This is a genomic window from Ruminococcus sp. OM06-36AC (assembly GCF_003438725.1).
Taxonomy (GTDB): domain Bacteria; phylum Bacillota; class Clostridia; order Oscillospirales; family Ruminococcaceae; genus Ruminococcus_C; species Ruminococcus_C callidus.
Window position 1 is genome coordinate 1 of record NZ_QSTT01000011.1, and the last position, 57,671, is coordinate 57,671.

Sequence of the window (57,671 nt, forward strand, 5' to 3'; positions counted from 1 at the left end):
TTTATATTTTACCATAGTTGACTGCGTTTTTACAGACTTTTTTTCGGTGGGTCATGGGAAAAGTCCGAAACTGCGTAGTTTTTTCGTTCTTTTCACTTAATCGATTTAACTTGGTTGCGATGCTAATGGGTTTAACTTAGTTACGGTAAGAAAAAGAGTTCAATTCTCATCGCCTCCACCGAACAAGAAAACACAGCCTGATTTTCAGACTGTGCCTATTGTTAAAGTCCTTTATGAGGCTAAAAAAGTATCACCTTCTAGCTTTTTATCGAAACTGTTTAAGATGCCGGATCAGCATTTTTCAAATTCTGATTTGGAAGTTGATTGAAATCTACATCAAGAATTGTTTTTAAATCTACTATATTTGGAGTTTCCATATTAAATACTCTCCTCGCATGATTCATTACTAATTCCTCATATAGATTTCTAATCATTCTGCCATTTGCAAAATTTTCCTCTTTTGAATTCACCTTGTTTTCAAGATATATGTGCAAAAGCTTTTTTGCACTTTCACTCAATTCATAATCATTTTTTGCACACATATCAACTAAAATTTCTTCCAGTTCTCTAACCGAGTAATCTTCAAATTCTATGAATGTGCTAAATCTTGATCTCAATCCAGGATTTGATTCAAAGAATTTTTGCATCGGCTCTGTGTACCCCGCAACAATTACAGCAAGATCATCTCTATAATCTTCAAGTGCCTTAGTCAATTCTGTTAAACACTCTCGACCATATGAATCAGAATGGTCATTCTCAGTTAGACTATATGCTTCATCAATAAATAGCGTTCCACCTTTGGCTTTCTCAATAACCTTTTTTACCTTTAATGCAGTTTGACCCTGATATCCAGCAATTAAATCTGTCCTTGAAACTTCAACAAAATGACCTTTGGATAACAAACCCAGTTGCTTATATATTCTTCCAACAATTCGAGCAACTGTAGTTTTTCCTGTCCCAGGGTTTCCTAAGAAGGCTAAATGTAGTGTGTTTTTGACACTATGTAGATTATTATCTCTTCGCATTTTCTGTACTTTTTGATATGCAATAAGATCTTTCACCTTATCTTTGACTGAGTCAAGTCCAACTAGTGAATTTAATTCATCTAATAATTCTTTGAGCGTTTTTTCTTTTTCAACTGGTTCAGATTTATTATTACATATCTCCATTAAATAGAAATGACCGTAATATCTAACTAGACTATCCTTTAATATTGCAGCCATTTTCTTGGCTTCAATTGTTAGGGACCTATCATTTGCAATAGCCAATAGTTTTTCTAACAATTGAATGGTACTATCCGTGTTATCCCCACTTATAATTGATCTAGCCAAATTTGTTATCTGACCACATTCTTCTATCATTGCATCCAATTTTGAAGAACAGTCTAATAAATCTTTCGTGTATTTATCCATTATATTAACCCTACCATTATCAAAATAAATTCAATAACAGCTAGTCCGATAGAGCCTCCCGCCAAAATATAAGCAACTAAAATTTTTTTAGAGAAACCATCTTCCAAATTATTTATATAATCTAATAAGCTGTTATTTTTTTCAATTAAGGCACACTTGCTTTCATTAAGAGTTCGCATCTCTTGATACATAGAATCAATGTCTGATAAATGACTGATGCTATTAATTTCATTGATTTTAGTTAAAATATCGTCTAAGGTCATCTGATTCGAATTTACTTGTTCAGTTATTCCGTCTAATTTTTCAAAGAGGAACTTAACACGTTTGTTGAGTGTATTTATCAATTCGTTTGTCGTTTGAACATCTTTCCATAGCTTATCAATATTTGATAACTGTTTATTCTTGTCTACACGAATTCTAAACTTCTCTAATACAATCAGCGATTTTTGAGCTGTTGCAACTTCTTCTTGACATTTCTTTACTTCAACCCATATTTTATCAATATCTGCTATATGTTTGAGTTTATCCAATTTCCCTTTAAATTGCTGAAGCACTTTAATAATCTTCTTTTGCTCTTCTACTGTTCTCTCAATATCAGATTGAGCCAATTTGACTTCTTTATTCGCTTTTTGGGCAGACTTTATAGCAATTACAATAGCTTGAATATAATCGTTATCTAAAGCTTCTAGTGCAGTATAGACTTGACCAATTTCATTAATAAATTTTCTTTGCGTATTATTTATGTCGATTAAGTGCTTTTGAATGTCTGTTGTTAATTCATTTAATTCTGATCCTTTAACAGTATGATTAAGTCCAATGCCTCTCCCAAGGAAAAAATCTCCCAAAAATTCTCCTGCACCTTTATCTGAATCAACTTTTTTTAAATCCAAATCCGCAGTAGTTCCTTCAGAAAATCTTTTTAATTCATTTTTTGCTTTCTCAAAATCATGTGTTTGTATTGCTAATTCTTCCATTAAATTATTCTCCTTCAAGTAATTGATCCAAGTCTTTCTCAATTTTATCAAATTCGACTTTATGCTCACTTATTTTACCATCTTCTTCGACTAAAGCATCTTCCATTATTTGTGCTGCTATATTATGCCTTTGTGAAATAGTAGCTGCAGCAGCTACTTTTTTTTCATGTAGATCTTCATTAGGATTAATGAGGCATGTTTCGGGTTCTTTTTCTGTCGATTTTTGTTTTTTTGCATTATCATTGTGCCGCAATTTTTGATTTGCCAAGTATATTGTTACACTAATTGCTGCAGTGACTCCAAAAACTGAGATAATTATCAGCGATTTTTTCATTTATAATGTCCTCCTTTATCAATCTAACAATCCATCTAGTGCAGCGTCAATCTCATCAAAATCAACTTTTCTTTTTTCTCTGTCTTTACTTTCATCAAAAATCTCGGAGACTGATTCTTTTATAATTTTCCCTGCTTCAACATGCCTTTTACTTATTGTTTCTACCACCTGTTTTTTTGTCTTTTCAGTGTTAATAACAGCAACATTATGAAGTTCTTTTTGTGTTTTAAGTATTTCGTTTCCCTTATCTACTTGATTTTCAATAGATAACTCTCTTCGCTTTTTTGCCGTTATTCTATCCAAAAGATTAATAACAATTGCACCAATTAATCCTGCCACAACAGTTCCCAAAAAGATTCCTATTATACTTGCTAAACTTCCTATAAGAGGTATCTCAACCGCTAATACGGGGATAGGCAATAAAACATTCTCAATTACTTCGCCTAAAGCAAGAGCACCTATGGCACTCAAGCCAGCCATTATGATTCTACCAACTTCCAGTATTTTTAGACTTATCGGCATATTTTGATTTTTCGGATTTTTAAAAAAAGCAATTGCTTCTTTGAGTGATTTCCATCCTTGTTTTAATATCATCCAGACTTTTTTGATTATTTCTACTACAGGTCCTATAATGGCTGTAGCAATTGTTGTAACAAGAGTGTTCGCAGCATTAACCATATGAGTTTTAAGCTTGCTAACAAATGATTTTATCGCAATTTTTATGTTTTCTATAAAAGAATCTAAGCTCTTCTTTTTTTCTTTCAGCCAACTAACGAGTTTTCCTATGATTTCCTTTACAAGTTCAGCCAATAACTGCATGACAACTGCTCGCAACGCTTTGCCACCGATTCTAAATGCTTCTTTCTTTCTGGATTTGTTTCCAGCTTCAATAGATCTTCTTTCTCCTTCTGCCTTTTCCTGTTCATATGCTTCTCTTGCTTCTTCGTCTTTTTGACGCATTTTTTTATCGTCTTCATCACTAATATCAAAGATTTCTTTCGGTTTTTGACCATTTGCATTTGGCGTGTCCAACCAATCTGTTGTCGATTTATCGCTCTTAGAGCGATTGAGACTTGAATCCATTTCAAACAGATTTTTTTCGCTATTTGCAAAATCAATTTGTTCTTTTTTTGTCAGATGAGCATTAGCTTCTGGATCTCTAATTATTTCAGCAGCAGAAATCGTATGATCCATATCAGTATGATTTCTAGCTGATCCTTTAGGTCTAGATTCATCAAATGGCTTTCTAGCACCTTTAATCAAAGTTGGTTCTTCTTTTCCTGATCTGGTTTTATGTGTAACAATGTTTCCGTTTTCATCTTTTGCAAAATTATCCTGCCATTCGTTATATCTTTGCTGATAGTTTATTTCAGTATTATGCGTTGCTATTTTGCCGTTTTTAAAATTCTCTGTAGTTTGTATATGTGCATCAGCACTTAAATCCAAAGTAAGCCCATTGTTCTCTTTAATAAAATCTTCTCCTGCAGTAACAGCGACCTGATTTAAAAATTGTTCCCAGACAACATTTTTGATCGTTTTTCCAAGTGAATCTGGATTTCCTATCTGTTCTCTTTCACTTTCCAAAAATTGAAGGTCAGACATCTGGTCTTCTAATTCATCCTCAAGTTGTGCCTCAAGCTTATCGAAATCTATAAATTCATCCGTTGATTTATCAAGCATAGCGTTCATTTTATTATTCTCATTCATTAAATTTCCTCCGTGATAACTGTGCTTCTTCCATTCGGTGTACAAAATCGCATATTTAGCATTCCATATAAATTGTCATCTTTAAGAGCATCGAATTTATTCGTTGCTTTCTTAATACTTCATCTAAAGCACAGACGTTTCACACCTTCACCCGTTCAATCCGGCAAGTATGCCGCTTTTCCTTATCGTAATTCACGCCAACCAAAAGAACTTCACCGCTGTAATTCTTCAAGCAATCCAGATAGTCCTTTTGTTTGATCTGTTCCACTGCCTCTTCTGCGGAATGTCCCCATTTTAGCTCAACGATCAGAGCAGGCAAATCGCAGTTTCGATTCGGCTCAAACACAATATCTGCAAAGCCTTTTCCAGCCGGCATTTCCCGGTGTAGGGTATAATTCTTCTGGGCAGAGTAGTATGCCAGAGAGATCACGCAGGACAGGGCGTTTTCATCATTGTATTTCAAGATCGATGCGTTTGCCTGATGTGCCTGTTCGATCAGTTCTGCAACCGTTTCTTCATCACTGGAAAGGGTGGCTTGCAGCAACCTTTCCGAAGTCTCCAAAGCTACTACAATATTTCCCCAGCCCATTACTTTTACAGTGCTGATAAACTGTTCCATTACTTCATCATTTGGAATCCATATTTCTTTTGTTTCTGCATTGTATGTCAAATAACCCAAATGCACCAGCAATGTAAGAACGTCATCCTTTGTTGCAAACGTCACCATGTCATTGCTAAAGGTAGTCGTATCAATCTTTTCTTTTTCTCCTGCAAGTAGCTTCAAAATGACATCCTGCACGCCAAATTCATTGGATTGAATATAGATTTTCAAAGCTTCATAGGTTTCTGTTTGTGTCCAGTAGTTGCTGAATTTTCCACGCAGCATAGCTTCTACCACAGACTTTGGATTGTAGATTGAAACACCGTCTACACAGTAACCGTCGTACCACTTCTTTGTCTCCGAAAACGGCATCTGGTATTGCTCACACAGTTGGCGGACTTCCTGTTCTGTAAAGCCGGTAAACTCTTCAATGGGAGAGGCATCTGTCATGGAGTATTCGTAAAAAGCATTGATGGCAGAGTGCTCTCCGTATTTTTTGATGGGTAAAATTCCCGTCATGTAGGCAAGGGCAATGTAACTCTTGTCCTTTAACAGGTTGCGTAAAAAGTCCAGATAAGTTTTCTGCGATGCGGCATCGCTTTTATGCACTCGAAAAATGCAGTCCCATTCATCGATGATAAAGACAAACGGAATTTTGTACTGTGCAAAAGCCTGTTCCAGTACCTTGACCAGAGTTCTTCGCCGTGGCATTCTGAGATCTGCAAATTCCTGCTGCAGTTCATCCAGCAAATCTTCCTCAACAAATTGAATCAGCTGTTTCATATTTTCCGATTCCGTCAAGTAATCCCGCATATTTAAGTGGATGACATTGTATTGGTTCAAGTGTTTTTCAAAGTCTGTATGCTTTGCAATTTTCAACTCTTGAAACATTTCTCTGGAATCACAGCCACGGCTGTAGTAAGCCGTCAGCATATTCGCCGCCATAGACTTTCCGAATCGACGTGGACGGCTGACGCAGATATATTTTTGTGTAGTCCGTAAAACACTGTTTGTATACTGAATCAATTCTGACTTATCCACATAGATCTTGGAATTCAGCACCTCTTGGAAATCGACATTTCCCGGATTCAAGTAAACACCCATTGCATTTCCCTCCTTGCTGTGTTTTCAGTTTCTTTACCTTTATTATACCACAGCAGAGGGGAAAAAGCAACTTTTTCACACACAAAAAGCTCCGAATTTTCCCGCCACTTAGGACGATCCGGAGCTTTCTCATTGTGACATGTTCTTTCTGCTACTTAGCAGAAGTACGTATTGGTTGAATCCTTCTTCTTTCCTCTGGTCAGATGCGGCAGCATTCCCTGATTGTACAGCTTGCTGACGGCTCTGCCCACTCTGCACTTATCTCCACGAGACAGCTGCTGGTATAGCCCTGGACGGTTCATTTCAATGATGTCCCGGACACGCAGCTGCTTTCCATGGGTGCTTCTGCATCGGATGACACAAGCAATTGCCATCTGTGCTAACTTCTTGTTGGTGTAATTGTAAGTAAGTACGAAAATCTGCTTCATAAAAATAGCCCCTTTCAAAATTCCACGTTGATTTCTTCGCCGTCTTCTGCGATCTTCTGGAAAAGTGCTGCTTTCGCCTGTTCCTGCCGCAGCTTCTCATGAGAGATGACCTTGACTCTCTGCCCGATGATGCCTTTCGGGAAGGAAAGTTCTTTCTCCTGCAGAAGTGGCTGCAGTTCTTCTTCGTTGATCGTCACGGTTCCCTTGTTGGTGTAACAGCCATTCTGGTCAATTCCCAGAATCGTCAGCGTGTATTGTCCAAAGTCGTTTCGTTCCTCTACTGCGGTCACCAGTGCTTCGGTACACGCAATGGGAGCTTCAAATTGATATGTCATGATGCCCGTTCCTTTCTGTTGTCGTCGAAATATGCTTTTGTTTCTTCATCTATGGTAACACCGTTCTGAAAGTTCACGGTGATAGTTTCTTTGCCGATCTGAATGTCCCGGAGCACAGCCTCTTTCAGTGCAACTGCCTCCGGCGATTTTTCAGTACACATGTAGTTTGTAAATTTTTGAACGATCTCCCGGTATGTTGCATCATCCACCGCAGAGATCGGATTGTCCAAAGCATCCAGCTGCTGTTTCAGCTGCTGGAGTTCCTGTTCGTTTTTCTCAACGGAACGCAGGATGGTTTCGGTAGCACGTCCCTGTTCCAGGTATGCCATCAGATTGGCGTTTGCCTTTTCCAGTCCGTTGATCCGATTTTGTATGGTGTTGGTCTCTCCGCTCTGCATCAGTTTTCGGAGAGAAAGCTTCTGGTTGACTGCCTCGATGATCTTTGGCTGGTTGGCTGGCTGAAAGAGACAGTTCTTCACCGCGTGAAACACAAACGGTGCCAGCTGGTCTGCCCGCACGCTGGGGATGCCGCAGTCACAGCTCCTTCGGTACTGCAGGTACCTGTGCCCGTTGCTGTGGTTGACGTTGCCGGAGAACGGCTTGCCGCACTTCGGACAGCGTGTGAAGCCGTTGAGGGCGTAGTAGTTCTTGCCGGTCCTGCTGGCTGTCCGCCGGCGGTTCTGTGCCAGCTTCTCCTGGACTTTGTCGAAGAGTGCCGGCTCGATGACCGCCGGCATCCCGTCCGGGATCTCTATGGGATCCGGCTTGATCTTGTGGGAGTTTCGGTGTCCGTCGCTGTCCTTGGCAGCTGTGCGGTCGTAGGTGTAAGTGCCCTTGTACTTCTGGTTCGTCAGGATGGTGTGGATGGCGGTGTCTGAAAAGTCGTTGCCGCCGGTGGTCTTGTATCCCTTTTCTTTCAGATGTTTTTTGATGTAGCTGTAACCCATGCCGCTGCTGTAAAGGATATAGATGTCACGAACGATCGGTGCTGTCAGAGGATCGATCTCATAGAGTCCAGCCTCATTGACCGTATAGCCGATGGGTGGAAATCTTTCAGGACTGTACAGATCAGAGACAGCAAAAATGTTCCGGAAACCTTTCCGCAGTTGTATCAGCTTTTTCAGAAATGGTATACAGAGCGTGGAAAGAAAGTGCCGGAACAGCGTCACTTCATTCGCAAAATGCGGGAAGAGCTGGGCGTTGAGAGCGGAAAGAAGAAGATCCAGCCGTATTTGTACGCCTTTGTCGGAAAGTATGACAAGATGTCACTGGAGCTTCTGGCAGAGGGAACGGCACTTTCCATGGTGTCCAACGCATCCTGGCTGTTTGTTCGGCTGCGAAGCAAGATCAGCAGCACGACCGACAAGAAAAACGCACACTTTTACTATCTCTCCCGCAAGCTAAAGGAAAAGTTTCCGCAGGACATCCTCTTTCTCTCCTTTGACGTGGACACCCTTGTGATATTATGTAAAAATGAGGAATCGAAAAATCGGATACACTCCCATTTCCATTCCATCGAAGAGGAGCAGTCTGTATGAGCGGCAAAAAAAGAGGACCAAAACCCAGGTATGAGGAAGAAGACGTTCTGGAAGCGATGGCTGTGTATTTCTATGAACATATGGTTGTCCGGAAGGAAGACCTTTCTGTCTTTACAATGGATGCCATTTATGATGACATTCAGCACGATGCTTCCCAGTCGATCCTGTATCGCAATGTAGCATTTCCCAAGTACAGCCGGATGCGGAAAATGCTGATCGACCATCTTTCAGCGTACGGATTGTATCAGGAGAAAGAACGGCTGACTGCTGCTGTGGCAAGCCGGATCATAGAAACTTATGAGATCGATGCAGAGAAAGAGGACATGGATGTGCTTCTCTCCAGCCACTATACGCTGACAACGTATGGCGGTCCGGTCATCACCTGTATTGCAAAGCTTCCTGCGGTGGAAGCACTGGACACGCTGGCGAGGATCGAAAGCAAGGAAAAACAGAAGTCCCTGACCTGGAGCAGAATCAACATGCTCCGCAAACTGTGTCAAAAAATCAAAAAAAGAAATGCCGATGTGATCTTAGCAGTGATCCCGCAGTACAACAAAGCGATTTACCTGAATCAAAACGGCAGGATCGATAAGCACATCAACAACATCAATCCATTATGTGATACGCTTCTCTTCTTTGTCAAGGACACACCGGAGGGCAGAGCGTTTGTAAAGGAGCAGAAATTTCTCGTTTTCCCATTTTTCTCACCAGAGGAAGAACTGCAGTAAAAAAATGCGGGTAATCCTTTTATCCCGGTGCAGCACCGCACGCCTCAGCGGATTCGCTTTTCGCTTGTGCTGCGGTTCGTCGGGCAGTAAAAAAAAATCCAAGTCATGCGTATGGCTTGGATTTTTTTGTTGGATTACTCGTATTAGTCGCTTGTATTGGTTCGCTTGTATTGGTTCGTTAGTACTCTTCCGCCAACAGCATGGTGCAGTGCTCACCATCATCGATGATGTACACTTTTGCTGCGACCGGCTTTTTCGCCTCCACAATGTACGTCATCTCAAACTGTGGCTGCTCTGAGGTATGATGCACGATCTGCAAACCGTTCTCCTCGCTGAGCCGAAACACCTGCAGGTAGTCTTTCGGTTCGGGCATCTGATCGACAGCCTGCCACATCATCACTTGCAGTGCAATCGGTATCTCCGCATCTACGCCTCGTGTCAGGTATCTGCCTTTTGATTTTTCAAACATCTTTTCTGCTCCTTTACTTTGGAATCAAACATTTCGTACAGTTCGCCTCGTCGCATGGTAATAGGTTCTGTCAACTCCACTACGCCAAATCCCATATCCAGCACAATGTCAAAATCATAGGGTCGCACATGAATCGCTTTCACGAACTGCTGAATGAACGTGCGGAACTCTTCGGTATTTCGCTTCAATTCCCGCCATTGCGTGTACAGGTACGCCACATCTTCATAGACGATAGGCTCTAGCAGCTTTAGTTCGTGCAGTCTGGTTTCCAGTTTTGCTTTCTCGTTTTCCAGCTGCTCTGCTCGCTGGAGCAAGTCATCTGTGAAGATGCCCTTTTCGATTGCTCTTGTGATGTTAGCAAGGCTATCCTGCACTTCATTGTACTGCTGCAAAACATCTGTATGATATTTGTCATAGCTGCTGTTGAATTTCTGCACCTGCTGATTCACCTTAGAAACGGCTTTTCTCAAATTTTTCGGCTTCAATCTCTCGCCGATCAGCACAGCAATGTAGGCATCCAGATAGTCCTTATTCAGCTCCTTGTTATTGCACATTGCCCGATGGGTATTGCATCTGTAGGTTGCAAGCCGTGTCTTACTCCTGCCGCTGAATCGCAGATTTCCGATCATCCGCTTGCCGCAGACATCGCAGACCAGTTTCCCAGTCAGCAGGTAAAACTCCTTGCTGTGATAGCGTCCTGTGTTTCGCTTGTTCTTCGCCTTGATCCGCTGCACCTGTGCAAACAGCTTTTTCCCGATGATCGCAGGACAGCCGCCTTCAATGCGGATATAGCTGTCTTTTTGAGCGTGATTATTCCGCTTGCCGTCTGTTTTTGCAGCCGCCTTATTAAACACAAAAACACCAGTGTACTTCTCATTGCTGAGTATTTCGTACAAACTGTTTTTCCCGAACATCTTCCCACGTTTTGTCTTGTATCCATGGGCATTCAAGTAATCAATGATAGTTGTGTATCCGTGACCGTCTGCAAACATCTGAAAGATGATTCTTACCGCTTGTGCTTCCTGTTCATTGATGACCAGATGCCGGTTTTCGTCTAAATCATAGCCCAGCGGTGGACAGCCGCCGGTGTGTTTGCATTGCAGGGCTGTCTCATTCATCCCTTTCATGACTTCCCGTGCCAGGTTCTTGCTGTAGTACTCGGACATGCCCTCCAGAACGGCTTCCATCATAATGCTTTCCGGAGAATCGTCCATGCGTTCCAGCACACTGCAAAGCTTGACATGGTTCTTCTTTAGTTTCTTCTTGTAGATAGCACTGTCGTATCTGTCACGACTAAATCTGTCCAATTTATGCACCAGTACAATGTCAAACAGTCCTTTACCGCTGTCTGCGATCATCTGCTGAAACTGCGGTCGGTTATCTGTTGTTGCTGATCTTGCCTCGTCGGTATAGGTGGAAACCACCTGCCAGTGATTTTGCTTGCAGAACTGATTCATGGCTCGTATCTGTGCATCGATGGATTCACTTCGTTGATTATCCGAACTAAATCTGGCGTACTGTGCAACCTTTGGTATACTCAGCATGTTATCACCTCAACAGGCAGATAGATGTCCTCACCATAGCTTTCATCAATGATTTTAACGCCGTGCAGAAACATGCTTTCTTCCAGGAAAAGTATTTCTACAAACTCCACTTCACCAATTGGAAAGTCTGTAAATTCTTCCGATTCCAGTACGACAAAACAGCCGATGTCATCCATGTTTTCAACTTGGTATTCCTGCATCATTGCAGTCATTTTCTTTGCAATGTATGCTTTGAGCATCAAAGGCTGAATCTGATCAATTTCTTTGAGATTTGTTACTTTTATCATTCTGCCTCCTCCATTTCATAAGGTTCTAACGTCCATTCTCTTCTGACTGCCGGCGTGAGCGGATGGCAGGCATTTCTTCCGATCTGGTACATCTTGCCGGCATGCTGCTTTATCAATTCCAGCAGGTATTTCTGCCGTTCTCTGACACGCAAAGTATTCTTTCCGATCGTGCCCCAGGCAATGATAATGGCATCACTCATTGCAGCGTACTGCTGTATGATCTCATCTGCTTCATCAGCAATCAGTTCATCATCGCCGTTGAAACGAAGATCGAGCTTTTCCATGATTCTGCTGTACAGGTTCACGATATTGACGCTGCCAAAACCGAGCTTGCTGACGTTATTCAGAACCAGCATCGTGGTCATATCAAAGTTGACCGTATCCGCTGTGTTGGGATTGATCATAATGACCATTGCAGACGGCTTTTCGTTATTCCATTCTTTCCGCAGAAGCAAGCGATGCTCTTTGTCATCTGAGAAAATCGCTTTGCTTCTAATCGTTGTTGTTTCTTCCAGCATTTCTTCCTCCTTCTAAAAAAAGAGGCTCAGCGTCATGCCAAGCCTCCCACGAACAGAATTTTTACTTACTCTTCTTGACCAGTGCCAGCAGTTCTACGCCGCAGGCAACTCCTGCCAGAAACATTTCAATCGCAATCGGCATTGATATACTTCACCTCCTCCCGCTCCTGCATTTCAATGGCAATTCCAATGCCGCCGATCACCAGTGTCAGTACCAGTCCTGCGATAAATTCCTTCATGTCAAATTCCTCCAATTTTTCGTTTTGATTTATGCTTCACACTGTAACAGTGTTTTTGCCTCGCTAATTGCTTCCTCCATTGCCGCTGTATCCATGAGCAGTTCTTCGATCTCGTCCGGATCATAGCCGACTTCCAGCAACAATTCTACTTCTTCTTCCGAAATGCCAAATGTACCGCAGTATTCCAGCATCAATTCTTCCCGTTCGTCCGCTTCCCACCATTTTGCATAGTTCAGGTAATTCCAATTGTACGGGTTGAATATGGTGTGGATGTAGTCCTGCATTTCAAAATCACTTCTGTTGAGCTTTCCGTTCGGAGTGATCTCCAAGATTTCACCTTCAGCTGTTTCAGCCTCACAAGCTTTTTCTGCTATGTGGACTTTTTGCAGAGCGTTATCCAAAATGCTCTTTGTGCTGGCGTAAACGTACAATCCCAGTGCCGGAAAATGATACAAAGTCAGCGGGTTATTGCCCTTCACCAGAAACAGCGTATTGTCATTTCTGAGGATTGTAAAGACAAAACTGCCCTCCACAAGCTCTGCCATGCGTTTGATGTTTTCCGTGTCCAGCTGCTGCCCCTGTTCCAGAAGCTGCACAGCGATGTAGCTGTCGGTTTCGATTGGTGTCGGTGGGAGCTGCTGTTCCCGGCGAAGCTCCCTGTCGTTGTACAGCACGCCGTTGTGGGCGAGGGCAAACGCCTCTTTGCCGCAGTGTCCCTCGAACGGGTGGTTGTTGCAGTTCCGCTTCTCGCTGCCCTGCGTCGTGAACCGGGTGTGCCCGATGACCGATCGTGCCCCTCTAGGGAAGAACAGCTTGACCTTGTGTGCCGGTTTCGGCTTTTTGTAGGTGATGATGCTGCCGTCCCGGACGTAGGCGATGCCTGTTGCGTCTGTGCCACGGACTTCCGCAGCGACTGAGAGGTAGTGTATCAGCTTTTTCAAAACGGCATTACTGGTCTTACCCTTGTAGTCTAAAAATCCAAACACTGCACACATCTTACATCTCCTCGCTTTCTGTTACCATTTCATTGACGTACAGTCTTCTTTCCTTCAGATACTGGATCAGTTCCGGTTCCCGAATGGAGCTTACAAATTCCGACCAGCTCATGGCATCGATCCCTTCCTCAGACAAAGAAATCGCCGCATCACAGATGTGGTTGACCATCTGCAGTGTGGCGATGAAAGTGTTGTATTTGAGGGTGCCCCGGAACAATCGAAACTCAATGGTGTGGTAGTTATTGAGATTGACCACAACGTATCTGCCGTTGCAGCCGCTTTTGGCTTTCTCCAGGATTTGCTTGCCGGTTTTCTCAAAGCCGAATCTTGCACTCCAGCGACTCATATTGTAGCTGCTTCTGCGACTGAACGTAAAGAGTTCATTCCAGTGCTTTTCCACAAAGAACAGGATCCGGCTGATGACATCTTCCTGTTCTGTCTGATTGTCGCCAAAGGCATTGCGGTTGACGTGAACGTGCAGACCGCAAGTTGATGTCTGATGGGAACGATATCCCATGGAAACTGCCTCCCGAAGGAGTGCTTTCCAGTTCATGGATTCTGTGTGATACTCTAAGGTCATGGGGTGGGAAACGATCTCAAAACCGTCTTCCAAGCTGCCGTCCGACTTGATGTAAATGTTTTCCTCATGCACATTGGCGATGATTTTGAGAGTTGCAGCATTGTCATTATCTTTTCCGCCTTCATCCACTTCCAGTTCTACGCCGAAGTATCGCTTTCCCTGACCGTAGAAAATGGGTGTGGGCTTGTAACCGTACTCTTCGATCTCGTCCTCAAACTCGTCGAAGCATCTTTCGCAGTAGGGCAGGTCGCTGTGCCAGCAGACGATGCTTTCCGGAACGATCTGCCCGCAGGATTCGCAGCGGTAGTAGTGGGCATCGAAGCAGTCCTGACAAAGGCAGGTGTCTTCATCGGAAACGCTGTTTTGCTCCCAGATGGTTTCGCCGCAGTGGTCGCAGGTGACGCAGTGTTCCTCGACACAATCGTCGCAGAGCAGTTCATCGTCTACCGGTGTGCCTTCTTCCTCTGCAAGCACTCTTCCGCAGTAGTCACAAATTCTTACTTCTTCCATTTCAAGTTCCTCCAAAAACAAAAATTCCGGTAAGGCTGAAAGATTTACCTTACCGGAATTATAATATATATTTGAGGTTGGAGGTTGATACGGGAAAGACTTCTTTGCTTTCTCCGTAGAAATTGGAGTTGATTTTTTTGATAATCTCATGACTATATATATTATATTATATATATTATATAATATTTATATAAATTTAAATATATATGGATGAGATTTTATTTTTGATTTCTCTCGTTAGAGAGTGGCTCTGTGACGAATCTTGGATGAGGAACAGGGACATTGCTCGATGCAATCGGACTGCACGTCAGTGCTGATGCGTGCACAGATCAAGCTTTCTCCACCAACTCCTGATACCGTTTCATCAACTCCGCCACGCACTCGCTCTCTGTGATTTTCCGGTCAAAGCCGTAGGCAGCCATCACGGCGAAATCGTTTGCCTGATGTGCCTTGCGGAGTTCCGGCGGCATGGTGGTTTCATCGTAGAGATCGGCAAGGGAACAGTCAGGGTAAAGTGCTCTTGCGTCCAGGATTGCCTGAGCGGTTTTCTCGATTTTTGCTTTTTGTTCGGGTGTTGGATTGCACCAGGGGAAGTTGTTGTAGACAATTTTGATAGAATAATCATAGTCGCTTTTCAATCTTCCACACACTGTTCTCATCCACGCCATATGAACATTAGATGTCAGGACACCGAAATGATATAAAGTCGCATTAGGTATAAGTCTCACTTTATTGCTGCACATAATATCCGGTGTCATAAAGCCCATTGGCACATATCGACGATTCTGTGAGGATACTTCTGGAATTACAATGTAATTTGTGGTGGGCATATTTTCAGTTTGAAATCTTGTTGGTGTATCAGCGAGTCTAAGCGTGCTTGCTCTTTTACTTGATAAGCGAAATTGACGGACATTTTCAATTCTTTTCATACATTCTGGCATAGAATGCAGTTCTTTTGGCGAACAATCTCCAAGCCATAAGCAGTATCGAGGAATACGGTTAATAAATTCTCTCGACCCATAGAAAAGATGAAAATACGGTTTTGATTTAGGCTCTATTCTAATGAATTCTGCCATTTCTTCTTCTGTGAAGATATAATTTCCATCGTCAATAGGCTGATTGCCCATTCTAATTGTATTTACTTTACATATAGGATTAGTTCTACTTTCAATAACAATATTATCTGATTCAATAAGATAACCATTTATATTTTTCGCAATCTTTACAGAGCCACCATCAAAAATTCGCTTTGGTTTTTGATTTGATGCTTTGCTAAATCCAACAATAACACAATGCACATGAGCTTTCAAACTTGCTTCACTATCCCAACGGAAAGTACGATATGCAAAATCAATATGAACCCCATGCTCAAACAGGTTTTTCCAAAGGATTGCAACTTGTTCTCCCTGAGTAATGGAATTCGTAGAAACAAGAGCCGTTCTAATTTCTGTTCCTGTCATCATATCCGCTGCTTTTTTATACCAGCAGGAAACATAATCCAGATTTCCATTATTTTTAACACCATCAAATATCGATAAAACATCATCCTTTTGTACGGTATTCATCAATCTTGCACCCACAAACGGCGGATTTCCCATGATATAATTCAGCTTTTCTTTCGGCACAACGCTTTCCCAGTCAATTCGCAGAGCATTGCCCTCCACGATATTTGCATAGGATTTCAGCGGCAGGAAATTCAGATTGATCTGCATTAGCTTTTCTGTTTCCTGCATCATCTGGCTTTCTGCGATCCACAGGGCTGTTTTTGCAACTGTCACTGCAAAATCATTGATCTCGATGCCGTAAAACTGTCCAATGGAAACCTGAATCGGGTTATATTCGCCCTCGCCGCCCAGCATCATTTGACCACGGTGCTCCTCGTATAGTGCATCATTTTCCAAACGACGGAGAGAAATGTAGGTTTCTGTCAGGAAGTTTCCGCTGCCTGCCGCAGGATCCAAAAACGTAAGCTGGGACAGCTTTTTTCGATATTCCTGCAATCTCTGTGCTCTGGTTTTTGCCACCTTCAAAGCCTTGATTTCTTCCAGTTCTGCCTTTAATTCATCGAGGAAAAGCGGATCGATAACCTTGTGGATGTTTTCAAGACTGGTGTAGTGCATTCCGCCGCTGCGGCGTGTTTCCGGATTCAAAGTCGATTCAAACACTGCACCAAAAATGGTTGGTGAGATCTCCGACCAGTCGAATCCAGCACTTGCCTTATTGACCAGCAAATCCACGATTTCTTCCGTAAAACGAGGAATCTCAATGTTCTCGTCTGCAAACAGTCCGCCGTTGACGTAGGGGAATGCAGCAAGATCGTCTTCCATGTAAGGGTCACGATTCTCCGGCTTTGTGTCCAACACCTGAAACAATTCTATTAGTGCTTTTCGTGCATCTTTCGGAGAGAACTGCTTGAGATAATCTCCGAACATTTCATGCTGTCCAAAAATCCCTGCATCTTCTGCGTACAGACAGAACACCAGCCGAACGCAAAGCATATTCAAGCTTTTCAGCGTTTCCTCAGACTCCGGATTCTTGTACTGTTTCAGAATCGCATCGTACAGCTTGCCTACCAAATCGCCGGCTTTGAGAGAAATCTCCATCTCTTTTTTCAGATTCTCGTTGCCTGTGTCCACAAGAAACTGTAAGCGATAGTATTCTTTCGGCAAATCCTTCAAGAGGATCTGTTCCGGTTCGCCATTCGGCTTGTTCATGTCATAGATCAGGAACTCCGAGAAGTTGCAGGTGATGACCCAACGAGGGTGCTTGTCCACAGGCAGTTCAACGATGTATCGTTTTGCCTGCTGAAACGGATTCAAAAACGTACCATCCGACTGCTTGATTGCTTTGCGTAAATCTTTGCCAAGGCTCTTCTGCTCGATCATCACCTTTGTACTCTCGATATAGCCATCAATGAAACCAGTGCTTTTATCAATATGTACCTGATCTTCAAAGCTGATGAAGTGCGTAGCGTTTTCGACTCCGTAGACATTTTGCAGCAAGTCAATCCAAAACTTCTGTGACTGCCCCTTTTCGTAACCTTTATCTTTCCAGTACTCCGCAAATTCCTTTGCAGCTTTCTTCTGCTGTTTTTCTGTAATATTCATTGTTGTGCCTTTCTTTCGCATAAACTATATTTATTTTAGCATATTTCACTAATATTTTCAAGTCCTTTTTAGAAATGTAAATCGCAAAACAGCAGATGCCTAACACTGATTCTGTAGACGTCTGCTGTTGCTTTTGCTTATGAAGTTCTTTTGATTGTCGCCGCATTTAGGCTGATTATTCTTGTACCGACTTTTTCGGAAAGCAAATCATATTGCACAAATTCTTTTTCTGCATTTTGTACAATGTGCCTATTTCTCGAAAAAAGCGCACTCATTTTTCCCATTTTCCCATTTTTCCCGCAAGAGAGGGGTACCCCAAAAATGCTACGCACTTTAACCAGGTCACGATCAAATCCGCTTTGAACTCCCGAAAAATCAGGCAAAATTTGTAAAAGAAAAACCACGTAACCACGCTATATAACGTGATTACGTGGTTTTCGTAACCTTTCCGATTACGTGTTTTTATGTGGTGGAGGCGATGCGTGACCATCTTTTTTTGCGTATTTTCAAGATTTCGGAAGTGCGACACCACGCAGATGCGTGGTTTTTCGTTATCAAGATCTTTAAAAAATTGTTGTAGATGAATTCTTCATACTCCACTTTCGTTCGATTTTTATCCTTTATATTATAGCATGTCGTCCGAGGAATGTCAAGCAGCAGAGTATTTTTCGAATCGCACAATCACTAGAGTAACCATGCTTCTTTTTCAAAAAATTTATTCTGTATAGACTTTCTGACTAGATTAAAAACTCTTTTTTAAGGTAAACAACGTTATACCATCGACATTCTCGTTCTGTAGTTCGTAGACTTCATCTATGTTTAAAAGCAATCCAGTAGGATTTCTTCCTATAATGATATATTGGTTGTTTCCGTCAAGAGCGATGTAACTCCGCATCGCATCATCTAAAAGGATATCAGCGTTGTCAATGACAAACAGCTTTCCTTTGGATCGTTTTATGGAACTCTTATATAATTTATTCTGATCTAAATAATTGAAGCACTTTATACGTTTATCTTCCGCAGATAGTTCCTTCAAAAAAAGAAAACATGGTTGACCTTCCGGTTCCAGAATCGCCGCCTAAAAAAGTGATGTTGTTTTCGAGATGAAGATCTACTTGAAAAGATGTATGTCTTGTTTGTATTCGGTTTGTAACAACTGGATTAATCTTCATTTACTCCACCACTCCTTCAAGACTTTATATTTTTTCATTTGAAATAGATTATAAAATTGAGCAGCAGGAGAAGCTGCTGCTCGCAATGTTTGTTTTAATCAAACTAGAATATTTGCAGAGTTCTGCTCAGTTGATGAAATGATAATCATGACTTTAGAATGGAGTTAATCTGCTCTTCTGTCATACCACTTTCACGCAATTTTTCTGCTATCTCGGCTTCTATTGCCTTTCTGCCTCTTTCTTTAGCAGTATTTATTGCTGTTGCCTCATCATGAAGAGATTTTTCACGCATTTCAGTGATATATTCCATCTTTTCATCGGCACTTAATTCTCGCAAAATCAATGTCACATGATTGCTTTTATTTGTCGTTGCATTTTCTGGCATGACCAGTTCCACCTCTTATGTTATTTATGTCTTTATCATACCATAATCCCGGCAAAATTTCAAGTGTTCAAACAGATATAAACGATTTATCCAACCACCATTCTTCCTGCCGTATATTTCCCATGAATCCAGTTGCTTTTTCCGCAGGAACATGGTATAATAACAATAACAAGAACCCCGGTAAAATTACAGAAACAAGCAGAGGTGAGAACATGAAACACAAACCCTTGCCAATTGGCGTAGAGGATTTCAAGCGGCTGGTGGACAACGAGTACTACTTTATTGATAAAACGTTGATGATAAAGGAGCTCCTGGAAAACAAAGAAACGGTCAATCTTTTCACCAGACCAAGAAGATTCGGCAAAACACTCAACATGAGTATGCTGCAGCGATTCTTTGAAGCAACTGAGAAAAGCAACGCCTATCTCTTTGACGGCTTGAAAATCGCAGCATATCCGGAGTATATGGCGTATCAGGGACAGTATCCGGTAATCAGCATTTCACTGAAAAGCATGAAGCGAGCTTCCTATCAAGAAGCCTATTTTGAGTATGTCAAACTGCTTTCCGATGAATTTGAACGTCATGAAATCATTCTGCAATCAGATGCAGTCAGCGAAGAAGATAAGCTGGAATTTCAAAAAATCAAGAAAAGAATTGCAGAGCCAAAAGAGTATAATTCTGCAGTCAAATTGCTGTCAAAATGCTTGCAGAAAGTATATCAAAAGAACGTCATCATCCTCATTGACGAGTACGATGTACCGTTAGAAAACGCCTACCACGAAGGCTTCTACGATGATATGACAAACCTGATTCGCAATTGCTTTGAGTCTGCGTTAAAAACTAACCCCTCGCTAGAATTTGCAGTTCTGACAGGCTGTCTGCGGGTGTCCAGAGAGAGCATTTTCACAGGCTTGAACAACCTGAAAACTTACTCCATCACAAAGAACAAGTTCTCCCAGTATTTCGGATTTACACAGGAAGAAATGAAAGAGATTTTGCAAACCTTCTCCCTGGAACAGTATGCCGGAACAATCGCAAAGTGGTATGACGGCTATCGTTTCGGACTGACAGAGATCTATAACCCATGGAGTGTTCTCAACTGCATTGACTCCTACCTGCAAAACGACATGGTTGCCTGTGAACCTTACTGGTCGAACACCAGCTCCAATCGGATTGTCAAGCGGCTTATCGAGGAGTCCAACGAGCGTACCAAGTCTATGGTAGAGGAACTCATCAACGGCACGCCGATTCACACGCAGATTTTTGAAGACGTGACTTACGGCACAATCGATGTCAATCAGGACTACATCTGGAGTTTTCTGTTATTTACTGGCTATCTGAAAATCATCTCCTGCGAAACGGTCGGCGACGAAACCTACTATGACATGGTGATTCCCAATGTGGAGATCAAGAGCATCTATAAGAACACCATTCGCTCGTGGTTTATCGACCATATCAACCGTGACAGACGAACAGACATTCTGGAATCTGTCATTCATGCAGATGCAGAAAAACTGGAAGATCTGCTATGCACCTGGCTGACCAACACCATCAGCTGTTTTGACGAACAGGAAAACTATTACCATGGCTTTGTGACCGGACTGGTTTCCGGATTTAACGGTTATATGGTGGTTTCTAACAGAGAGTCTGGCAACGGGCGGTTTGATCTGGTGGTAAAGCAGCGTTCCAGATGGCATCATGCTGCAATTCTGGAATTTAAGGTTGTGGAAAAGTACAACCAGATGACAAAAGCCTGCGAAGATGCCCTCAGGCAAATCGAGGAAAAAGACTACGAGGCAAGCCTGCGGGACGAACAGTATGAAAACATCGCAAAGCTTGGAATCTGTTTCTGCCAGAAACGGTGCAGAGTAAAATCCGGCGGTGTGGATCACTTCGATTATTAAAAGTATCAGCTTTATTGAACACATCGTTCTATTGCATTGGTAAGACAAAATCCCTTAGAGCTCTGCAAAAAATTTCTGTTCCGCTATTTTAGATTATTGCGCAAAAAATCATTTAATTCAGTTTTATCAATTTTATTCGTTTGACCACAAATTAATACTGAGGTATTACAAAACCTAAAAATTGTATTGGCTGTTTTATTTAACTCATCGCAGGAAATATTTTTAAAAGACTCTATTTTTTGCTCAATTGTAAAGTTTTCAGAACCACAAAAATATGTATTCCACGCAAAATAATCATTAAATTGCCGTGTATCTTCGAGCCAAAACCACATATTATCCATAAAAAATGGTTTATTGTATGCAAGGCTTTCTTCTTTACACTTTTTTATGCGTTCAATTTGTTCAATTATCATATTTAGCGACATCCAAAAATCATGTGCTTTTACATGATAATTGATACAAAGTACTGCTGAATCAATGTGTGTACTCACAAAAGAGTACGCATTATACATACACTTACTTTTATAACAGCAACTGGATAAACAGGATAATTCTCCTTCACCTAAAATTGAATTTAATAACGTGACACAATCTCTGTTAACAACATTAAAATTCAAATCAAAATATAATGCCACTTCCAATTCATTATCAGCATAATTTAAGAATTTGATATCAGGTTTTCTTTCTCCTATTTTAGGTGCTTGAAACGACTCTTTAACTCCGCAGGGAAATTCGGCATTTGATAAAAATTCATTCATTAATACTATCTTATTTTCATCGAAGTTTCCGGCAGCAAAAAAAGCGACATTTTTTTGTGTATAGTAACGATTTTTATGTGAGATCAAATCATTCAACCGCAAATTTAATACAGTTTTCTTAGTACCTATAACTGGGTAGGAAAGCGAATGATCATTCCATAATAACGATCCAAGCATTTTGTCATATCGCATATCGCTTCTTTCAATTTCTCTCAATTGCAAGTCTTTTTGAATATTAAATTTTTCTTGATTCCAATCACTTTTTAAAATAAAATCAAAAAAGCAATTTAATGCGTTATGTAAATACTTCGGATGAAATTTCAAACTAAATCTCGTATAATCTTTATCTGTAATTGCATCAAAAATTCCACCTATTTTCTCAAATTCATAGTGCGGAGTAGATGAATATAGAAATCGTTCTAAAAGATATGAGATTCCTCTTTTTTCTATGCTATCGTTGCGTGAGCCGCAACGAATATACCAACCAATTGTAACTGATTGTGCATTTTCAATTGGATAGAAATATGTTGAAATTTGACTTTTGGGATTTATATAGTGTTCCAAAATAAAAAACCTCATAAAATAAAAGTAGTAGTTTTAAGATTCCTCTCCAAGAATCATTATATGCAAAGTTGATTATATTTTAATGGGCTTTGCAAAAAATCTCTGTAAGTTCAACAACAGTGATAAAAAACGATATTGTGGAGCGGCTTGAAAACAGCCGTTCAATTTTTTACAGTGTACAATACCGTAATTTGTCAAGCTTCAATAAGCAGTTTTCTTGCTTCGTCATGTAACATAACCATCACCTCTTAACTCTATTATAAACCTGTTGTCAAGAGTATGCGATATTTTTTGGGAGTGCTATAAAAACAGTACCTTCATTTGAATTCCTCCATTTCTTGTTACCACTTGATCGTTTCGATATGGCTTTTGCTCCTTTCTGTCATCTCCAAAATTTTAATCTCACATTCTCTGGGAAGGCGTTTTGAAATCGATTCGCTTCGCTGCAAATTCCCTGACAACTCCGTCCAGCAGACCGAAACCGCAGTCCAGACTGAAAACAACACTTTCCCGATACACTGTAATGCTTTTGATATAATCTCTGATGAATGTACGGAACCGGAAGGGTTCTTCCTGCAGTGCGAAGAAAGAATCGATCAATCCACAGAAGTCTGCATACCCGACAGCCTCTAATTCCTGCAAATTATTCCGACTGCTTTCAAAAGCGATTCTCTGGGATTCCAGTGTATTGATCTGCTCACAGATTTCAATCGTTTTCTCTTTACTGCTTTGTAGCTGAATGTATTCCAGATTGAGTTTGTCCAGCTGTTCGTCCAGTGCTTTTCTCCATGCAGGAAGTTTTCGGTTATGCCTGCTGATGCACTGATTCAGATGCCGGATCTGCTTTTTCATCGATACCTCGCAAAACAACTCCTGCTCCAAAAGTGCTATCACGTAGTGATCCAGTTTTTCACTGTCTATCTCTTTGAAGTTACAGCAGTCGCTTCGGTGTGCTGTACAGCAGTAGGTATGAAAATGGTATTTGCCGTACCGCTTTCCTCCGCTCATCTTCTTACCGCATTCTCCACACCGAACCATGCCGGAGCAGAGGTAGAAGTGTTTTGCACCCAATTTTCCTACGGCAGAAGCAGATTTTCTTCTTTCCGCAGCCTTTTGAAAGGTTTCCTGTGAGATGATCGCAGGACAGCCATTGGCGATTCTTATAATTTCTTCTTCCGGCTTATGGCGGTGACTGTTTCGCCGATGGTTGTAATCCTTTGCAGAAGAACGATTGTAAACATAGATTCCGGTGTATTTGAGATTGTTCAGTATCTCATAAAAAGCTGCATGATTTGGAGCAAATGGATTGCCCTTCTTTGTAACGTATCCGGCAGCATTGAGGCGTTCTGCAATGTCACGATTGCCGTATCCATTGATATACATATCGTAGATGATCCTTACAGCTTCGGCTTCCCGTTCGTTGATGATCAGTTTCTTATCCGGACCAACATCGTATCCCAATGGCGGTGAGCCTCCGGTATGCTTACAGTGAAAAGCATTTTCCTTTAGTCCTTTCATCACTTCACGTGCGATGTTGGAAGAGTAGTATTCACCAATGGACTCCAACATGGCTTCTAAAATGATGGATTCCGGAGAATCGTCAAGCCGTTCCAGGACACTACAAAGGCGAACACCGTTATGTTTCAGCTTATTTTTGTACACTGCCGAATCGTATCTATTACGACTGAAACGATCTAGTTTATGCACTAAAACGATGTCAAACAATCCTTTTTCGCTGTCTGTGATCATACGCTGAAAGCTTGGTCTGCGGTCATTGGTGGCTGAGTATGCTTCATCTATATAAGTCTCTACGATTTTCCACTTGTTATGATCACAGAATTCCTTCATTGCTCTGATCTGTGCATCGATGGACTCGGTTCTCTGATGATCCGAGGAAAATCTGGCGTAGAGAGCAACTCGTTTGATCTCAATCATATTCATTCTCCTTCTGCTGCAGCATTGTTATTTTATCACGTTTCCCACGAAAATGCTACTATTTTTGGAGATTTGAGAAGAAAATCTTCGCTTCTCACAAATCGATGTGAGAGCCAAGGCAAAAAACTACAGCTTTTACAAATCAAACTTGTTCCCGATGAAAAATTGACAGTCCCGAACGTCACCACTATCTGATTTCGCATATTTTCAGAGCAACGTCAAGCTTCTGCATTGATCTTTTCCAGCAGAAGAAAAAGCACCTTTTACGACTCCGTTTTACCGAAACTTTATCAGAATCGATTGGCTGCCACAAAAGGTGCTGTTTTTGCTTTTTCTCGTTTTTCTTATATTCCATAACTATTATATTTATATTATTTTATATATGATATAAGATAATATTAAAATATATAAATATATAGATGATTGCCCTCTTATGAGGGCTGTCAGCAGAGGAGCGTTAGCGAGTGTATGCTGGCATTGCTCGATGCAATCGGGCGGCACGGTAGCGCGTAGTTATATAGTAGGTGAACAGATCATTTCATCTGAAATTGCACCAGTAAAAAAGTATATTTTACTCTACAAGATTATCCGCCCATAGTTCACACTGTGTCATAACGGCTTCAATTGCTTCTGGCTGATCGTCTGGTGGATATTTATGCGTTTTCAAAAGCTTCTTTATCATCATACGCATTCTTGCTCTTGCGGAATCTTTCTTCTGCCAGTCAATCGTTTTATTTTTACGTAATGTTTCCGTCAGTTCTTTTGTAATCGCAATTAGTTCTTCATTCTTGTAAAAGTCCTTGATTGCTTGAGGTTTGGTTAACGCATCATAAAACGCCAGCTCATCAGCAGTAAGTCCTAATGATTTTCCTTCTTCGCCAGCTTCCTTTATCTGTTTTGCGAGCTTCATCATTTCTTCGATAACTTCTTCATTTGTCAGCATTCCATTTAGATACTGATTCATTGCTCGCTGCATGATTTCAGAAAATCTCTCGGACTTTACAACATTGGTACGCTTATAGACGACAATCTGCTCTGCAATTAATTTCTTTAGAAGTTCTACAGCAAGATTCTTCTCTTTCATATTCGCAACTTCTTGCAAAAATTTCGAGTCGAACAAAGAAATTTCCTTGCCAATATCGGAAAACAGATTGATGACACCATCACTTTTAATGCTTTGCTTTAACAGTTCATTGATACGAGCATTCATCTCTCCAAGAGAAAGCTTCTTACCAGTCCCTTTATTCTCTAAACGAAGCACGAGCACCCTAACCGATTCAAAAAAAGCAGCTTCCATACGCAGAGATTCTTCTACCATAGAAGAACAGAGTGACAATGCCTGATGCAGCATTAACGATTCTTTCAGATACTCCTTCTTGTCCTCTTCTTTTGCGGGAGAGATGATGAAATTAACTGCACCAGTGATTGTTTTTGCACGCTCCAGATCTGTTCCAGTCATAAATTTTGTGTAATCGTATTGGAAAAAGAAATCTCGACAAATCGAAATCTTTTCTAGAAACTTCGGATAAGCCACTTTAGCAACATCAGTGTCGCCATACTTGTCCTTATCTCTTGCTGTATAGTCGTTCATTGCCTGTTTTAATGCATTTGCAATGCCAACGTAGTCCACAACAAGACCGCCTTCTTTATCCTCAAAAACACGGTTTACTCTTGCAATTGCCTGCATCAAATTGTGTCCGGACATCGGCTTATACACATACATTGTTGCAAGAGAAGGCACATCAAATCCTGTCAGCCACATATCGACTACAATTGCGATTTTCAAAGGACTCTTATTATCCTTAAATTTCTTTGCCAATTCTTCCTTATGAGCCTTATTGCCTATGATCTCTCTCCATTCTTCTGGGTCTTTGTTAGATGAAGTCATCACAACTGCAACCTTTTCTGTCCAATCCGGATGAATTTCGAGAATTTTATGATAAATCTTCAAGGCAATCCCTCTGGAATAAGCAACAATCATTGCTTTTCCAGTCAGCAGATTTGCTCTGTTGTTTTCGTAGTGGTCAAGAATGTCTGTCACAAGAGAATTGATAGTCTGGTCATTGCCAAGAATCGCTTCCATTTTGCCGAGCTGATGTTTTGACTGTTCAATCACACCCGCATCTGCATTTTCCGCCATTCGATCATACTCTTGGTCGATCAGTTTCAAGGTTTGCTCGTCTAACTTCAATTTCAGCACTCTTGATTCATAGTAAACCGGACGTGTTGCACCATCTTCCACTGCCTGCGTCATATCATAAATATCGATATAGTCGCCAAAAACTTCTCGTGTAGATTTATCCTTTGTAGAGATAGGTGTACCAGTAAAACCAATGTATGTAGCATTCGGCAAACTATTTCGGATCACTCTGGCTGCACCAATTTTGATTTTACCAGACTTCTCGTCCACTTTCTCCGTAAGCCCATATTGCCCTCTATGTGCTTCATCTGCCATGACAACAATGTTCCTTCGATCTGACAAGCATTCAAAGGATTCTTCAAACTTTTGCATGGTGGTGAAGATAATCCCATTTGCTTTTCTACCTTCTAACAAAGACCGAAGATGTTCTCTTGACTCTGCATGAACTGGCTTTTGTCTAAGAAAATCGCTGCACTTTGCAAATTGTAGATACAGCTGGTCATCTAAATCATTTCTATCTGTTAAGACAACGATAGTCGGACTATTCAATGCAGATTGCAGAAGATGAACATAAAAGACCATAGATAGTGATTTCCCGCTGCCTTGGGTATGCCAGAAAACACCGCCTTTTCCATCTGTTTCAGTTGCTTTTTTGGTAGATTGAATCGCTTTATTGACAGCAAAATATTGATGATAACCGGCAAGAATTTTAATCTGCTTTGTTCCATCATTACTAAACAGAATAAAGTTTTTCAAGATGTCCAAAAGTCGCTTCTTCTGGAACATTCCTTCAAAGAAAGTATCGAACTGTGCAATCTGTGTATTTTCATAACTTCCATCAACGGTTTTCCATTCCATGAAACGTGTTTCATCGCTGGTAATCGTTCCTGCTTTGCTGGTTAGCTGGTCAGACATCACACAAATCTGATTATAGTAGAACATGGATGGAATTTCGTGCATATAGTTACGAATCTGCGTGTAACCTTCGCTTGCATCGGTATTTTCTCTGGAAGGGGATTTCAATTCAATCAATACCAACGGCAGTCCGTTGATGAAAAGCAGGATGTCCGGTCTGCGGTTACTATTTTCAATGAATGTCCATTGATTGGCACAAATAAAAGCATTGTTTTCGATGTTATCCCAATCAATCAGATAGATTAAAGCAGAGCGTTCCTCGCCATTTTCGGTATATCTTGCAGAAATGCCATTTTGCAAGTAGTCTGTAAATACAGCATTTTTCTGCACAAGGGTTCCGTTCTCAAAATTTCTGAGGGTGAGAAGGGCGTTTTGGATTGCATCATACGGTTTTCCCTTGTTGATGCGAAAAACGCTTTCTTCCAACACGGTATCATAGAGCGGAGACTTTACGTTATGGTCAATGTCATAACCGCACACGCATTCGTAACCAAGCGTATTTCCAAATAGCTCTATAATGGCGTTTTCATAGTCGGACTCTGTATAAAAGGCTGCCATTTCGTTATCTTCTTTCTGTTATTTTAAATTTCAGTACTCATCATTCTTTTACTGTCATAATCCATACAGGATAACTGTTTTTGAGACAAATCATATACGCATAATTCAGGTAATTTCAGCGGAGGGCTAATATGTGCAAACAGTTTATATGGAGTATACCAAAATAAATTGTCAATTTCTTTATCTTTGTACGTATTCTTCAAGTATATTGAACAGAAACATTGTATTTGAAATAAGATTATCCACATCAAATTTGAATTTTTCTTGTAATGGTTCTAATCCTTTTGAAATACCATATCTTAGAGCCATTTCATTGTTATCTATCTTTTCGACTTCTACTATAAAAGCTCTCAACTTGTCGTATTGTGGCAAACCTTCTTTATTCAGCTTATCCCATAATGTTAATACGCTATGCCCCTTCAGCTCTTTTTCGCCCATTGACAGTAAACATTCTTTAATTTTCAGCTCTATCGAGTGTTTGCATAGGAAAGCACAGGGGATAACATAGTACGAAACAAGGTCTTGACCTCTGTCAGCTATAATACCCTTATGCAGATACATAGCCGAATTAAGGTAATCAAGAGCCATGTGGGACAGCACTTCCAAGGAATAAAAGTTATTATCCGAAAATTCTTGTGCCACATTATTATCTCTCAAATGCTTCATAACACCTAAATATGAGAGATCATATACCATATCTTCCAATATAACTTTTTGGATTTGATAATCATCAGGTATCTCATCAAATACCATTCGGCAACAGCCAATTAAATTACCTTTATCATCATATCTTTCTCTCATCATTGTCTCCTAACATAATAAAAATGAAAATTTAGAATTGCAGGCTCAGGCGATTTTTAAGTCTTGGTTTGTGGATTTCGAGCCATTTGGTGGGGTCATGCCTGTGGATTGGAATGTTGGTGCTTTTTCAGATGTTGCAGATGTTTTAAGTGGGAAACGTCCTCCTATGAAACAAAATGATAAAACAGAAGATGCTAGTATTCCCTTAATTGGTGCAGCAGCAATAATGGGATATACAAATAAATTTAATCACGATGATAAAATACTTGTTATTGGTAGAGTTGGAACTCATGGCATAGTGCAAAGATTCGATTATCCGTGTTGGACATCTGATAATACACTTGTGATTAAAAGTAATTATTATGAGTATACATATCAGATACTAAAGCTGATTGATTATAAAGCAATGAATAGAGGTTCAACTCAACCGCTAATTACTCAAGGAGATTTGAAAAAAACTGAGATAATAATTCCAAGTAAAGAATGCTTGCAAAAATACGAAAATATCGTAGGTTCTTTAATGTATCAATATTCCCAGAATCGAACAGAAAACGAAAAACTTGCTTTGCTCCGTGACACTCTCTTACCCAAATTGATGAACGGCGAGATTGACGTATCAAAAGTGAGGATTTAAGCTGCTAATGGTTGTAAATTTTCATTTATTGCAGCATTCAGCTCTATCTTATCATCTATTCTTGCAAGTATAGCACCTATTCTTTTTTGAACATCAATGCCAGGCACCTGCACTTCAAGTGATCTGATAGATGACATATTCAGATGACTAACCGTAGCTCCATTAGATGAACTCAGGAGCTTATGCTGTAATTCGGGAGATAAAAGATAATATACAAGGAAATCAGGATCGACGTATTTCTTGTTAGGTTTAATAAGTACTGTTCTTTGCCCCAAACAAACTTGTTGTCCCTGCCTTATTATTGCCACATTTCCAACAGGAGCTTCTCTTGCAAGTATTAAATCGCCTGCTTGCGGTACAGCTCGTTCATTTCTCTGATTATATACTTGTTCCGACACCCTATGTACGCCATCAAACTTTAATCTGCCTTTTCCAATGTTAGGAGTGCGAATTAATGGATAGCCTTTTCCCTCATCTTTGGCTGTTGAGTGCGGACAATCAACAATAGCCTCACATATATCCAATAGTTTCATTATTCTTCCTCGTTTTTTAGTTTAAGATATTGCTTCTTCCAAGCACGAGACGGCTTTTTGCATATTCTATCCTCTGAACAGAAAGCGCAAATTCCTGAAATCCCGTTGCTTCCACAAATATCTGGATTGTTTTGTCTGCAACCGTAAGTTTGCATTTCAGTATCCTGCTCATGCAAAGGAGCATTAAACTTGAAATGCAATTCTTTCTCTATATCCATAGAGAAACCCTCCTGATTTATCCTATATATTTTCTATGAGCAAGTTTCACATTGCTCTGTTTTACCATTGCATACTGCAAAGTTGTGTCTATTCGTTGATGCCCAAGAAGTCTTTGAAGCTGCTCTATCGGCATTCCTTTGTCAATCGCCACTGTAGCAAGTGTTCGTCTAAATTTATGCGGATGTGCCTTGTGGATTCCCAAAGATTTCCCCAAATTCCGTACTCTAAGTTCAATTGCACCAATTGTCAGTCTATTATGAGGAGCCCGAAGCGAAACAAACAGAGCAGGATCATTATCGGTTCTGGCATCCAAGTAGTTCTGTAAATGTAGCTTTGTACGTGCATCGAAATAAACAATACGCTCTTTATCACCTTTTCCAAGGACTACACATTCTCGCTCGTTGAAATTGATGTCCTCCCGGTTCAAAAGCACCATTTCTCCCACACGCATTCCGGTAGATGCGAGCATATCTATCATCGCTAAATCTCGCAATTCTACGCAACTATCTCTCATAAGCTCCAAATTTTCATCGGTGTATGTTTCTTTTATTGTTTTGCTTGTTTTCACCTTGTGTATACGCCGAACGGGACTTTTTATGATATAATCCTCATCTTCAAGCCATGAGAAAAAACTCGAAAGAATTCGTCTGATATTATCCATCGTAACCTTACTTGACTTCTTTTCTTCTTGATATTTCGTAAGATAACTACGCAGATCATCAGTTGTGATGTGCTTGATCTCTTTCCCAACGCTGTTCAGTGCCACAGTTATAGTTTTTCTGTAATATTTTAACGATTTGTCAGAACAACCTTCGATTTTCTTTGCAGCTATGAAGTCATTTAGCACATCTTCGTTTGACGCTTCCTCAGTATCCTCTGAGGACTTTGATATGGTTACTCCACTGAGAACATGCTCTAAAACTCTGTGTAATTCCTTAAGCTGCGCATTGTCAAGGTGTTTTAGCATGGACTGCTCGATTTCTGTGATGATTCTTGTTTTCATGTGCTGGTACTCCTCTCGTTGTACCAACATCACTACATTCCACGACTATCTATTCAATTTTTAAACATATAAAATAGGCTGGAAAATCATAATCATCTCTTGAAAAAATAGCACTTGCAATCCTTATCGAAGCATTTGGGTGTGTACATTCCTGTATTCCTTTTTTCACATTTATTTTCAAATTACATTCTTTCAAGTGAGATAAATACTTTCTCCAGAAATCTGAAAAATCTGATGTGTTAACGTATGCGACAACAAATGTAGCAGTACCCAAAGCATTATAATTATTAATTGCTTTATCAATATGCTCATCTATATACTTTGTGCTTACATATTCAAGTTTTAATCCTTCAAATAAAGCTATTTCCCTACCTTCCTTAGTAAGTAAAATATCTACTTCACCCGCATCTTTTCCACCGGACGAAATGCCGTGGCGAGTTTGATCTTTATTTTCGTGATATCCCATAAGGCTTAATCCATTTCTGAAAAAATCATTTATAATATTTTCTTTGGTGGATTTATTGTACTCAACACTTGTGCAAACGCACTCACCAATGCGTATTAAATCCTGTAAAACGGAATTAGCTACCGAAATATCACAATTCAGCCTTTCTTCATTTGATTGAGAAATAAATTCATCATTTCCATCAGCTATAAGACAGTAAATATTTTTTAATTGAAGTCCTGATTTACGAGACTGTAAGGCTTTATCGATAACATCATCTAATATTTGTTTATTTGCATTTAGAAGTTTTATATTGGAAGAAGAACCTTCAATAGTAAAATCAATAGCATTCATATCCCAATTGTCACCACGTATTCCATTACGGTACGCATTTCCTAAATCTTCGTATTCAAATGTACATTGCTGAAAGGCAATTAGCAAATCGTTTCTACCTTTTTGCTGTAAAAATTGAATTACTCTATTATTAAAATTATTTGGAAGTTGATAAGTAAAATTATAAGCTCCCATATAAGTAAATCACTCCTTTTATAAATGAAAATTTACGCTTGCAAGCCGCCTAAATCTGCACCGCTGACACGTCAATTTCGCCGTTCATCAGTTTCGGCAAGAGCGTGTCACGGAGGGCTGAAAGGCGCTGGGTTTCTTGCTGTTTTTGTATTCTAATGTCAGCAATCGGCTTTATTACTTTGGAAAAGCTGCTAAGAATACTGTCAGATGGCAATACGATTTGCATCTGTTTTAGTCTTTCTCGAGGTAAATCTGTCTGCCCTGTACTACCTGTCTGTAGCATCTCAAAATCATGTTCATGAGAAGTCGCCCATAAGCCGAGATAATAAATATACTCTTGTTTTGAAGCACGAATGATGGTAACATGAGAATCGACAGTCATATTGTTCGGAGTAAACAGAACCTGCGCTGCTCTTCCAAGTGTTCCTGTTCCAGTTGAATTTACAACAATATCGCCGTATTGGAGCCATTTTTCATTTACTTTCTTAGGCTCGTGACAACGTGCTAAGGATAGGTCTATTTGATGATTTCTAACGCATTTCTGATTGATAACAAGTTAGGCGGAGTGTTCATTATATTTTGGAGTTATACCTTTAATAATCAGTGAACACATAGAATCAAGGATACATTCGCTCCAATCCTCAGGCATAACCCCACCAAACGGTTCAAAATCTACAAACCAAGACTTAAAAATCGCTTGAGCCTGCGATTCTAAATTTTCATTTATCGCAGTATTTAAGCGTATTTTATCAGATATAGCGTCAGCTATTCTTATTATTTCATTTCTTACTTCTTTTTCGGGATAAGATATTTCAAGACGCTTTATTACGTCCATATCAAATTTTCCTGCACCTATTGTTGTCACTCCGACTATAGCACTTAACGTACTTGCCTGAGATAACAACCAATAAAAAACGTATTTGTTCTCTATTTCTGAGATTGAGTTAATACACTTAACATCTTGATTAAAGGCAACAGGCTTATCAACCAAACAGATAGGAATACCATTGAAAAGACCACTACCTCTGATAAGAAACAAAATTGATCCTTGCGGAGCAAGCCGACTTCCGTTTTTAAGCCCTTCTTCACTTATCATCAAATCAGAAGTGCTAATATGCTCATCTTTCATTGTTTTAGCACTTATCCACGGAATAGAGCCGTTCCAATACTCCGCTTTCTTTTTGCTTGGTGTTCCACCTGATGTGAATGTTACCAATTCACCAAGTTGACAAGTTTTCCAATTAGATGTCATACCCAATTGCCCCCAATTTCTCCCTGATCTCGTTTTCAAGCTCATGGGACTTCTTGAACATCTCAGAAAGCTCCGAAGTCAAACGCTTCATTTTTTCATCAAACGGCTCGCCATCATCTTCCTGTTCTTCAATGCCAACATATCGACCCGGCGTTAAAATATAATCCTGTTTTGCAATCTCTTCTGTTGTTGCAACGGCACAGAAACCCTTGACTTCCTCCAATTCGCCATTCTGAAAAGCAGTGAAAGTATCCGCAAGCTTTGCAATATCCTCATCTGAAAAATCTCGATGCTTTCTGTCCACCATAAATCCCATTTTTCGAGCATCTATGAAAAGCGTTTTGCCTTTCTGCTTTTTATTCTTGGAAATAAACCAGAGTGTAACAGGAATTGTAACAGAATAGAAAAGCTGTGTCGGCATTGCAACAATGCCCTCAATTAAATCATCTTCAATAATTCGCTTTCTGATTTCACCTTCACCGCTTGACTGCGTACTCAATGCACCATTTGCAAGTACAAGCCCGATTTTTCCGTTCGGTGCAAGGTGATGAATCATATGCTGAATCCAGGCATAGTTCGCATTATTTGCAGGTGGTACGCCATATTTCCAGCGAACATCTTCTGTCAAGCGTTCCTGTCCCCACGGATGATAGTTGAATGGAGGATTTGCCAAAATGAAATCCGCCTTCAAGGTTTTATGCAAATCATTGCTAAATGTATCCGCTTGATGTGATCCAAAATCTGCTTCAATACCACGAATTGCCATGTTCATTTTTGCCATTTTCCAGGTATCTGCATTTGCTTCCTGACCATATACCGAGATATTGTTTCGATTGCCACTATGTGCCTGTATGAACTTTGCACTCTGTACAAACATGCCGCCACTTCCACAAGCTGGATCATAGACACGACAATTTTCAAACGGCTTCAAAATCTCAACAAGCGTTTTTACCACACTTGACGGTGTATAAAATTCGCCGCCTTTTTGTCCTTCCTTTTCTGCAAACATTGCAATGCAGTACTCATAAGTACGACCAAACAAATCCTCATCTTGTCCAGTTTCGCTCATGTCAATGTTGTTTGTAAAAATATCTACAACATCGCCAAGGACACGTTTGTCCAGATCAGGGCTTGCGTAGTTTTTGGGCAGAACATCTTTGAGAGACTTGTTTTCCTCCTCAATTGCCCGCATAGCATCGTCAATTACAGTACCAATTTCAGGCGTGTGAGCTGCCTCTGCAATCTTGTTCCATCTCGCATCTTCTGGAACAAAGAAGATGTTATCCATTGTATAGGCATCTTTATCATCTTCGAATCCATCGCCTTCATCAACCAACTCCTGATATTTCTTATCAAAAGCACAGGATATGTACCGAAGGAAAATCAATCCAACAATAACCTTTCGATATTCTGCCGCAGGAATGTGTCCCCATAACACACAAGCAGCATCCCATATTTGTTTTTCAAATCCAATGTTAGCGTTTGTTTTTTCTGCCATTATTGACCTTCCAATCTGTTTTCATGTCTTTATCTGTAACTTTCTTGCTACAATGTTTTATTCAAAGTTATTATACCACAATATGTCGAAAAATTCAAGTAATGTGCGTACGTTTTTGTCAAAAAAAATCAACTACTTTGAGATGGCTTATTTCATTTCAATCCGGCACACCTGCCCCGCACCAAGCACCATCCCATCCACAAACTTCATCACTCGCTTCTCCGCATCATAGAATCGGAAATTCCCGGTATAGGTCATATACCTGCCGCCATCTTTTTTGGCATCCGGCTGAAAGTATGTTACCGTTACCAGCGGACGTTCTTTCTCATGCTCCAGCAGCTTCTGAAATGCCTGATTCAATGCATCGATAGCATCTTCCGACAGTTCTTCTCTGCCATCGGTCGATCTGGCAGCTTCTCCGATCTCCTCGTCATAACCAACCAGTGCCGCAAACGGAGCAAACTGTGCCGCACGGCTTTCCAAGGACATGGGCGTATGATGCTTTAACTGGTAGCGTTCATGATTCCGGATATCCTCATAGTTTCTCATGCCTTATGCCCTCCAACCTGTTCATTTCGTTCCATGGTCGTTGCACCTTCCCGAAAGTTCATGCCTTTCAAGATCGCATTTTTTCCATAGCGATCCTTGATACTCAGGATAGCTTCCTGTAACTGGTGTTCTTTCTTTAAGGACTCTTGCTCCTGTTTTCGCTTTTGTTCCTGTACCTCTACATCATCAAACAGGCTGTACTGCATCACTTCTTCCTGTACTTCGCCCTCTGGAATCACATGATTCGCTGTGATGCTCATTCTCCGCACCTGCAATTCCGGATCAACGATCCGGTCGTAGAGAGAAAGTACTTTTTCCATGATGCGTTTGGTAGAAGAAGTCTGCTTTCCCAGGTTCACCGAACCGTGTGCAGCTTTGGGGACTTTCTTGCCGTAACGGTCTTTTTTTAGTTCACCCCGATAGGTTTCCGGGATTCCGGTGTGATCGTATCCCACCATCAAAACGATCTGATCCGCAACCATTTTCTTTCGCACCAGATCCAGCACCAGCAGCTCGGTCATTTCCCGAACGATCAACCGACCTTTCTCAAAGTCGTAGGGACAAGGAAGCACCTGTCCCTGACTGATGCTATGCCCTTTGGGTCGATAGCTTTTGATTGCCTGCATGGTACAAGATTCATACCCCCAGGCATGGTCGATCAGCAGTTCCGCAGCCACGCCAAACATCCGGAACAGCAGGTCTTCTCCATGCTCTGAAAAGCGTGCCAGATCACCCATGGTGAAGATCTGCATCTTTTCCAATCGCCTGGCATAGCCGCTGCCAATTCTCCAGAAGTCGGTCAGTGGGGTATGACTCCACAGCTTTTCCCGATAGGACATTTCGTCTAGTTCAGCGATTCTTACACCATTCTCATCCGCAGGAATTTTCTTTGCGACGATATCCATGGCGATCTTAGCAAGGTACAGATTGGTTCCAATGCCGGCAGTCGCTGTAATGCCTGTCTCTTGCAGTACTTCCCGGATCATTTTTCTCGCCAGTTCCTGCGGTGTGCAGTGATAGGTTTTCAAGTAACCTGTTGCATCGATAAAGACCTCATCAATGGAATACACATGAATATCTTCCGGTGCAATGTACCGCAAGTAGATCTCATAGATCTTTGTACTGATCTCCATATAGTGTGCCATCTGCGGCGGTGCAATGATGAAATCCAACTGCAAGGACGGATTCTGACCGAGTTCCGAAGCGAGACAGGATTTTCCCGTAAATTCGTGATTTGGCAGCTTTTGCAGACGCTGTGCATTGACTCGCCTCACGGTTTCGATCACCTCAAACAGTCTCGCTCTGCCCGGAATGCCATACTGCTTTAGGGCAGGCGTGACCGCAAGGCAGATCGTCTTTTCCGTTCGACCGGCATCTGCTACTACCAGATTGGTATTCAACGGGTCAAGACCTCGTTCCACGCACTCCACAGATGCGTAAAAACTTTTCAGATCAATGCAAATATACGCTGCCATCGTGACACCTCTATTCCTTCTGATTTCCTTACTAGTAGTATATCATATTTTGCCCCAAAAAACAAGAAAAGCCCTGCATTTCTGCAAGGCTTTCCCGTTGTAGAACAGTCTTTATTTTACTGTTTCATATAAAACGCACACTCGTATTCAATTTGAAACAACATTGTGAAGTCACTATTCTTATGTTTCTTACAGCCCATACTTATAACTTAATGCTGCAAATGCCGCATCGATAATTTCTATGCCGAATTCTTTCTTTGAAATACCTAATGATTTAAGATTTTTCTTGTTTTTCCTCAAGGTCTTCCAGAGAAGTTTTTTGTCCCTATCGTTCAGTTCAATTTTGTACAGAAAATTTGACAACGATACAAGAATCATTTTGTAATCCAAATACCACTTAGATTTTTCCTTATCAGTTTCACTGGATGCGAATTTCTCAAAATCTTCCTCTGTATATTTAGGTAGAAGCCCAAGGATTGGGTTTACAAGCAATTGAGTTGAAGAAGACATCAAATTGACATATGCACCAAGCGTATACTGTTGTTCTTCGGTCATAGTTGCATAGTCAAGTCCAAAAGAATGGATATCATCGATAGCTTCATGCAGTTTTTTGCTTTCGTCTTTTATTCGGGTGATTCGTTCATTCAGTTCAACGATTGCTAATTCATAAGATGTAACATCCCGCTTGCTTATCAGTGCAAATACATCTTCAATGTGTTTTTTATCATTTATGCTTTTTATCATGAAAATGCTACTTGTCAACAGAGCTACTCCTGCGATAGCCCATCCGACAGGACCTGCTAAAGCCAGGAATGCTTCTCCTGCAGCCATTCCGCCACCTCCAGCAGCAAGCGCACCCCCTCCAATCCATGCTAATGCTGCATTTGTTGCAGCAGCACCACTTAAGGTAGAAATGGCAGTCCCTGTGGAAGCAACACCAAACGTAGTAGCAACGCCCATGGCAACTGTTGGTCCCATTGTCACAATGGCAACGCCAACCCCAGCTCCCGCCGCCCCGACTCCAGCATTCTTAACTGCAGCATTCTTATAATCTTTTTCGATTTTTTCAGCCTGTTGCTTCCAATTTAAACGAATTTTCTTCAGTTCTTCATACTGGAGCCTTTTTTCATTAGGAACATTCCTTATTGCATCAAATGCATCCTGTATATTTGTCAGTTCAGTGTATAGAGTAGATGTAAGTGTTCCAAGATCTTCTATTTTGCTGTTTGCCTTGTTAACAGCGTTCTGAGCTTCTTCCTGAGCCAATTGCAGTTTAGATTTCTTCTTAGCCATCTTTATTACTCCCAAGAAAATAATTGTCGATATCAGACTTTGTATGTAATATCTTCTCTGCTGGAACATTTCGCTTTTCTGCCAATTGAACAGATTTTTCAAATGCCTGAATGTAGGCATCGCTATTCTTAAGATCATCAATAAATGTCTTCAATAATTGATCATTATAAATTTCAGCAAGGATCTTTAGACCTTCAATATAGCTTTCCACAACTATCTTTTCTCTCTTCAAACAGTAAAGGTTTTCCTTTGATCCAATGCGTTCGATTCCACGCTTAGCTTCACCATAAAGAGAAATGACAAACCTACCTACTCCGGGAATATTCAAACGCATGAAAAATTCAACTACATTGAAATTGCCTCCGCCAGCCACAAAACCACGAATCGTAGCGTCACCAATATCTATAAGACAAAATGTGCCATGAGCAACTGTAAGCATTCTTTTAACTGTAGCATTGGAAAATGGCTCGCACACTTTCCACAACATTTTGAAGGAACGGGCTTCCTTTTTCGTAATGCTGAAATATCTAATTGTTCTGCGAATACAGTAGAAAAGACGAACAATCATTTCGTTGACAAATATTGGAATAAGCTGTGCCGTTTGGAATCTGACATCGTATCCTTTTTTATAAATCTGGATAGCCAATTCATTTATTGCATTGTCAAACTCCGATGTAGGGATACCCAATGTTTTCTTTATTGCAATAATATCGTTTGTCCAACTCCATATTGGTGAGGGAATGCCCATTCCACGCCCTTTACTACTGGAAGATCCCGACATATCTGAAATCAAATGTCCGAACCAGTTCACAAATGCACAGAACAGTTTGCTCGGAACATTGTTGCCCCTTAGCTCAAATTTTCCGTCTGCCTCCTGCAAGGAAATTAAATCACCACCAGAAACAAAATGCGATGTATTGCTAAACTGATCTAGGATAGAAAAAAAACAGACCAAGCAGGGTCGGATTATGTCCAAGCGACTTAAAGTGATGATTGCCGGGAGTCAAATTAAACACAAAACTGGCAGCATCTCCAGCACCACGCTGATCATATGGTATTTTGAAGCTTTTCTCAAGGTGGGCTATTGCAGAATTAACAGAGGAATCTTTAGAATCATCCCACTTACAGAGTCTTGCGAAATCCTTGGTTCGTTCTTCAAACCAGTTATCGGTAATATCACCCATAGGAGACTCACCAGGTTTTCCTACAAGGAATATATCAATAATCCCACAGAGTGCACCACTCGCGGCAGAGAGTATGTAGTCTATTTTATCACATTCCGGTGTCAAAGATTTAAGCGATTTTTCAGTCTCCGCAATTTGATCCTCGAGTACACTGAGTTCAACTTCAGCTTTCGATAATGCCGTTGAAATACTTTGTGAAAATTCAAAACCGTCTTTTCTGACAGTAAGGTCAAGAATAGCAGTACCAAACTCATTATTGTTTTCAGTTAGATTCATATCATTTTTCATGATTCTTACCATCCCCGCAAGCTGCATGTAAATTTATACACTCTTCAAAACGTTTCGCCTTCGCCTCATTATCTGGTTGTGCTATTTTAATTATTCATATCGTCATTATAACTCATTATTATTTTATTATAGCGGATTTTAACTAAACCATCAAGTTGATTTTATGAACAGCACAAAGTAACTCCATCGTACCGACAAATTGTCTCCGTACTTCTATTCCTCAGATTGTAGTCTCATCTTTGATAGCAATTTTCTTTTCAATTCAATATTACTTTTAAAATAGTGCTGATATATATTAAAGTTATAACTATTTTTACAATACAAGAAAAGCCCTGCATTTCTGCAAGGCTTTCCCGTTGTAGAGCAGTCCTTATTTCACTGCTTCATATAAAACGCACACTCGTATCCATCCGCACGTAAAAGCAGACCTTCGGCCCATTCCGGCGTTTGTCCCATCAACTCACAAACCTGTTCCACAGAAACATCCGGCGTGCATTCTACGATAACTTCATCATGCACATGACCGACGATCTCCATGTCCTGCATGTTCTGCATCGCATATAGGAGTAGGTCTCTTGCCACACCCTGTGTGATGTTCTCCACAAGCTTTGCTCCGTAGGTCTTTAACCGGTTCCACTTGTGGCTGTTGTCTATGCCCTCGTAAGTGATGATATTCTTGCCGTTGTCATCTTTCTCAACCTTTGGTCTTACGTAAGCAAGCCGGCGTCTGGAGGGTAATTCGATAAAGAAGATACCGGATTCATATGAGAAACGTAACTTACCGCAGGTCATGCCGCACTGGTCTGTGATGACCTTTTCTGCTGCACGCTGTACATCACCCCAGAACTTTACAATATTGGGAGAAGAGCTTCTCCAATCGTCTACCAGTTTGAACAGATCATCATCAGAAAGCTTTAATTCCGTGCCGCCCATTGCCTTGATCGCACCAATGGAACCGCCGTAACCGCAGGCTAACTCTGCGATCTTGCCTTTCTGCCGCAGATGTCCGTTTGTACCGTTTTTCTCCACTGGGACACCGAACATTTTCGATGCCGATGCACAGTAGATATCCTCACTGTTGGCAAATGCCTGCATTCGCCACTTCTCATCTGCCAGCCATGCAAGGACTCTTGCTTCTATGGCGGAGAAGTCTGCGACCACGTATTTCTTTCCTTCCGGCGGGATGAATGCTGTGCGGATAAGCTGGGAAAGCACATCCGGAACGTCATCATAATTTTCCTTTATGGTATCAAATTCACCGGTCCTGATCTGTTCCTTCAGCTCTGCTAAGTCGTCCAGATGATTCTGCGGAAGATTCTGCAGCTGGATCAGCCGTCCTGCAAATCTGCCGGTGCGGCTAGCACCATAGAAGCTGAACATTCCTCTTGCACGACCATCTGCACAAACGACACGAAGCATCGTGGTATATTTCTGGACGGATGACCTGGAAAGCTGCTGATATAGGCGAAGCACTTCCTGTACTTCCTCCGGAGCCGATCCGGAAATTTTCTGCATGAACTTTTTGTCCAGCGTATCCGTTTCAATGCCCCTGCACATCAGCCATTCTTTCATTTGCACCGGAGAGTTGGGATTGTCCAGTCCGGTAAGTTCTTTGAGCTTCGGCAGAAGTGCTTTCTTTACCTGTCCGTCCAGTTCAACTGCTTTTTTCGCAAACGATGTATCCACCAGAATGCCCCGGTCATTGATCTCCTGATCGATGTAGAACTCCTCCCACACAAATTCCGGCACCGGAAATTCAGAGAGATACCGCTGTATTTTCAGTTCTACTTCCACATCACGCCGGTTGTATGCCTTGAATTTTTCCCACTTCTTAGGAGCATCCGATTTATCATGAAATAAAATACTTCCATCCGCTTCCTGGTGCAGTGTGCAGAAGAATCGGATCAGCTCCTTGCCCTCTGCCATCTTCTTTTCTTTTAACCGGAGAAGTCTTCCCATGTCGTCCAGTGAGGACAGCATACCGAGGTAACGGCAGTGTATCATGTCACACTGCCATGATACCGGATCCAGATAGCTGCCTGTGGAATCCTCAAAATCAAGCATCTCCGGATACTTTCTGCGTAGGTATACAGAGAGGCAGATGCGTTCGAAATTGACATGGAACGCCTTTTTGATGACAGTCTTGTCTGTGAGTGCATTCCGAACATCGTCCGGCAATGTTTCACCGTTGGCAATGTCACAGGTCGCTACCGGACCATTGTCCACAGCGTAAGAGACCAGCAGCAAGTCGAAACACTCCGACTCTGCATAACGGTATACACCGCAGTCCTTGATATTCTCGTCAGATGCCGTTTCAATATCTATGGTGATCTGTTTCATTTTTTTATGCTCCTTTCCTGGCGGAAACCCTTCTTGGTCTCCCGATCCACACAAATGTTTTTCTTGAGATGTACACGAACTGTATCATCGACTTCTATCCGATCGACCGTATCTTCCAGAAAGCCGAGTACGTCCTCGTTTCGGTTTTCCATAACATATTCTGTGAATCTGTCACGGATCCGGTCAATGTCCTCCGCTGTAAACACCTTTTTGGCAGCCTCATAGTCGCTGATCCGACGGTCGATCTTTGCTATCCGCTTATCCAGTCTTTTGATCTTGTCGATGATGGATTTTGTACCGTCTCCGTTCTCAGCGATATCCATCAGATTGCTGCACCGTTTTTCTGCATTTTCCTTATCACTCCGCAGTACTTCTATCTGCAGGTCGATCACACGTTCCTGTATCTTGCCGTATGCGTTGAGCTTATCGACAAGCTCCTCATAATTCTCGGGAGAGAAGATACATGCCCGGAGTCCGTTGATGACCATATCGTCCAGATACTTTTCGTTTACGGTCTTTACCGCAGGGCAGCTGCAGCTGAACCGGTACTGTTTGACAGGGGCATTGTTTTTGCTGGTCCTGCTATACTGTACGTGACCACTGAGCTTTTTGCCGCATTTTCCGCAGAAGACCTTTCCGTTAAGCGGATAATAATTCTTACCGTTGTAGCTGCGGATCCGGTTCTTGTTGTCATGGAGCCGCTCCTGCACCTTGTCAAACAACTCTTCGCTTACGATCGGCTCTATTGCACCGTGCACCTGATAGTAGTCCTCTTTTTGCTGATGGCTGTTCCGCATCCCACGGAAATCTTTGGATGCCCGTTTGTTCCAGAAGTATGTGCCGCAGTACTTTTCATTTTCCAAAATTGTTTTAATGGAGGTGCTTTTGAACTTGCCGCCCTTCACAGTTGTGAAACCGTTGTCATCGAGCCATTGAGCGATCTGCTTGTAACTCATGCCAGCTGCATACATCTCGAACATTTTTCGAACTGCCGGTGCCTTGGCTTCATCAATATAAAGCTTTTTATCCGAACCAACTGTATACCCGTATGGCGGAAGTCCGCCATTATGAAGCATTTGTTCTGCGTTGACCCGAAGCCCCTTCATTGTTTCCTTGCTTAATCTTCGGGAGTATTTTTCAGCAGAGGCGGCTTCATCAAGGATCTCTGACATACAATCCTCATCCATAGAATTCAGCCCGTCTGTGGTAATAACAGCGATTCCTTTGCATTTCAGGGTATAGATATCATTCAGCTGATTGCGGACGTTTCTGTGAAGGCGGTCAAGGTGATGGAGCAGCACGCAGGTCACTTCCGGATGCTTCTCCAGATATTCCATCATTTGCTGATAGCCCGTTCTGTTTTGTACAGAAGTACCGCTCTTCGCCAGGTCATGAAAGGCTTCCACAATTTTTAAGTGGTTTTTCTTTGCGTAATCTTTGATCGCCTGTTCCTGAGCACACATGCTGTTGTTGTCCACCTGATTCAGAGAACTGATCCTGCGGTACGTCACAGCGAGCCGGGAATGTGCAGATCGATCCATCGTCATAACAATCTCATTCCTTTCTCAAAAAAACATCTTATCTATATTAAGCTGAAGGTGCTTTACCGCACCCTTCAGACAAAATATGCTTCATCCATTTCTTCCGGTTTTTCTGCTGTTTCTACGTAAATTCTGTAGAGCAGCTTTATCACGCTTTCGGGCAGTTCTGCCCCTGATTTATCTGATACGGTTTCCATGCCGGTATAGACATGGCAGCCGTTTTTGTAATTTGTGTGTTTTAGGAAATTTCTATCAAATTCGAATTCCTTTGCCTTCATGCTTCATCTAACCCTTCATAATGTGTTAAAACAAATTCCAGTGTCATACAATCGTCATCTCCCGTTCCCTCGTCCGGCAGGATGAGCTCATAACAATTTACCAGCGTCCCGTTAAACCGCTGCCGATTTTTCAGGGCATTTTTCTTACGCCGAAGCAGATAGCCGGCTGCATCCAGTTCCTTTACTACCAGATCAGTGTTGGAAGCCCCATATTCTGACAAGATTCGCAGACACAGCTCATCTATGAATGCGACTGTATGATTGGCTTCATTCTTCTTGATGCCCTCCTGGTACGGGTGCATTGCAGCATAGGTCACCAGGTGCTGATAGTACTTGTCAGCGACATTCGTTTTCTCACGGATCGATCCATGGTTCTCTGTCAGAATGGCTGTGATCCCTTCCACGTCCATCGCTACGCCATGATCAGAAAGGACCTTTGCTGCCAGAAGGAGCAGCGCATATTCATTGATCAGCCGTTCGGTAAGATCAAAGTATTCTGTTTCTGGAATGGCATCCCTCATGGCGGTTCTGCATTCCTCGTACTTTGCCTGAATGGTTTCAGGTTCTGCTTCCAGTAAGTATTCAGACAGCGTCTTTCCCAGAATGCCGTACTGCTTTCCGCAAAAGTCATGGATTTTTTCGCTGTGCTCCCGGCTGTCAGTAAATGCCAGTTCAAAGCTGAGCAGACGTGCATCCAAGCCCTTGTTGTGCATGTGTGCATCGGTCAGAAGCCGGCACTCCGAAGACGTGATCATGATCAGCTTCCAGGTATCCGATTCCCGCAGGTCAGCATTGGTATTACAGCGACTTTTATCTTGTTCCAGCGTCACTGTATAAAACAGATTTTCCATGTTCACACCTGACGATACAGTCGCTTCATCAAAAATCTGAGGTATCCCGAACTTTTGAGCAAAATTTCTGACGATGGCATTTAACGTACCGAAAAAAGGGATATAGATCTTCTTGTCATTCGGGTTCGTGAACACCGAAGCCATCAGTGCTTGTGCAGTACTCTTGCCAGTTGTTGTCCTGCCGTAAAAGGAAATAATAAATGATTGTAATGCCATGCCGCACTGTATACTGAGATACGCCAGAAAAAGGGAAGCACAGCTGCAGCAAAGAGCAAACATGACAGCAGTGTTGGTGAGCAGCCGGTTCAATCCTTCTGTGTACACCTCCAAGGGAACATCTTTTGTGTACTGCAAGATCTTCGCTCCTTCTTCATAAGCTATGAACTGCAGTTTTTTCTCTTTCATCATAAATCCCATACCGCAGTACTGTTCCTCGATTTCCAGCTTTGTGATACAGCGGAACAGGTATCGGCTGAAAGCATCTGCATGATCAAAGTTGAAAATGAGACCGTATTTCGAAATTTTCGTGACTTCCTTGGGATACAGCAGGTCATAATCTACATCGACAAGACTGCCGTTGACGCTGAGGCGTACATGGTACTCGTTGTATTTATCTCGGTAAGTGGAGTCCACCAGAAACCAGTTGGACAGCCAGACCAAACCAGTAAAGCGGGTGGAGTGGACTGCAAGCAAAAAGAACTTGTTCGGTACCGGAATGACAGGGTAGCAGTTTTCTTTGTATTGCAGCTGCTGCAGCTGATCAGATGAAAGCGGCTTCATGTCGAACGTTTCAATGCTGTTTAGGATCTGTTTCCACTCTTCCGCTGACATCTCTTTCCGTGTCCCGGCGGTACGTGATAGTTTTCGTATACCCATAAAATTTTCTCCTTTCCATTTTCTGACAAAAACTGCCGCAGCCCCGGCGTGGAGCTGCGGCAGCAATGAATCATTAAAAAAAGTTCGTTAGGTTAGAGGGTGACTATTGCAGCAAGGTTGCCTTTGCCGTCATCCTGTACCTGTGTGAGCGTTCCGCAGCGGGTGGAAGCGTTTTCTGGAAAATCAATGCCGGAGGTTAAAGAAATCACCTCATCTACGACGGCTGTGTCATAGAGAATTCCACCTTTTCCAAGCTTGAAAGAACCTGCCGTGCCGTCCGGAACAGCAACGATGGCGATTTTGCTTTTGCCTAAAAGCACCCTGACACTGGACGGTTCATTTAATGCTGCATATAAGTCATGGTTCAGTTTCAGACGTTTTGATCCACTCGTGCAGACCACTGACATGCAGCCAGTTCGCTGTTTATCTGGTGCAGCCTCTTTGAAATCTGAAAGATCAACGTATGACTCAGCGTTAGAATTTACCTTTTCAATACTTTTCTTTAAATATTTTGCCATTTGATTACTCCTTTTCTTGCGTTTTTATTAAATTAATTTACGTACAAATTTTTTTTGTAGTTGCGGCACCTCGCTTTCTAAGCCATTGACAGAAGGACCATCGAAGTGGTATACTGTTACAGACGGCTTCCTTCCGTCTAATTCTATCATAGCGTAATCTAAAAATCCCCGCAAGGATCATCCAGATCATCTGAGTCATTTATTTTGTCGCCTGCGAAAATCACAAATTTTAATGCGGTATTCCCTAACTATCAGATCTGCCATGAAGCGAATCGACGGCTTCCTTCCGTCTAATTCTATCATAGCGTAATCTAAAAATCCCCGCAAGAATCATCCGGATCATCTGAGTCATTTATTTTGTCGCCTGCAAAAATCACGAATTTTAATGCGGTATTCCCTAATTATCAGATCTGCCATGAAGCGAATCGACGGCTTTCTTCCGTCTATTTCTATCATAGCGTAATCTAGAAATCCCCGCAAGAATCATCCAGATCACCTGAGTCATTTATTTTGTCGCCTGCGAAAATCACAAATTTCAATGCGGTATTCCCTAATTATCAGATCTGCCATGAAGCGAATCGACGGCTTCCTTCCGTCTATTTCTATCATAGCGTAATCCAGAAATCCCCGCAAGAATCATCCAGATCATCTGAGTCATTTATTTTGCAAAATGAAAGCAAATCAACATTTTGGCTAACAGGAGGAACTAGTATGACAACAGATTCATCATGCAGCAACATAGAATTCTATGGCAATATATTTTTCAATCTACTTCTGGAAACTGCTGATCTATCTATACCCGGAAGAAATTTTAATCCTGCCAGTGCACTTACGCAAACACATATGTTCTTTGATTTAAATAGACTGACAAATACAGAATCCGACATGACGAATGATTTTGATGGTCTGTTTTACAATGATAGACTCATTAGCTCAATAAAGAACGCTTCATCTCAATTCAAAAAGGGTACATTCAGCTCCAGAAAAAGCGGTATATACCAATTTAACAATGGTGAAATTATCGCTTCGTTTGATAAACAAGTTGAAAACGAGTATAAAGAAGCTTACATGAAAGCAATTGAGTTTGCCAATAGATATTTCAATAAAGGCAAATCATCTAAGAACAAAAAACTTGTTCAAAAGATCCTGTTTCTGATCTGCAACGATAACACAATTCCTGACGATCAAAAATTATATATATATTCTGATGGTTCCACTGCAGCAAAATCACAACTAAAAAAAATTGATACCATTGAGTTTGAAGCTTTTCTGCTAGGCGTATGGCATTATTTTATTAAATCACAGCGGCTTCAAAAGGAATTTTCAGATGGAGCTTTAACTTTGGGCGAATCTTATCGGGAAATAGACGTGAAATTGCTTTACAATGACAATCCGATCAAGCACCACGAGGAAGAATCCTGCAATTTTTATAGTCAGCTTAACAAAGAAGACGATGCTTCAGAAAGCAATGCCATTTTGAACAATAAACGCTGCATTAAAAGCCGTGGCAAAGAACCGGGATATTTGACTGTGTGTGATGCACAGATGAATTTTTACCCTTCAGAACTGGACGAAAGCACAGACATCATTTCTATATTAGAGAAGAATGATGTTGTTCTGTCCCGGAGCGTTTTCTTCTATTTGTTATCGGGAAACATTTATCCCGTTCATCCCAAACGCAGTAGGAATGCTGTTGAAAAATTGTTTCTCGATTTGCTAAAGCTTACTGTAGGCGATTATCATACAATTGATTTTGAGAAAAGCGTTGCACAATATTTTCCAAACAAATTTAAATATCTGCAAACGATTAGCCAAGCCGAATGTTTAGACAGCAGTTCTAAAATCAAAATTTTTTCGAACGCCATGCAAAACAACTATACCGATTTGCTTCAGCACATGATCAGGATCAGAAAAAAATATTTTTGCTCTGCTTCCCGAAATCAGGCTCTTGTTGTGGAACTGATCGAATTCATAAGAAACGATCATAGCATCGAAGACACACAGCAATTTTTTATTTGTACTGATGGCACGGCACTGACTAAGCAGCAATTGTGCGAAATCGAAGAACTTGAATTTGAACCGTTTTTGCTGGGAGTCTGGTACTATGTGGTTTCTCAGCTTGCATCTAAAGACGACTCGGGCGAATATACACTTAATACAGTTTTCAAACTCACTTACAATTATAACGGAAAAGACTGTGAGAGATACCGATCTGGCGACTTAATTTTCGAACAAAGTGATTTATACATTGATCTCTTTTACCTAGACGCATGATTACATCAAAAAAAATCCCAGCCACAAAATGGAATTGCGACTGGGATTTTTATGTTTGTTTGGACTTGTTTTATGATCAGTACTCTTCCGCCAACAGCATGGTGCAGTGCTCACCATCATCGATGATATACACTTTTGCTGTGACCGGCTTTTCTGCCTCCGCAATGTACGTCATTTCAAACTGCGGCTGCTCCGAGGTATGGTGCACGATCTGCAAACCGTTCTTCTCGCTGAGATGAAACACCTGTAAGTAGTCTTTCGGTTCGGGCATCTGATCAACAGCCTGCCACATCATCACTTGCAGTGCAATCGGTATCTCCGCATCTACGCCTCGTGTCAGGTATCTGCCTTTTGATTTTTCAAACATATTCTTTACTCCTTTACTTTGGAATCAAACATTTCGTACAATTCACCTCGTCGCATGGTAATAGGTTCTGTCAACTCCACCACACCAAATCCCATATCCAAAACAATGCCAAAATCATAGGGTCGCACATGAATTGCTTTCACAAACTGCTGAATGAATGTGCGGAACTCTTCGGTATTTCGTTTTAGCTCTTTCCACTGGGTATGCAGGTATGCCACGTCTTCATATTGAAGTGGTTCCAGCAGCTTTAGCTCGTGCAATCTGGTTTCCAGTTTCGCTTTCTCGTTTTCCAACTGCTCTGCTCGCTGGAGCAAGTCATCTGTAAAGATGCCTTTTTCGATCGCCCTGGTGATGTTGGCAAGGCTGTCCTGCACTTCATTGTATTGTGCAGAAATCGCTTCATGGTTGGCATCAAAATCATGATTGAATTTCTGCACCTGCTGATTCACCTTAGCAACTGCTCGCTTTAGATTTTTCGGCTTCAATCTCTCGCCGATCAGTACAGCAATGTATGCATCCAGATAGTCCTTATTCAGCTCCTTGTTGTTGCACATTGCACGATGCGTATTGCATCTGTAGGTAGCAAGCCGTGTCTTACTTCTTCCCGAAAATCGTAGATTCCCGATCATCCGCTTGCCGCAGACATCACAAACCAGTTTCCCAGTCAGCAGGTAAAACTCCTTGCTGTGATAGCGTCCTGCGTTTCGTTTGTTCTTTGCCTTGATCCGCTGTACCTGTGCAAACAGCTTTTTCCCGATGATCGCCGGACAGCCGCCCTCAATGCGGATGTAGCTGTCCTTTTGAGCGTGGTTATTTCGTTTCCCGTCTGCTCTTGCCGCTGCTTTATTGAACACAAAAACACCGGTGTATTTCTCATTGCTGAGTATCTCATAAAGGCTGTTCTTCCCGAACATTTTGCCACGTTTTGTCTTGTATCCATGAGCATTGAGCCGGTCGATGATCTCACTGTAACCGTAGCCGTCTGCAAACATCTGAAAGATGATTTTTACTGCTTGTGCTTCCTGTTCATTGATAATCAGATGCCGGTTTTCATCCAGATCGTATCCCAGCGGAGGACAGCCGCCAGTATGTTTGCACTGCAAAGCAGTTTCATTCATCCCTTTCATGACTTCCCGTGCCAGGTTCTTGCTGTAGTACTCGGACATGCCCTCCAGGACTGCTTCCATCATAATGCTCTCCGGGGAATCGTCCATGCGTTCCAGCACACTGCAAAGCTTGACGTGGTTCTTCTTTAGCTTCTTCTTGTAGATGGCACTGTCGTAACGATCTCTTGAAAAACGGTCCAGCTTATGCACCAGCACAATGTCAAACAGTCCCTTGCCGCTGTCGGCGATCATCTGCTGAAACTGCGGTCGATTGTCTGTTGTCGCCGATCTCGCCTCATCGGTATAGGTGGAAACCACCTGCCAGTGGTTCTGTTTGCAAAACTGATTCATGGCTCGTATCTGTGCATCAATGGATTCACTTCGTTGATTATCCGAACTGAATCGAGCGTATTGTGCAACCTTTGGTATACTCAGCATCTTACCACCTCAACGGGCAGATAGATGTCTTCACCATAGCTGTCGCCAATGATTCTGACACCATGCAGATAGCTTTCTTCTCCGATTTCCAACACTTCCACAAACTCCAGTTCATTCATCGGAACACAAGTAAATTCCTCTTTTTCAAGGATTACAAAACAGCCAATGTCATCCATGTTTTCTACTTGGTATTCCTGCATCATTGCTTCTGCTTTTTTCTGAATGTGCATTTGCAGAAAACTGTTTTCGATGCGGTTCATTTCCTGCAAATTGGTTACTTTTATCATGTTTCGATTTCCTCCATTTCATAGGGTTCCAACACCCATTCTCTTCGGACTGCTGGTGTAAGTGGATGGCAGGCATTTTTCCCGATCTGGTACATCTTGCTGGCATGCTGTTTTATCAATTCCAGCAGGTATTTCTGCCGTTCTCTGACACGCAGAGTATTCTTTCCGATCGTTCCCCAGGCGATGATAATGGCATCACTCATTGCTGCATATTGCTGGATGATCTCATCTGCTTCATCATGAATCAGTTCATCATCACCGTTGAAACGGAGATTGAGTTTTTCCATGATTCTGCTATACAGATTCACGATATTGACGCTGCCAAAACCAAGCTTATGAAGATTGTTGATAACCAACATCGTGGTCATATCAAAGTTGACCGTATCCGCTGTATTCGGGTTGATCATGCTGATCATTGCAGATGGCTTTTCGCTGTCCCATTCTTTCCGCAGAAGCAAGCGATGCTCTTTATCATCTGAAAAGATGGCTTTGCTTCTAATCGTTGTTGTTTCTTCCAGCATTTCTTCCTCCCTCTAAAAAAGAGGCTCAGCATCACGCCAAGCCTCCCACGAACAGAATTTTTACTTACTCTTTTTGACCAGTGCCAGCAGTTCTACGCCGCAGGCAACCCCTGCCAGAAACATTTCAATTGCAATCGGCATTGATGTACTTCACCTCCTCTCGTTCCTGCATTTCGATGGCGATCCCAATGCTGCCGATCACCAGTGTCAGTACCAGTCCTGCGATAAATTCCTTCATGTTGCATTCCTCCAATTTTTCGTTTTATGCTTCACACTGTAACAGTGTTTTCGCCTCGCTAATTGCTTCCTCCATTGCCGCTGTATCCATGAGCAGTTCTTCGATCTCGTCCGGATCGTATCCGACTTCCAGCAACAATTCTACTTCTTCTTCCGAAACGCCAAATGTACCGCAGTATTCCAGCAACAATTCTTCCCGCTCATCTTCCATCCACCATTTTGCGTAGTCCCAATTGTACGGGTTGAACATGGTGTGGATGTAGTCCTGCATGGTAAAGGTACTTCTGTTGATCTTTCCGTTCGGAGTGATCTCCAAGATTTCTCCCTCAGATATTTCAACTTCACAAGCTTTTTCTGTCATGCGAATTTTCTGCAAGGCATTATCCAAAATGCTCTTTGTGCTGGCGTAAACGTACAATCCCAGTGCAGGAAAATGATACAAAGTCAGCGGGTTATTGCCTTTCACCAGAAACAGCGTATTGTCGTTTCTCAAAATCGTAAAGACAAAACTGCCCTCCACCAGTTCTGCCATGCGTTTGATGTTTTCTGCATCAAGGTTCTGTTCCTGTTCCAGAAGCTGGACAGCGACGTAGGTGTCGGTTTCGATCGGTGTCGGTGGGAGATGCTGTTCCCGGCGAAGCTCTCTGTCGTTGTACAGCACGCCGTTGTGGGCAAGAGCAAACGATTCTTTGCCGCAGTGCCCCTCGAACGGGTGATTGTTGCAGTTCCGTTTCTCGCTGCCCTGGGTCGTGAACCGGGTGTGCCCGATGACCGCTCTCGTGTCCCTGGGAAAGAACAGCTTGACCTTGTGTGCCGGTTTCGGCTTTTTGTAGGTGACCATGCTGCCGCCCCGGACGTAGGCGATTCCCGTTGCGTCTGTGCCACGGACTTCCGCAGCGACCGAGAGATAGTGTATCAGCTTTTTCAAAACGGCATTACTGGTTTTACCCTTGTAGTCTAAGAATCCAAACACAGCACACATCTTACATCTCCTCGCTTTCTGCTACCATTTCATTGACGTACAGTCTTCTTTCTTTCAGATACTGGATCAGTTCCGGTTCCCGAATGGAGCTTACAAACTCCGACCAGCTCATGGCATCGATGCCATCCTCAGACAAAGAAATCGCCGCATCACAGATGTGGTTAACCATCTGCAGTGTGGCGATGAAGGTGTTGTATTTGAGCGTACCTCGGAACAAGCGAAATTCGATTGTGTGGTAGTTATTGAGATTGACTGCGACGTATCTGCCGTTGCAACCGCTTTTCGCTTTCTCCAGGATTTGTTTGCCGGTTTTCTCAAAGCCGAATCTTGCACTCCAGCGGCTCATGTTGTAGCTGCTGCGTCTGCTGAACGTAAAGAGTTCATTCCAGTGCTTTTCTACAAAGAACAGGATCCGGCTGATGACATCTTCCTGTTCTGTCTGGTTATCTCCGAAAGCGTTTCGATTGACATGAACATGCAGACCGCAAGTTGATGTTTGATGAGAACGATAACCCATGGAAACTGCCTCCCGAAGGACTTCCTTCCAGTTCATTTCCTCTGTGTGATACTCTAAGGTCATGGGGTGGGAAACGATCTCAAAGCCATCTTCCAGAGAACCATCCGACTTGATGTAAATGTTTTCCTCATGCACATTGGCGATGCTTTTGAGGCTGGCGGCGTTGTCATTGTCCTTACCGCCTTCATCCACTTCCAGTTCTACGCCGAAGTATCGTTTTCCGTTTCCGTAGAAAATGGGTGTGGGCTTGTAGCCGTATTCCTCGATCTCGTCTTCAAACTCGTCGAAGCATCTTTCGCAGTAGGGCAGGTCGCTGTGCCAGCAGACAATGCTTTCCGGAACGATCTGCCCGCAGGATTCGCAGCGGTAGTAGTGGGCATCGAAACAGTCCTGGCAGAGGCAGGTGTCTTCATCGGAGACGCTGTTCTGTTCCCAGATGGTTTCGCCGCAATGGTCGCAGGTGACGCAGTGTTCCTCGACACAGTCATCGCAGAGCAGCTCATCGTCTACCGGTGTGCCCTCTCCCTCTGCAAGTACTCTTCCGCAGTAGTCGCAGATTCTTACTTCTTCTTCCATTTCAAGTTCCTCCAAAAACAAAAATTCCGGTAAGGCTGAAAGAATTCACCTTACCGGAATTATAATATATATTTGAGGTTGGGGGTTGATACGGGTTTTGCTGCATTTTCAAAGTAACCCCATGCTGCACCTGCGTATTTTATTTTTAGAAAATTTTGCATGGTAAAACAGCTGTCGCATTGTCGCACAGTTTCTTCGGAAAAGAGAGAATCTCAAGCTTGGGACACAGCCAAAAAAGCACTGGAAGCAACAGGAATTTACCAGAATAGCAGGAATCTACAGGAAAACCGTAATACAGTAATGTTTTTCTGTCGCACTGTCGCACTATTTTTTCACAAGTGAATTTCAAGACACAGCGACAAAAAATGCGTCGGATATTGTTCTTTCTGACCCCGCATTGAACAAAAGTGCATATTTCTGAGAAAACAAAAAAGCCGTAAATACGTGCAATTACGTATCTACGGCTTTTTTCGCTGCGTTTTTTTACTTTAAAAATACGCATTTCTTCGTGCCAAAGAACGATTATTTTGATACAATGCACCCTTGAAAAAGCTATCGTTTTCCTGTGAGTAACTAACGTTTTCTTGTATGCACCCGAAAGGCTATCGTTTTCTTTTCACATTTTTGCATCAAATGGCGGAGGATACACTTACCGTAAAATTCGATAAAGCAGTTCTGAAATTGATATAATCGCTTCGATTATGTGTACTATATTCAGAAAATATTACTTGACATTTGCGAAGAAGCATGGTATAATTTAGACTGAAATTAGTCTAATAGGAGGGCAAAATGGAAAACGAATTGATATATCTGGATACATATGTACTCCAGCAAGATATGAGGATAAGATTACCTAAAAGCATATTATCAAATTTATCTGTAGAAAAAGGAAAAAGCAAGTTTTCTATATATATTGACAGGGCAAATAATCGGCTAATCTTACAGCCTGATGATACAATGGAGGATAATGGTGGCACAAACAAAAAGTAAACCTATCTGTATAGAACGTGCATGGGCGATGCCAAATAAAAATACATTTAAAATTAAACCAATAGAGCAATTGATTGCTGAAACGGTAGACCTTTCGCTCCTCTGGATTGATCCGTTTGCAAATCAAAATAAAATAGCAAGCATAACCAATGACTTGAATACAGAGTACGACACAGATTATCATCTTGATGCTTTAGATTTTCTGAAAATGTTTGATGATGATTCTGTAGATGGTGTACTTTACGATCCTCCGTATTCGCCTCGTCAAGTTAGCGAATGCTATAATGATGTTGGCTATTCTGTAACATGGGATACAACGAAAGCGTCATTCTGGGGAAATCATAAGCGTGAAATATCTCGCATAGTTAAGATTGGCGGTAGAGTTATAACATTCGGATGGAATAGCGGTGGCATAGGAAATAAGTATGGCTTTGAAATCGAGAGAATTCTTCTTGTTCCACACGGCGGATGGCACAATGATACGATCTGTACTGTTGAAGTAAAAACACATGAGGGTTACTTTGATAAACCGAAAAAAACGCCATCAAAGTTAGGAGAAAAAACAATGCTTACTGAAAATGACAAGCAACTGATTGCGACTTTAAATAAACTCCCGATTGATTATTGGGATTTTCGAGAGGATGACACTAAAGAGTATACGCATGGGCTACACAATTATCCTGCAATGATGGTTTGCCCGATTAGCAGGAATATCATAAGACTCATGAAAGAAATACAGCCTGTTCATGCTTTATTAGATCCTTTTGCCGGCTCTGGAACAGTACTTGTAGAAGGTATGGTTAACGGGATTGAAATTGTATCTGGCAACGACATCAATCCACTGGCTTTACTGTTAAGCAAAGTCAAAACTACGCCTTTAGATAACAAGTTGTTGATGACCGAAGTAAATCAACTGCTCAAAAGAATATCGAATAAAAGAGAGTCTTATTTGTCAGTCCTTGATGGTGTTGATTCTTATTTCACTGATATTCTTCATCTGGATTTAACAGAAAAAAAAGGATGGGGCGATAAAGCACATACATATCTGAGGGACTACTGTGAAACCAATAAGATTGATATTGTTATACCTGAGTTCAAAAATATGGGCTACTGGTTTAGACCACACGTGATTTTAGAACTTGCCATCATAAAAGCTGAAATTGAACAAATCAAGGATAAAGATATCCGTGATTTTGTTTTTGTTGCAATGAGTGAGGCGATTCGCTTTGTATCCAACAGGCGTAATGGAGAGTTTAAGATGTTCCGGATGCCTGCTGCTAAAGTGCAAGCATTTAATCCGGAGGTTTATGTAGAGTTCAGAAAAATATTATTGCGAAATGTTTCTAAAATGAAAGATTTCTGCGAGGCACTTGATAATGCACATTCCGAATCGGACGTGTCAGTATTTAACAATAATGTATGTACGCTATCAGATGTTCCAGATGATACTTATGACCTTATCATTACTTCGCCACCTTATGGGGATAGTCGTACAACAGTCGCATATGGTGAGTATAGTCGGCTTTCTCTTCAGTGGATAAATCTGTTTTCTCTTTCTGAAAAGGAAATTATGAGCATTGACAAATCATTAATGGGTGGAAAAAAATATAGGAACGGTTTTGAATTCACCTTGTGCAGTGAAACTTTACGTGCATCCCTTGATGTTATTAAAGATGCAGATATTGAGCGTGCAGGAGATGTATATAGTTTCTACGTTGACCTTGATGCTGCACTTCAGAGCGTAGCACGAAAGACCAAGTCAGGTGGCTATCAATTCTGGGTTGTTGGCAACAGAACTGTGAAAAACGAACTACTTCAAACTGATGTTATCATAGCGGAACTGGCACCACAATATGGACTTGTTCCATTATATACTGTCGATCGCAACATCCCGAATAAAGTGATGCCGTCTCTCAATTCACCAACCAATATTACTGGTGTTAAAGGTTCGACCATGACTATGGAACATATTGTAATATTAAGAAAACAGTAATCAAAACCACCCCATTGAACGGGTGGTTTGCGACAGCTCTAAAAGGGCTTGATACTGACACTGCCCCTTAAGTAGGCTTGAAAAGATTTTCAACTGTATTTCACACACTATAGCTCACAAGTGAGCAAATTATTTGCCACTATACTTCGTACTGTGGCTGGATAATTATGTCAGTAATGATATAATAACAATATCGCCTCTTGTCATGGCAATACCTCCTTTGTTTTTTAGTTTGCTTGCCAAACCTTACTTAATTTATCAAGTAAAGTTTTTTCTACCCATAGCTAAAGATTTTTTGAACTCCCAGTAAAACTGGGGGTTTTCGTTACACAATAATTAAGGCTCCGTCAATTACGGAGCCTTGTTCGTTATAGCAACTCTTTTTTCTCATCAAAACAATCGTCTAACTTGCGTGGAGATACTCTGATTGCAGTGCCATTATCGTGTAACTTCCCTTTCTTTTTTCCGGAAGCATATACACCAAGTCTTATATCCATTTCAAGTTCTCCGGATTGTAAGCCCTCAATCATCCTGTCGGCACTGAATCCAGATAGGCTAATCGCTTCATCGTAATGAAAAGATTCTGAACCATCATCTTCGACTCTTACATCAGCCTGAACATGATATAGTTTTCCTGCAGGATACTTTTTGGCGAACGCTTTCCTTAAATCCTCCTCTTCCCAATAAACATCTTCAAGAATACCATCTTGTTTATGCTCTAAATATAGTCTGTCATCTTGAACAGTGAGTTTCATAAACTCCTCGCCGTTAAGGGTGTTGAAGCCAGCTCCATTAACAGTAGTATGTAGAACCTTAGCATTAGGATTTAACTCCATAGATTCTTCCGTTTGATAGCCATATTGGTTTCGTAGCACACTATTATTAACACCACGTTTAGCGGGAGATTTTGTAAATAAGGTCAATGAACTGCCAGAATCTTTTCGTGTTGCTTTCAGTTCTACTGAACCGAGATCCGCAGCTTGAATTGGATTCTCCTCAATTCCCAGTTCGTCTTCAAGGGTTTTGCCAATCCCCGTATCTCCGGCACGATGCGAAGGTATGAATCCTTTTTGTTCAACGCCTTGCATTGCTGACTGAAATGTATCATCGGATGTCAGGTCACCTGTAACTTTAATTCTTCTTTCAGCCATTTTTCACATCTCCATTCATTTTAGTTTTTTGACGACCTTAAACAAAAGATGTTGATCGTTTTCTTTGATTCTGAATCCAGTTCCGTGATCATGAGTTTGCCCGTCTTTTGCGCCGCCATGATACTGACCGATTCTGAGGTCTATGTAAATCTTTCCATGCTCTAAGAGAGAGACAAAAGCATCGTAGTTAAAACCAGATACTTCGTAAGCTTCGACAAATTTGAATTCTTCGTTAGCACCAGAACCTCTTGATTGAGCTTTCGCATAAACGAATTTTCCCTTATACTTCTTTTCAAAAGCCATTCTAAGTTGTTCACGTGTCCAATATGCATATTCTTTGCCATCTTCATCAATTATAGAAATCTTAGTATCATAACACGAAACT

Annotated in this window: 54 protein-coding genes (1 of these 54 running past the window's edge); 7 read left to right on the plus strand and 47 right to left on the minus strand. The window is 41.5% G+C overall.

Features of this window, described 5'->3' with window-relative positions:
- Window positions 1–278: 278 nt before the first annotated feature.
- From DXB92_RS08335 to DXB92_RS08370, 8 genes are all read right to left on the minus strand, one after another.
- Complete coding sequence (locus DXB92_RS08335; protein WP_117733513.1) at window positions 279–1,412, minus strand: AAA family ATPase; 1,134 nt, start codon at window positions 1,410–1,412, stop codon at window positions 279–281.
- A complete protein-coding gene (locus DXB92_RS08340) occupies window positions 1,412–2,386 on the minus strand; it encodes a hypothetical protein (protein ID WP_117733514.1) in 975 nt (324 codons plus the stop codon). Before DXB92_RS08340 ends, DXB92_RS08335 begins: the two co-directional genes overlap by 1 nt.
- A 4-nt stretch (window positions 2,387–2,390) precedes the next feature.
- Window positions 2,391–2,720: a hypothetical protein gene (locus tag DXB92_RS08345; RefSeq protein ID WP_117733515.1), complete on the minus strand. Its 330-nt coding sequence runs from the start codon at window positions 2,718–2,720 to the stop codon at window positions 2,391–2,393.
- A gap of 18 nt (window positions 2,721–2,738) precedes the next feature.
- Entirely contained in the window at window positions 2,739–4,427 is a 1,689-nt protein-coding gene (locus tag DXB92_RS08350; RefSeq protein WP_117733516.1) for a cation diffusion facilitator family transporter, read from the minus strand.
- Between the two features lie 139 nt (window positions 4,428–4,566).
- Entirely contained in the window at window positions 4,567–6,132 is a 1,566-nt protein-coding gene (locus DXB92_RS08355; protein ID WP_117733517.1) for an AAA family ATPase, read from the minus strand.
- A gap of 155 nt (window positions 6,133–6,287) precedes the next feature.
- A complete protein-coding gene (locus tag DXB92_RS08360) occupies window positions 6,288–6,560 on the minus strand; it encodes a hypothetical protein (protein WP_117733518.1) in 273 nt (90 codons plus the stop codon).
- Window positions 6,561–6,574: 14 nt separating this feature from the next.
- Complete coding sequence (locus DXB92_RS08365) at window positions 6,575–6,895, minus strand: hypothetical protein (RefSeq protein WP_117733519.1); 321 nt, start codon at window positions 6,893–6,895, stop codon at window positions 6,575–6,577.
- Complete coding sequence (locus DXB92_RS08370) at window positions 6,892–8,064, minus strand: recombinase family protein (protein ID WP_117733520.1); 1,173 nt, start codon at window positions 8,062–8,064, stop codon at window positions 6,892–6,894. The genes DXB92_RS08365 and DXB92_RS08370 overlap by 4 nt, the downstream gene beginning before the upstream one ends.
- On the opposite strand from DXB92_RS08370, the gene DXB92_RS08375 reads away from it, so the two are divergent.
- Window positions 8,002–8,433 (plus strand): hypothetical protein, encoded by a 432-nt coding sequence (locus DXB92_RS08375; protein ID WP_187118442.1) that lies wholly within the window; start codon window positions 8,002–8,004, stop codon window positions 8,431–8,433. The two genes, DXB92_RS08370 and DXB92_RS08375, sit on opposite strands and share 63 nt — an antisense overlap.
- On the plus strand, window positions 8,430–9,161 hold the full coding sequence (locus DXB92_RS08380) for a hypothetical protein (protein ID WP_117733522.1): 732 nt from the start codon (window positions 8,430–8,432) through the stop codon (window positions 9,159–9,161). Before DXB92_RS08375 ends, DXB92_RS08380 begins: the two co-directional genes overlap by 4 nt.
- Window positions 9,162–9,339: 178 nt before the next feature.
- Here the strand turns inward: DXB92_RS08380 and DXB92_RS08385 are convergent, their stop codons facing one another.
- The 10 genes from DXB92_RS08385 to DXB92_RS08425 all read right to left on the minus strand — a co-directional run bounded on the left by DXB92_RS08385 (window position 9,340) and on the right by DXB92_RS08425 (window position 18,967).
- Window positions 9,340–9,630 carry a DUF960 domain-containing protein gene (locus tag DXB92_RS08385; RefSeq protein ID WP_117733523.1) on the minus strand — a complete coding sequence of 97 codons (291 nt, stop codon included), beginning with the start codon at window positions 9,628–9,630 and terminating at the stop codon, window positions 9,340–9,342.
- Window positions 9,600–11,174 (minus strand): recombinase family protein, encoded by a 1,575-nt coding sequence (locus DXB92_RS08390; RefSeq protein ID WP_242986630.1) that lies wholly within the window; start codon window positions 11,172–11,174, stop codon window positions 9,600–9,602. The genes DXB92_RS08385 and DXB92_RS08390 overlap by 31 nt, the downstream gene beginning before the upstream one ends.
- Window positions 11,168–11,461 (minus strand): hypothetical protein, encoded by a 294-nt coding sequence (locus DXB92_RS08395; RefSeq protein ID WP_117733524.1) that lies wholly within the window; start codon window positions 11,459–11,461, stop codon window positions 11,168–11,170. The genes DXB92_RS08390 and DXB92_RS08395 overlap by 7 nt, the downstream gene beginning before the upstream one ends.
- Entirely contained in the window at window positions 11,458–11,979 is a 522-nt protein-coding gene (locus DXB92_RS08400; protein ID WP_117733525.1) for a DUF1643 domain-containing protein, read from the minus strand. The genes DXB92_RS08395 and DXB92_RS08400 overlap by 4 nt, the downstream gene beginning before the upstream one ends.
- Before the next feature lie 268 nt (window positions 11,980–12,247).
- Entirely contained in the window at window positions 12,248–13,213 is a 966-nt protein-coding gene (locus DXB92_RS08405) for a class II glutamine amidotransferase (protein ID WP_117733526.1), read from the minus strand.
- Window position 13,214: 1 nt separating this feature from the next.
- On the minus strand, window positions 13,215–14,303 hold the full coding sequence (locus DXB92_RS08410; protein WP_117733527.1) for an amidoligase family protein: 1,089 nt from the start codon (window positions 14,301–14,303) through the stop codon (window positions 13,215–13,217).
- A gap of 329 nt (window positions 14,304–14,632) precedes the next feature.
- Window positions 14,633–17,431, minus strand: a complete 2,799-nt coding sequence (locus DXB92_RS08415; RefSeq protein WP_341473035.1) for a DNA methyltransferase — start codon at window positions 17,429–17,431, stop codon at window positions 14,633–14,635.
- A gap of 116 nt (window positions 17,432–17,547) precedes the next feature.
- Entirely contained in the window at window positions 17,548–17,694 is a 147-nt protein-coding gene (locus DXB92_RS13975; RefSeq protein WP_187118440.1) for a hypothetical protein, read from the minus strand.
- A 726-nt stretch (window positions 17,695–18,420) separates the two neighbouring features.
- Window positions 18,421–18,582: a hypothetical protein gene (locus DXB92_RS13690; protein ID WP_181976989.1), complete on the minus strand. Its 162-nt coding sequence runs from the start codon at window positions 18,580–18,582 to the stop codon at window positions 18,421–18,423.
- Window positions 18,583–18,727: 145 nt separating this feature from the next.
- The gene (locus DXB92_RS08425; RefSeq protein ID WP_117733528.1) at window positions 18,728–18,967 is read right to left on the minus strand and encodes a hypothetical protein; all 240 of its coding nucleotides are present in this window, start codon (window positions 18,965–18,967) and stop codon (window positions 18,728–18,730) included.
- Between the two features lie 212 nt (window positions 18,968–19,179).
- Here DXB92_RS08425 and DXB92_RS08430 point away from each other — a divergent pair, with 212 nt between their 5' ends.
- Entirely contained in the window at window positions 19,180–20,871 is a 1,692-nt protein-coding gene (locus tag DXB92_RS08430; RefSeq protein WP_117733529.1) for an AAA family ATPase, read from the plus strand.
- Between the two features lie 83 nt (window positions 20,872–20,954).
- Here DXB92_RS08430 and DXB92_RS08435 read toward each other — a convergent pair whose 3' ends face one another.
- From DXB92_RS08435 to DXB92_RS08450, 4 genes are all read right to left on the minus strand, one after another.
- On the minus strand, window positions 20,955–22,193 hold the full coding sequence (locus tag DXB92_RS08435) for an insulinase family protein (protein ID WP_181976990.1): 1,239 nt from the start codon (window positions 22,191–22,193) through the stop codon (window positions 20,955–20,957).
- A gap of 402 nt (window positions 22,194–22,595) precedes the next feature.
- Window positions 22,596–24,128, minus strand: coding sequence for a recombinase family protein (locus DXB92_RS08440; RefSeq protein ID WP_181976991.1), 1,533 nt, complete (start codon window positions 24,126–24,128; stop codon window positions 22,596–22,598).
- Window positions 24,129–24,699: 571 nt separating this feature from the next.
- Window positions 24,700–27,741 (minus strand): type I restriction endonuclease subunit R, encoded by a 3,042-nt coding sequence (locus DXB92_RS08445; RefSeq protein WP_117733532.1) that lies wholly within the window; start codon window positions 27,739–27,741, stop codon window positions 24,700–24,702.
- A 180-nt stretch (window positions 27,742–27,921) separates the two neighbouring features.
- Entirely contained in the window at window positions 27,922–28,542 is a 621-nt protein-coding gene (locus DXB92_RS08450) for a HEPN domain-containing protein (RefSeq protein ID WP_187118441.1), read from the minus strand.
- A 37-nt stretch (window positions 28,543–28,579) separates the two neighbouring features.
- Here DXB92_RS08450 and DXB92_RS08455 point away from each other — a divergent pair, with 37 nt between their 5' ends.
- Window positions 28,580–29,176: a restriction endonuclease subunit S gene (locus DXB92_RS08455; protein ID WP_242986631.1), complete on the plus strand. Its 597-nt coding sequence runs from the start codon at window positions 28,580–28,582 to the stop codon at window positions 29,174–29,176.
- Here DXB92_RS08455 and DXB92_RS08460 read toward each other — a convergent pair.
- The 17 genes from DXB92_RS08460 to DXB92_RS08535 form a co-directional block, all read right to left on the minus strand.
- A complete protein-coding gene (locus tag DXB92_RS08460) occupies window positions 29,173–29,709 on the minus strand; it encodes a restriction endonuclease subunit S (protein WP_117733534.1) in 537 nt (178 codons plus the stop codon). The two genes, DXB92_RS08455 and DXB92_RS08460, sit on opposite strands and share 4 nt — an antisense overlap.
- A complete protein-coding gene (locus DXB92_RS08465) occupies window positions 29,709–29,927 on the minus strand; it encodes a hypothetical protein (protein WP_117733535.1) in 219 nt (72 codons plus the stop codon). Before DXB92_RS08465 ends, DXB92_RS08460 begins: the two co-directional genes overlap by 1 nt.
- A 17-nt stretch (window positions 29,928–29,944) precedes the next feature.
- A complete protein-coding gene (gene xerA, locus DXB92_RS08470) occupies window positions 29,945–30,931 on the minus strand; it encodes a site-specific tyrosine recombinase/integron integrase (RefSeq protein WP_117733536.1) in 987 nt (328 codons plus the stop codon).
- Window positions 30,932–30,980: 49 nt separating this feature from the next.
- Window positions 30,981–31,904, minus strand: a complete 924-nt coding sequence (locus DXB92_RS08475) for a hypothetical protein (RefSeq protein ID WP_117733537.1) — start codon at window positions 31,902–31,904, stop codon at window positions 30,981–30,983.
- A 49-nt stretch (window positions 31,905–31,953) separates the two neighbouring features.
- Complete coding sequence (locus DXB92_RS08480; RefSeq protein WP_341473036.1) at window positions 31,954–32,286, minus strand: hypothetical protein; 333 nt, start codon at window positions 32,284–32,286, stop codon at window positions 31,954–31,956.
- Between the two features lie 174 nt (window positions 32,287–32,460).
- Complete coding sequence (locus DXB92_RS08485) at window positions 32,461–33,156, minus strand: restriction endonuclease subunit S (protein ID WP_181976992.1); 696 nt, start codon at window positions 33,154–33,156, stop codon at window positions 32,461–32,463.
- Window positions 33,146–34,654: a class I SAM-dependent DNA methyltransferase gene (locus tag DXB92_RS08490; protein ID WP_117733540.1), complete on the minus strand. Its 1,509-nt coding sequence runs from the start codon at window positions 34,652–34,654 to the stop codon at window positions 33,146–33,148. The genes DXB92_RS08485 and DXB92_RS08490 overlap by 11 nt, the downstream gene beginning before the upstream one ends.
- A 147-nt stretch (window positions 34,655–34,801) precedes the next feature.
- Complete coding sequence (locus DXB92_RS08495) at window positions 34,802–35,203, minus strand: hypothetical protein (RefSeq protein WP_117733541.1); 402 nt, start codon at window positions 35,201–35,203, stop codon at window positions 34,802–34,804.
- A complete protein-coding gene (locus tag DXB92_RS08500; protein WP_117733542.1) occupies window positions 35,200–36,678 on the minus strand; it encodes a Y-family DNA polymerase in 1,479 nt (492 codons plus the stop codon). The genes DXB92_RS08495 and DXB92_RS08500 overlap by 4 nt, the downstream gene beginning before the upstream one ends.
- A gap of 189 nt (window positions 36,679–36,867) precedes the next feature.
- A complete protein-coding gene (locus tag DXB92_RS08505) occupies window positions 36,868–37,971 on the minus strand; it encodes a hypothetical protein (protein ID WP_117733543.1) in 1,104 nt (367 codons plus the stop codon).
- Window positions 37,964–38,851 (minus strand): hypothetical protein, encoded by an 888-nt coding sequence (locus DXB92_RS14135; RefSeq protein WP_242986632.1) that lies wholly within the window; start codon window positions 38,849–38,851, stop codon window positions 37,964–37,966. Before DXB92_RS14135 ends, DXB92_RS08505 begins: the two co-directional genes overlap by 8 nt.
- 40 nt (window positions 38,852–38,891) lie before the next feature.
- A complete protein-coding gene (locus DXB92_RS14140) occupies window positions 38,892–39,443 on the minus strand; it encodes a hypothetical protein (protein WP_242986633.1) in 552 nt (183 codons plus the stop codon).
- Window positions 39,444–39,818: 375 nt separating this feature from the next.
- Window positions 39,819–41,783, minus strand: a complete 1,965-nt coding sequence (locus DXB92_RS08515; protein WP_117733544.1) for a DNA polymerase — start codon at window positions 41,781–41,783, stop codon at window positions 39,819–39,821.
- The gene (locus tag DXB92_RS08520) at window positions 41,780–43,330 is read right to left on the minus strand and encodes a recombinase family protein (RefSeq protein ID WP_117733545.1); all 1,551 of its coding nucleotides are present in this window, start codon (window positions 43,328–43,330) and stop codon (window positions 41,780–41,782) included. Before DXB92_RS08520 ends, DXB92_RS08515 begins: the two co-directional genes overlap by 4 nt.
- Before the next feature lie 68 nt (window positions 43,331–43,398).
- Window positions 43,399–43,602 (minus strand): hypothetical protein, encoded by a 204-nt coding sequence (locus DXB92_RS13980; protein WP_117733546.1) that lies wholly within the window; start codon window positions 43,600–43,602, stop codon window positions 43,399–43,401.
- Complete coding sequence (locus DXB92_RS08530; protein WP_117733547.1) at window positions 43,599–45,329, minus strand: DUF927 domain-containing protein; 1,731 nt, start codon at window positions 45,327–45,329, stop codon at window positions 43,599–43,601. The genes DXB92_RS13980 and DXB92_RS08530 overlap by 4 nt, the downstream gene beginning before the upstream one ends.
- Window positions 45,330–45,421: 92 nt before the next feature.
- The gene (locus DXB92_RS08535) at window positions 45,422–45,847 is read right to left on the minus strand and encodes a hypothetical protein (protein ID WP_117733548.1); all 426 of its coding nucleotides are present in this window, start codon (window positions 45,845–45,847) and stop codon (window positions 45,422–45,424) included.
- 711 nt (window positions 45,848–46,558) lie between these two features.
- Between DXB92_RS08535 and DXB92_RS08540 the strand changes: the two genes are divergently transcribed.
- Window positions 46,559–48,121 carry a hypothetical protein gene (locus DXB92_RS08540; protein ID WP_117733549.1) on the plus strand — a complete coding sequence of 521 codons (1,563 nt, stop codon included), beginning with the start codon at window positions 46,559–46,561 and terminating at the stop codon, window positions 48,119–48,121.
- Between the two features lie 76 nt (window positions 48,122–48,197).
- Here DXB92_RS08540 and DXB92_RS08545 read toward each other — a convergent pair whose 3' ends face one another.
- From DXB92_RS08545 to DXB92_RS08570, 6 genes are all read right to left on the minus strand, one after another.
- Window positions 48,198–48,488 (minus strand): DUF960 domain-containing protein, encoded by a 291-nt coding sequence (locus DXB92_RS08545; protein ID WP_117733550.1) that lies wholly within the window; start codon window positions 48,486–48,488, stop codon window positions 48,198–48,200.
- Window positions 48,489–48,493: 5 nt separating this feature from the next.
- Window positions 48,494–50,032 carry a recombinase family protein gene (locus tag DXB92_RS08550; protein ID WP_242986634.1) on the minus strand — a complete coding sequence of 513 codons (1,539 nt, stop codon included), beginning with the start codon at window positions 50,030–50,032 and terminating at the stop codon, window positions 48,494–48,496.
- Entirely contained in the window at window positions 50,026–50,319 is a 294-nt protein-coding gene (locus DXB92_RS08555) for a hypothetical protein (protein ID WP_117733551.1), read from the minus strand. The genes DXB92_RS08550 and DXB92_RS08555 overlap by 7 nt, the downstream gene beginning before the upstream one ends.
- Complete coding sequence (locus DXB92_RS08560) at window positions 50,316–50,840, minus strand: DUF1643 domain-containing protein (RefSeq protein ID WP_117733552.1); 525 nt, start codon at window positions 50,838–50,840, stop codon at window positions 50,316–50,318. Before DXB92_RS08560 ends, DXB92_RS08555 begins: the two co-directional genes overlap by 4 nt.
- A 262-nt stretch (window positions 50,841–51,102) precedes the next feature.
- On the minus strand, window positions 51,103–52,059 hold the full coding sequence (locus DXB92_RS08565; protein WP_117733553.1) for a class II glutamine amidotransferase: 957 nt from the start codon (window positions 52,057–52,059) through the stop codon (window positions 51,103–51,105).
- Between the two features lies 1 nt (window position 52,060).
- Window positions 52,061–53,152: an amidoligase family protein gene (locus DXB92_RS08570; protein WP_117733554.1), complete on the minus strand. Its 1,092-nt coding sequence runs from the start codon at window positions 53,150–53,152 to the stop codon at window positions 52,061–52,063.
- A 789-nt stretch (window positions 53,153–53,941) separates the two neighbouring features.
- On the opposite strand from DXB92_RS08570, the gene DXB92_RS08575 reads away from it, so the two are divergent.
- Both DXB92_RS08575 and DXB92_RS08580 read left to right on the plus strand, forming a co-directional pair.
- Window positions 53,942–54,142, plus strand: coding sequence for a sucrose-6-phosphate hydrolase (locus DXB92_RS08575; RefSeq protein ID WP_117733555.1), 201 nt, complete (start codon window positions 53,942–53,944; stop codon window positions 54,140–54,142).
- Complete coding sequence (locus tag DXB92_RS08580) at window positions 54,120–56,135, plus strand: site-specific DNA-methyltransferase (RefSeq protein ID WP_117733556.1); 2,016 nt, start codon at window positions 54,120–54,122, stop codon at window positions 56,133–56,135. Before DXB92_RS08575 ends, DXB92_RS08580 begins: the two co-directional genes overlap by 23 nt.
- 368 nt (window positions 56,136–56,503) lie before the next feature.
- On the opposite strand, the gene DXB92_RS08585 is transcribed toward DXB92_RS08580, so the two are convergent.
- Together DXB92_RS08585 and DXB92_RS08590 are read right to left on the minus strand one after the other, a co-directional pair.
- Window positions 56,504–57,286 carry an MvaI/BcnI family restriction endonuclease gene (locus tag DXB92_RS08585; protein WP_117733557.1) on the minus strand — a complete coding sequence of 261 codons (783 nt, stop codon included), beginning with the start codon at window positions 57,284–57,286 and terminating at the stop codon, window positions 56,504–56,506.
- A gap of 15 nt (window positions 57,287–57,301) precedes the next feature.
- Window positions 57,302–57,671, minus strand: the 3' portion of a protein-coding gene (locus DXB92_RS08590; RefSeq protein WP_117733558.1) for an MvaI/BcnI family restriction endonuclease. 362 nt of this gene lie beyond the right edge of the window; the window shows 370 of its 732 coding nt (coding positions 363–732); the start codon falls outside the window, past its right edge; the stop codon is at window positions 57,302–57,304.

Bases quoted from the DNA above. Each gene is read 5' to 3' on its own strand.
- DXB92_RS08500 (WP_117733542.1), bottom strand. From the start codon at position 36,678: ATGGCAGCGTATATTTGCATTGATCTGAAAAGTTTTTACGCATCTGTG.
- DXB92_RS08355 (WP_117733517.1), bottom strand. From the start codon at position 6,132: ATGGGTGTTTACTTGAATCCGGGAAATGTCGATTTCCAAGAGGTGCTG.
- DXB92_RS08410 (WP_117733527.1), bottom strand. From the start codon at position 14,303: ATGGAAGAAGTAAGAATTTGTGACTACTGCGGAAGAGTGCTTGCAGAG.
- DXB92_RS08535 (WP_117733548.1), bottom strand. From the start codon at position 45,847: ATGGCAAAATATTTAAAGAAAAGTATTGAAAAGGTAAATTCTAACGCT.
- DXB92_RS08575 (WP_117733555.1), top strand. From the start codon at position 53,942: ATGGAAAACGAATTGATATATCTGGATACATATGTACTCCAGCAAGAT.
- DXB92_RS08400 (WP_117733525.1), bottom strand. From the start codon at position 11,979: ATGCTGGAAGAAACAACAACGATTAGAAGCAAAGCGATTTTCTCAGAT.
- DXB92_RS08415 (WP_341473035.1), bottom strand. From the start codon at position 17,431: ATGCGAAAGAAAGGCACAACAATGAATATTACAGAAAAACAGCAGAAG.
- DXB92_RS08460 (WP_117733534.1), bottom strand. From the start codon at position 29,709: ATGAAACTATTGGATATATGTGAGGCTATTGTTGATTGTCCGCACTCA.
- DXB92_RS08365 (WP_117733519.1), bottom strand. From the start codon at position 6,895: ATGACATATCAATTTGAAGCTCCCATTGCGTGTACCGAAGCACTGGTG.
- DXB92_RS08580 (WP_117733556.1), top strand. From the start codon at position 54,120: ATGGTGGCACAAACAAAAAGTAAACCTATCTGTATAGAACGTGCATGG.
- DXB92_RS08505 (WP_117733543.1), bottom strand. From the start codon at position 37,971: ATGGCTAAGAAGAAATCTAAACTGCAATTGGCTCAGGAAGAAGCTCAG.
- DXB92_RS08340 (WP_117733514.1), bottom strand. From the start codon at position 2,386: ATGGAAGAATTAGCAATACAAACACATGATTTTGAGAAAGCAAAAAAT.
- DXB92_RS08540 (WP_117733549.1), top strand. From the start codon at position 46,559: ATGACAACAGATTCATCATGCAGCAACATAGAATTCTATGGCAATATA.
- DXB92_RS08395 (WP_117733524.1), bottom strand. From the start codon at position 11,461: ATGATAAAAGTAACAAATCTCAAAGAAATTGATCAGATTCAGCCTTTG.
- DXB92_RS08515 (WP_117733544.1), bottom strand. From the start codon at position 41,783: ATGAAACAGATCACCATAGATATTGAAACGGCATCTGACGAGAATATC.
- DXB92_RS08565 (WP_117733553.1), bottom strand. From the start codon at position 52,059: ATGTGTGCTGTGTTTGGATTCTTAGACTACAAGGGTAAAACCAGTAAT.
- DXB92_RS08350 (WP_117733516.1), bottom strand. From the start codon at position 4,427: ATGAATGAGAATAATAAAATGAACGCTATGCTTGATAAATCAACGGAT.
- DXB92_RS08570 (WP_117733554.1), bottom strand. From the start codon at position 53,152: ATGGAAGAAGAAGTAAGAATCTGCGACTACTGCGGAAGAGTACTTGCA.
- DXB92_RS08490 (WP_117733540.1), bottom strand. From the start codon at position 34,654: ATGGCAGAAAAAACAAACGCTAACATTGGATTTGAAAAACAAATATGG.
- DXB92_RS08445 (WP_117733532.1), bottom strand. From the start codon at position 27,741: ATGGCAGCCTTTTATACAGAGTCCGACTATGAAAACGCCATTATAGAG.
- DXB92_RS13690 (WP_181976989.1), bottom strand. From the start codon at position 18,582: ATGAAGATTAATCCAGTTGTTACAAACCGAATACAAACAAGACATACA.
- DXB92_RS08380 (WP_117733522.1), top strand. From the start codon at position 8,430: ATGAGCGGCAAAAAAAGAGGACCAAAACCCAGGTATGAGGAAGAAGAC.
- DXB92_RS08555 (WP_117733551.1), bottom strand. From the start codon at position 50,319: ATGATAAAAGTAACCAATTTGCAGGAAATGAACCGCATCGAAAACAGT.
- DXB92_RS08450 (WP_187118441.1), bottom strand. From the start codon at position 28,542: ATGAGAGAAAGATATGATGATAAAGGTAATTTAATTGGCTGTTGCCGA.
- DXB92_RS08430 (WP_117733529.1), top strand. From the start codon at position 19,180: ATGAAACACAAACCCTTGCCAATTGGCGTAGAGGATTTCAAGCGGCTG.
- DXB92_RS13975 (WP_187118440.1), bottom strand. From the start codon at position 17,694: ATGGGAAAAATGAGTGCGCTTTTTTCGAGAAATAGGCACATTGTACAA.
- DXB92_RS08385 (WP_117733523.1), bottom strand. From the start codon at position 9,630: ATGTTTGAAAAATCAAAAGGCAGATACCTGACACGAGGCGTAGATGCG.
- DXB92_RS08425 (WP_117733528.1), bottom strand. From the start codon at position 18,967: ATGCCAGAAAATGCAACGACAAATAAAAGCAATCATGTGACATTGATT.
- DXB92_RS08360 (WP_117733518.1), bottom strand. From the start codon at position 6,560: ATGAAGCAGATTTTCGTACTTACTTACAATTACACCAACAAGAAGTTA.
- DXB92_RS08335 (WP_117733513.1), bottom strand. From the start codon at position 1,412: ATGGATAAATACACGAAAGATTTATTAGACTGTTCTTCAAAATTGGAT.
- DXB92_RS08545 (WP_117733550.1), bottom strand. From the start codon at position 48,488: ATGTTTGAAAAATCAAAAGGCAGATACCTGACACGAGGCGTAGATGCG.
- DXB92_RS13980 (WP_117733546.1), bottom strand. From the start codon at position 43,602: ATGAAGGCAAAGGAATTCGAATTTGATAGAAATTTCCTAAAACACACA.
- DXB92_RS08480 (WP_341473036.1), bottom strand. From the start codon at position 32,286: ATGACTGTCGATTCTCATGTTACCATCATTCGTGCTTCAAAACAAGAG.
- DXB92_RS08485 (WP_181976992.1), bottom strand. From the start codon at position 33,156: ATGACATCTAATTGGAAAACTTGTCAACTTGGTGAATTGGTAACATTC.
- DXB92_RS08520 (WP_117733545.1), bottom strand. From the start codon at position 43,330: ATGACGATGGATCGATCTGCACATTCCCGGCTCGCTGTGACGTACCGC.
- DXB92_RS08560 (WP_117733552.1), bottom strand. From the start codon at position 50,840: ATGCTGGAAGAAACAACAACGATTAGAAGCAAAGCCATCTTTTCAGAT.
- DXB92_RS08465 (WP_117733535.1), bottom strand. From the start codon at position 29,927: ATGGATATAGAGAAAGAATTGCATTTCAAGTTTAATGCTCCTTTGCAT.
- DXB92_RS08495 (WP_117733541.1), bottom strand. From the start codon at position 35,203: ATGAGAAACTATGAGGATATCCGGAATCATGAACGCTACCAGTTAAAG.
- DXB92_RS08585 (WP_117733557.1), bottom strand. From the start codon at position 57,286: ATGGCTGAAAGAAGAATTAAAGTTACAGGTGACCTGACATCCGATGAT.
- DXB92_RS08550 (WP_242986634.1), bottom strand. From the start codon at position 50,032: ATGCTGAGTATACCAAAGGTTGCACAATACGCTCGATTCAGTTCGGAT.
- DXB92_RS08475 (WP_117733537.1), bottom strand. From the start codon at position 31,904: ATGGGAGCTTATAATTTTACTTATCAACTTCCAAATAATTTTAATAAT.
- DXB92_RS14140 (WP_242986633.1), bottom strand. From the start codon at position 39,443: ATGAAAAATGATATGAATCTAACTGAAAACAATAATGAGTTTGGTACT.
- DXB92_RS08390 (WP_242986630.1), bottom strand. From the start codon at position 11,174: ATGCTGAGTATACCAAAGGTTGCACAGTACGCCAGATTTAGTTCGGAT.
- xerA (WP_117733536.1), bottom strand. From the start codon at position 30,931: ATGAAAACAAGAATCATCACAGAAATCGAGCAGTCCATGCTAAAACAC.
- DXB92_RS08440 (WP_181976991.1), bottom strand. From the start codon at position 24,128: ATGATTGAGATCAAACGAGTTGCTCTCTACGCCAGATTTTCCTCGGAT.
- DXB92_RS08530 (WP_117733547.1), bottom strand. From the start codon at position 45,329: ATGGGTATACGAAAACTATCACGTACCGCCGGGACACGGAAAGAGATG.
- DXB92_RS08345 (WP_117733515.1), bottom strand. From the start codon at position 2,720: ATGAAAAAATCGCTGATAATTATCTCAGTTTTTGGAGTCACTGCAGCA.
- DXB92_RS08405 (WP_117733526.1), bottom strand. From the start codon at position 13,213: ATGTGTGCAGTGTTTGGATTTTTAGACTACAAGGGTAAGACCAGTAAT.